The 56,455-nt window shown below is 68.3% G+C and carries 52 protein-coding genes (2 of these 52 running past the window's edge); 25 read left to right on the forward strand and 27 right to left on the reverse strand.

Going from position 1 to position 56,455, the window contains the following annotated elements:
* Nucleotides 1-331 carry the final stretch of a phosphopyruvate hydratase gene (gene eno / locus ACFQEY_RS16510; RefSeq protein WP_379770706.1) on the forward strand. It extends 872 nt beyond the left edge of the window, so 331 of the gene's 1,203 nt are visible here — the last part of the coding sequence; the start codon falls outside the window, past its left edge; its stop codon occupies nucleotides 329-331.
* A 16-nt stretch (nucleotides 332-347) separates the two neighbouring features.
* Nucleotides 348-1,172 (forward strand): 30S ribosomal protein S2, encoded by an 825-nt coding sequence (gene rpsB / locus ACFQEY_RS16515; RefSeq protein WP_379770709.1) that lies wholly within the window; start codon nucleotides 348-350, stop codon nucleotides 1,170-1,172.
* Between the two features lie 116 nt (nucleotides 1,173-1,288).
* On the opposite strand, the gene ACFQEY_RS16520 is transcribed toward rpsB, so the two are convergent.
* Complete coding sequence (locus ACFQEY_RS16520; protein ID WP_379770711.1) at nucleotides 1,289-1,633, reverse strand: DUF4870 domain-containing protein; 345 nt, start codon at nucleotides 1,631-1,633, stop codon at nucleotides 1,289-1,291.
* A 59-nt stretch (nucleotides 1,634-1,692) separates the two neighbouring features.
* Nucleotides 1,693-2,310, reverse strand: coding sequence for a mechanosensitive ion channel domain-containing protein (locus ACFQEY_RS16525; protein WP_379770714.1), 618 nt, complete (start codon nucleotides 2,308-2,310; stop codon nucleotides 1,693-1,695).
* A gap of 219 nt (nucleotides 2,311-2,529) precedes the next feature.
* Here ACFQEY_RS16525 and mvk point away from each other — a divergent pair, with 219 nt between their 5' ends.
* Nucleotides 2,530-3,546, forward strand: a complete 1,017-nt coding sequence (gene mvk / locus ACFQEY_RS16530) for a mevalonate kinase (RefSeq protein ID WP_379770716.1) — start codon at nucleotides 2,530-2,532, stop codon at nucleotides 3,544-3,546.
* Entirely contained in the window at nucleotides 3,543-4,343 is an 801-nt protein-coding gene (locus tag ACFQEY_RS16535; protein WP_379770719.1) for an isopentenyl phosphate kinase, read from the forward strand. Before mvk ends, ACFQEY_RS16535 begins: the two co-directional genes overlap by 4 nt.
* Here ACFQEY_RS16535 and ACFQEY_RS16540 read toward each other — a convergent pair.
* Nucleotides 4,340-5,107 (reverse strand): response regulator, encoded by a 768-nt coding sequence (locus ACFQEY_RS16540; protein WP_379770721.1) that lies wholly within the window; start codon nucleotides 5,105-5,107, stop codon nucleotides 4,340-4,342. The genes ACFQEY_RS16535 and ACFQEY_RS16540 overlap by 4 nt on opposite strands.
* A 95-nt stretch (nucleotides 5,108-5,202) precedes the next feature.
* Here ACFQEY_RS16540 and ACFQEY_RS16545 point away from each other — a divergent pair, with 95 nt between their 5' ends.
* Nucleotides 5,203-6,252, forward strand: a complete 1,050-nt coding sequence (locus ACFQEY_RS16545; RefSeq protein WP_379770723.1) for an Mrp/NBP35 family ATP-binding protein — start codon at nucleotides 5,203-5,205, stop codon at nucleotides 6,250-6,252.
* Entirely contained in the window at nucleotides 6,249-6,587 is a 339-nt protein-coding gene (locus ACFQEY_RS16550; protein ID WP_379770725.1) for a hypothetical protein, read from the forward strand. The genes ACFQEY_RS16545 and ACFQEY_RS16550 overlap by 4 nt, the downstream gene beginning before the upstream one ends.
* A gap of 925 nt (nucleotides 6,588-7,512) precedes the next feature.
* Here ACFQEY_RS16550 and ACFQEY_RS16555 read toward each other — a convergent pair.
* Nucleotides 7,513-7,980 (reverse strand): hypothetical protein, encoded by a 468-nt coding sequence (locus tag ACFQEY_RS16555; protein ID WP_379770728.1) that lies wholly within the window; start codon nucleotides 7,978-7,980, stop codon nucleotides 7,513-7,515.
* Between the two features lie 76 nt (nucleotides 7,981-8,056).
* Complete coding sequence (locus ACFQEY_RS16560) at nucleotides 8,057-10,558, reverse strand: methyl-accepting chemotaxis protein (protein ID WP_379770730.1); 2,502 nt, start codon at nucleotides 10,556-10,558, stop codon at nucleotides 8,057-8,059.
* 220 nt (nucleotides 10,559-10,778) lie between these two features.
* Here ACFQEY_RS16560 and ACFQEY_RS16565 point away from each other — a divergent pair, with 220 nt between their 5' ends.
* From ACFQEY_RS16565 to ACFQEY_RS16575, 3 genes are all read left to right on the forward strand, one after another.
* Nucleotides 10,779-11,096 carry a DUF5785 family protein gene (locus ACFQEY_RS16565; protein ID WP_379770732.1) on the forward strand — a complete coding sequence of 106 codons (318 nt, stop codon included), beginning with the start codon at nucleotides 10,779-10,781 and terminating at the stop codon, nucleotides 11,094-11,096.
* A 428-nt stretch (nucleotides 11,097-11,524) separates the two neighbouring features.
* On the forward strand, nucleotides 11,525-12,619 hold the full coding sequence (locus tag ACFQEY_RS16570) for a DUF1611 domain-containing protein (protein ID WP_379770734.1): 1,095 nt from the start codon (nucleotides 11,525-11,527) through the stop codon (nucleotides 12,617-12,619).
* The gene (locus tag ACFQEY_RS16575) at nucleotides 12,616-13,665 is read left to right on the forward strand and encodes a dipeptide epimerase (RefSeq protein WP_379770737.1); all 1,050 of its coding nucleotides are present in this window, start codon (nucleotides 12,616-12,618) and stop codon (nucleotides 13,663-13,665) included. The genes ACFQEY_RS16570 and ACFQEY_RS16575 overlap by 4 nt, the downstream gene beginning before the upstream one ends.
* A gap of 51 nt (nucleotides 13,666-13,716) precedes the next feature.
* Here the strand turns inward: ACFQEY_RS16575 and ACFQEY_RS16580 are convergent, their stop codons facing one another.
* Nucleotides 13,717-14,595, reverse strand: coding sequence for a PspA/IM30 family protein (locus ACFQEY_RS16580; RefSeq protein WP_379770739.1), 879 nt, complete (start codon nucleotides 14,593-14,595; stop codon nucleotides 13,717-13,719).
* A gap of 215 nt (nucleotides 14,596-14,810) precedes the next feature.
* On the reverse strand, nucleotides 14,811-15,281 hold the full coding sequence (locus ACFQEY_RS16585) for a type IV pilin domain-containing protein (protein WP_379770741.1): 471 nt from the start codon (nucleotides 15,279-15,281) through the stop codon (nucleotides 14,811-14,813).
* A gap of 191 nt (nucleotides 15,282-15,472) precedes the next feature.
* Between ACFQEY_RS16585 and ACFQEY_RS16590 the strand changes: the two genes are divergently transcribed.
* Both ACFQEY_RS16590 and ACFQEY_RS16595 read left to right on the forward strand, forming a co-directional pair.
* Nucleotides 15,473-16,087, forward strand: a complete 615-nt coding sequence (locus tag ACFQEY_RS16590) for a YIP1 family protein (RefSeq protein ID WP_379770744.1) — start codon at nucleotides 15,473-15,475, stop codon at nucleotides 16,085-16,087.
* A 125-nt stretch (nucleotides 16,088-16,212) separates the two neighbouring features.
* Nucleotides 16,213-18,423 carry a DHH family phosphoesterase gene (locus tag ACFQEY_RS16595; RefSeq protein ID WP_379770746.1) on the forward strand — a complete coding sequence of 737 codons (2,211 nt, stop codon included), beginning with the start codon at nucleotides 16,213-16,215 and terminating at the stop codon, nucleotides 18,421-18,423.
* Nucleotides 18,424-18,455: 32 nt separating this feature from the next.
* Here the strand turns inward: ACFQEY_RS16595 and fer are convergent, their stop codons facing one another.
* Nucleotides 18,456-19,112 (reverse strand): ferredoxin Fer, encoded by a 657-nt coding sequence (gene fer, locus ACFQEY_RS16600; RefSeq protein WP_379770748.1) that lies wholly within the window; start codon nucleotides 19,110-19,112, stop codon nucleotides 18,456-18,458.
* Between the two features lie 411 nt (nucleotides 19,113-19,523).
* On the opposite strand from fer, the gene ACFQEY_RS16605 reads away from it, so the two are divergent.
* From ACFQEY_RS16605 to gcvPB, 5 genes are all read left to right on the forward strand, one after another.
* Nucleotides 19,524-20,282 (forward strand): mechanosensitive ion channel family protein, encoded by a 759-nt coding sequence (locus ACFQEY_RS16605; protein ID WP_379770750.1) that lies wholly within the window; start codon nucleotides 19,524-19,526, stop codon nucleotides 20,280-20,282.
* A gap of 218 nt (nucleotides 20,283-20,500) precedes the next feature.
* Nucleotides 20,501-21,478: a flap endonuclease-1 gene (gene fen, locus ACFQEY_RS16610; protein WP_379770753.1), complete on the forward strand. Its 978-nt coding sequence runs from the start codon at nucleotides 20,501-20,503 to the stop codon at nucleotides 21,476-21,478.
* 282 nt (nucleotides 21,479-21,760) lie between these two features.
* On the forward strand, nucleotides 21,761-22,138 hold the full coding sequence (gene gcvH, locus ACFQEY_RS16615; RefSeq protein ID WP_379770755.1) for a glycine cleavage system protein GcvH: 378 nt from the start codon (nucleotides 21,761-21,763) through the stop codon (nucleotides 22,136-22,138).
* 140 nt (nucleotides 22,139-22,278) lie between these two features.
* On the forward strand, nucleotides 22,279-23,607 hold the full coding sequence (gcvPA, locus tag ACFQEY_RS16620) for an aminomethyl-transferring glycine dehydrogenase subunit GcvPA (RefSeq protein ID WP_379770757.1): 1,329 nt from the start codon (nucleotides 22,279-22,281) through the stop codon (nucleotides 23,605-23,607).
* A complete protein-coding gene (gene gcvPB, locus ACFQEY_RS16625) occupies nucleotides 23,608-25,038 on the forward strand; it encodes an aminomethyl-transferring glycine dehydrogenase subunit GcvPB (RefSeq protein WP_379770760.1) in 1,431 nt (476 codons plus the stop codon).
* 52 nt (nucleotides 25,039-25,090) lie between these two features.
* Here the strand turns inward: gcvPB and ACFQEY_RS16630 are convergent, their stop codons facing one another.
* Nucleotides 25,091-25,600 (reverse strand): cupin domain-containing protein, encoded by a 510-nt coding sequence (locus ACFQEY_RS16630; RefSeq protein ID WP_379770762.1) that lies wholly within the window; start codon nucleotides 25,598-25,600, stop codon nucleotides 25,091-25,093.
* 89 nt (nucleotides 25,601-25,689) lie between these two features.
* Between ACFQEY_RS16630 and ACFQEY_RS16635 the strand changes: the two genes are divergently transcribed.
* Nucleotides 25,690-26,658: a decarboxylating 6-phosphogluconate dehydrogenase gene (locus tag ACFQEY_RS16635; RefSeq protein ID WP_379770958.1), complete on the forward strand. Its 969-nt coding sequence runs from the start codon at nucleotides 25,690-25,692 to the stop codon at nucleotides 26,656-26,658.
* A 536-nt stretch (nucleotides 26,659-27,194) separates the two neighbouring features.
* Here the strand turns inward: ACFQEY_RS16635 and arcS are convergent.
* The 9 genes from arcS to ACFQEY_RS16680 form a co-directional block, all read right to left on the reverse strand.
* Nucleotides 27,195-28,997, reverse strand: a complete 1,803-nt coding sequence (arcS, locus tag ACFQEY_RS16640) for an archaeosine synthase subunit alpha (RefSeq protein WP_379770764.1) — start codon at nucleotides 28,995-28,997, stop codon at nucleotides 27,195-27,197.
* Nucleotides 28,998-29,056: 59 nt separating this feature from the next.
* Nucleotides 29,057-30,556 carry a tRNA guanosine(15) transglycosylase TgtA gene (tgtA, locus tag ACFQEY_RS16645; protein WP_379770766.1) on the reverse strand — a complete coding sequence of 500 codons (1,500 nt, stop codon included), beginning with the start codon at nucleotides 30,554-30,556 and terminating at the stop codon, nucleotides 29,057-29,059.
* Between the two features lie 69 nt (nucleotides 30,557-30,625).
* A complete protein-coding gene (locus tag ACFQEY_RS16650; protein WP_379770768.1) occupies nucleotides 30,626-31,402 on the reverse strand; it encodes a Nif3-like dinuclear metal center hexameric protein in 777 nt (258 codons plus the stop codon).
* A 45-nt stretch (nucleotides 31,403-31,447) separates the two neighbouring features.
* Nucleotides 31,448-32,785 (reverse strand): glutamyl-tRNA reductase, encoded by a 1,338-nt coding sequence (hemA, locus tag ACFQEY_RS16655; protein ID WP_379770771.1) that lies wholly within the window; start codon nucleotides 32,783-32,785, stop codon nucleotides 31,448-31,450.
* Complete coding sequence (locus ACFQEY_RS16660) at nucleotides 32,782-33,471, reverse strand: precorrin-2 dehydrogenase/sirohydrochlorin ferrochelatase family protein (protein WP_379770773.1); 690 nt, start codon at nucleotides 33,469-33,471, stop codon at nucleotides 32,782-32,784. Before ACFQEY_RS16660 ends, hemA begins: the two co-directional genes overlap by 4 nt.
* A gap of 7 nt (nucleotides 33,472-33,478) precedes the next feature.
* Complete coding sequence (gene ahbB, locus ACFQEY_RS16665; RefSeq protein ID WP_379770776.1) at nucleotides 33,479-34,564, reverse strand: siroheme decarboxylase subunit beta; 1,086 nt, start codon at nucleotides 34,562-34,564, stop codon at nucleotides 33,479-33,481.
* A gap of 100 nt (nucleotides 34,565-34,664) precedes the next feature.
* Nucleotides 34,665-35,129: a DUF7112 family protein gene (locus tag ACFQEY_RS16670; RefSeq protein WP_379770778.1), complete on the reverse strand. Its 465-nt coding sequence runs from the start codon at nucleotides 35,127-35,129 to the stop codon at nucleotides 34,665-34,667.
* Between the two features lie 14 nt (nucleotides 35,130-35,143).
* The gene (locus ACFQEY_RS16675) at nucleotides 35,144-35,563 is read right to left on the reverse strand and encodes a 30S ribosomal protein S6e (protein ID WP_379770781.1); all 420 of its coding nucleotides are present in this window, start codon (nucleotides 35,561-35,563) and stop codon (nucleotides 35,144-35,146) included.
* Nucleotides 35,564-35,658: 95 nt separating this feature from the next.
* Complete coding sequence (locus tag ACFQEY_RS16680; RefSeq protein WP_379770783.1) at nucleotides 35,659-36,474, reverse strand: lipoyl protein ligase domain-containing protein; 816 nt, start codon at nucleotides 36,472-36,474, stop codon at nucleotides 35,659-35,661.
* Between the two features lie 135 nt (nucleotides 36,475-36,609).
* Between ACFQEY_RS16680 and ACFQEY_RS16685 the strand changes: the two genes are divergently transcribed.
* From ACFQEY_RS16685 to ACFQEY_RS16695, 3 genes are all read left to right on the forward strand, one after another.
* Nucleotides 36,610-38,289, forward strand: a complete 1,680-nt coding sequence (locus ACFQEY_RS16685; protein WP_379770785.1) for a sensor histidine kinase — start codon at nucleotides 36,610-36,612, stop codon at nucleotides 38,287-38,289.
* Between the two features lie 87 nt (nucleotides 38,290-38,376).
* Nucleotides 38,377-39,267, forward strand: a complete 891-nt coding sequence (locus tag ACFQEY_RS16690; protein WP_379770787.1) for a DUF8155 domain-containing protein — start codon at nucleotides 38,377-38,379, stop codon at nucleotides 39,265-39,267.
* 310 nt (nucleotides 39,268-39,577) lie between these two features.
* A complete protein-coding gene (locus ACFQEY_RS16695) occupies nucleotides 39,578-40,039 on the forward strand; it encodes a PaaI family thioesterase (RefSeq protein ID WP_379770790.1) in 462 nt (153 codons plus the stop codon).
* On the opposite strand, the gene ACFQEY_RS16700 is transcribed toward ACFQEY_RS16695, so the two are convergent.
* From ACFQEY_RS16700 to ACFQEY_RS16715, 4 genes are all read right to left on the reverse strand, one after another.
* Complete coding sequence (locus tag ACFQEY_RS16700; RefSeq protein WP_379770792.1) at nucleotides 40,009-42,063, reverse strand: molybdopterin biosynthesis protein; 2,055 nt, start codon at nucleotides 42,061-42,063, stop codon at nucleotides 40,009-40,011. The two genes, ACFQEY_RS16695 and ACFQEY_RS16700, sit on opposite strands and share 31 nt — an antisense overlap.
* Complete coding sequence (locus ACFQEY_RS16705; RefSeq protein ID WP_379770795.1) at nucleotides 42,060-43,334, reverse strand: molybdopterin molybdotransferase MoeA; 1,275 nt, start codon at nucleotides 43,332-43,334, stop codon at nucleotides 42,060-42,062. The genes ACFQEY_RS16700 and ACFQEY_RS16705 overlap by 4 nt, the downstream gene beginning before the upstream one ends.
* A 122-nt stretch (nucleotides 43,335-43,456) precedes the next feature.
* Nucleotides 43,457-44,461 carry a CehA/McbA family metallohydrolase gene (locus tag ACFQEY_RS16710; protein WP_379770797.1) on the reverse strand — a complete coding sequence of 335 codons (1,005 nt, stop codon included), beginning with the start codon at nucleotides 44,459-44,461 and terminating at the stop codon, nucleotides 43,457-43,459.
* A 41-nt stretch (nucleotides 44,462-44,502) separates the two neighbouring features.
* Nucleotides 44,503-45,435 (reverse strand): cell division protein CdpA domain-containing protein, encoded by a 933-nt coding sequence (locus ACFQEY_RS16715; RefSeq protein WP_379770799.1) that lies wholly within the window; start codon nucleotides 45,433-45,435, stop codon nucleotides 44,503-44,505.
* A gap of 254 nt (nucleotides 45,436-45,689) precedes the next feature.
* On the opposite strand from ACFQEY_RS16715, the gene ACFQEY_RS16720 reads away from it, so the two are divergent.
* From ACFQEY_RS16720 to ACFQEY_RS16735, 4 genes are all read left to right on the forward strand, one after another.
* On the forward strand, nucleotides 45,690-45,869 hold the full coding sequence (locus ACFQEY_RS16720; RefSeq protein ID WP_379770801.1) for a zf-TFIIB domain-containing protein: 180 nt from the start codon (nucleotides 45,690-45,692) through the stop codon (nucleotides 45,867-45,869).
* 2 nt (nucleotides 45,870-45,871) lie between these two features.
* Entirely contained in the window at nucleotides 45,872-46,600 is a 729-nt protein-coding gene (locus ACFQEY_RS16725; protein WP_379770803.1) for a hypothetical protein, read from the forward strand.
* 8 nt (nucleotides 46,601-46,608) lie between these two features.
* Nucleotides 46,609-46,947 (forward strand): hypothetical protein, encoded by a 339-nt coding sequence (locus ACFQEY_RS16730; RefSeq protein WP_379770805.1) that lies wholly within the window; start codon nucleotides 46,609-46,611, stop codon nucleotides 46,945-46,947.
* 159 nt (nucleotides 46,948-47,106) lie between these two features.
* Nucleotides 47,107-48,234, forward strand: a complete 1,128-nt coding sequence (locus tag ACFQEY_RS16735; RefSeq protein ID WP_379770807.1) for a carbohydrate kinase family protein — start codon at nucleotides 47,107-47,109, stop codon at nucleotides 48,232-48,234.
* 37 nt (nucleotides 48,235-48,271) lie between these two features.
* Here ACFQEY_RS16735 and ACFQEY_RS16740 read toward each other — a convergent pair whose 3' ends face one another.
* From ACFQEY_RS16740 to ACFQEY_RS16760, 5 genes are all read right to left on the reverse strand, one after another.
* Nucleotides 48,272-49,099, reverse strand: coding sequence for a BtpA/SgcQ family protein (locus ACFQEY_RS16740; protein WP_379770810.1), 828 nt, complete (start codon nucleotides 49,097-49,099; stop codon nucleotides 48,272-48,274).
* A gap of 700 nt (nucleotides 49,100-49,799) precedes the next feature.
* Nucleotides 49,800-50,390 (reverse strand): hypothetical protein, encoded by a 591-nt coding sequence (locus ACFQEY_RS16745; protein ID WP_379770813.1) that lies wholly within the window; start codon nucleotides 50,388-50,390, stop codon nucleotides 49,800-49,802.
* Nucleotides 50,391-50,646: 256 nt separating this feature from the next.
* The gene (aspS, locus tag ACFQEY_RS16750; protein WP_379770815.1) at nucleotides 50,647-51,951 is read right to left on the reverse strand and encodes an aspartate--tRNA(Asn) ligase; all 1,305 of its coding nucleotides are present in this window, start codon (nucleotides 51,949-51,951) and stop codon (nucleotides 50,647-50,649) included.
* Between the two features lie 204 nt (nucleotides 51,952-52,155).
* On the reverse strand, nucleotides 52,156-53,445 hold the full coding sequence (gene larC / locus ACFQEY_RS16755) for a nickel pincer cofactor biosynthesis protein LarC (protein WP_379770817.1): 1,290 nt from the start codon (nucleotides 53,443-53,445) through the stop codon (nucleotides 52,156-52,158).
* 678 nt (nucleotides 53,446-54,123) lie between these two features.
* Nucleotides 54,124-54,720, reverse strand: coding sequence for a DNA-3-methyladenine glycosylase family protein (locus ACFQEY_RS16760; protein WP_379770820.1), 597 nt, complete (start codon nucleotides 54,718-54,720; stop codon nucleotides 54,124-54,126).
* A gap of 162 nt (nucleotides 54,721-54,882) precedes the next feature.
* Here ACFQEY_RS16760 and ACFQEY_RS16765 point away from each other — a divergent pair, with 162 nt between their 5' ends.
* Nucleotides 54,883-56,455: the 5' portion of a 3-hydroxyacyl-CoA dehydrogenase/enoyl-CoA hydratase family protein gene (locus ACFQEY_RS16765; RefSeq protein ID WP_379770822.1), read on the forward strand. 437 nt of this gene lie beyond the right edge of the window; 1,573 of the gene's 2,010 nt are visible here — the first part of the coding sequence; the start codon lies at nucleotides 54,883-54,885; its stop codon lies beyond the right edge, outside the window.

Below are 56,455 nucleotides of genomic sequence, written 5' to 3' on the forward strand. Positions count from 1 at the left end.
GGTCGGCGACCGGACGCTGATCTGCGGCGACGACCTGTTCGTCACGAACGTCGGGCGGCTTCGGGAGGGGATCGACGTCGGCGCGGCAAACAGCATCCTGATCAAGCCGAACCAGATCGGGACGCTGTCGGACGCGTTCGACGCGGTCGAGCTCGCCGCTCGGAACGGGTACGAGACGGTCATCTCGCACCGGTCCGGCGAGACCGAAGACACGACCATCGCACACCTCGCCGTGGCGACCGACGCCGGATTCATCAAGACCGGGACGGTCGGCGGCGAGCGAACAGCCAAGCTGAACGAACTGGTCCGCATCGCGGACGACGCGGTATGACGGGCCCACACCACGCATGAGTGAAGACAACGACGCGGTCGAACTCGACGACGACGCGGAGACCGAGGCGGTCGACGCGGCGGTCGAGGAGGAGGCCGACACGACCGAGGAACCGACCGCCGACGCGGCCGCCGCCGGGGCGTCCGCCGACGCCGAAACAGGTGCGTCCGCCGACGCCGAAGCCGACGCGGAGGCGGGCGACGACGCCGCGGACGAGGAGGACGCCTCCCCGTTCGACGACGACGTCATGCCCGACGACGACGTCGACCTGCTGATCCCCGTCGAGGACTACCTCTCCGCCGGTGTCCACATCGGGACCCAGCAGAAGACGGCCGACATGGAGCGGTTCATCCACCGCGTCCGCGACGACGGCCTATACGTGCTCGATGTGAGCACGACGGACCAGCGGATCCGCACCGCCGCGGACTTCCTCTCGAACTACGATCCCGAGCAGATCCTCGTCACGTCCTCGCGGCAGTACGGTCGGTTCCCGGCCGAGAAGTTCGCGGACGCTATCGGTGCTCGCGCCCGCACGGGACGCTTCATTCCGGGCACGCTGACGAACCCCGACTACGCCGGCTACATCGAGCCGGACGTCGTCGTGGTGACCGACCCGATCGGCGACGCGCAGGCCGTCAAGGAGGCCATCACCGTCGGCATCCCGGTCATCGCGATGTGCGACTCCAACAACCAGCTGTCGAACGTCGACCTCGTCATCCCGACGAACAACAAGGGTCGCCGCGCGCTCTCGGTGGTCTACTGGCTGCTCGCCAACGAGACGCTCGACCGCCGCGGCACCGACACCGTGTTCGCCCTCGACGACTTCGAGGACGAACTGTAACGCGGCTGTTCTACTTCGACTTCGAGTTCGACTTTTCGCGACGACAACCGCATTCCCCAGATAGCGACGGGACTCGTCGCCGAGGGATTCGTCGAAAAGGGGTCGTGGCGCGCGTTCTACAGCAGGTCGATCGTGAGCGGGTAGCTCCAGGTTTCGCCGTCGGCCGCCTTCACCGCCGCGATGACGATGAACACGAGGTCGATGAGGCCGAGGATCGGGAGGAGCAGGATCCCGATCCCAACGAGGATGAGAATGCCCGCGACGATCGAGTAGATCGTGAGCCATATCTGCCAGTTGATGGCGTTGCGCGCGTTCTCCTTGACGAACTCGTCGTCCGTGACGAGGAGGACGACGAGCGGTCCGATCAGCCACGTGAACAGCGCGAGAATGTGGGTGATCGCCGCCATGGAGGTGTTTCCGGACGATGAGCCGTGACCGCCGGCCTCGGATACGGAGGACATGACTTCGATGTCCACAGCCGCATACTTAATTGTGGGTAATTCCCCAGCTGTGGGGTAGTTCACGCGTTTCCGAGAGCGCCTGACTCGGACCCGTCGGTCCCGGATGCATTGACCCCGGATGCGTCGGGTTCCTCGTCGCCGTCGACCGAATCTCGCGTCCACCGGGACTCGATCTCTCGGTTCGCGAGGACGACCCGGTCGCCGTCGTCGGTGTCGATCCGCGTCTTCCGGAGTTCGATCGCGGCGACGGTCCCCGTCACGCCCTTCGCCTCGACGCGGTAGCCGGGGTTGAAATCCGGATCCCGGAGGAGATAGACCCCGGCGACGGTGTCCTCGATCATCTCGGAGAGCGCGTAGGAGACGCCGAGCGCGATGAACCCGACGGCGGTGCCGAGGCTCGCCGCGATGTCGCCCATGCCGACGATTTTGAGGAACGTGAGCGCGACGCCGAACCACAGGAACACCGCGACCACGGTCACGATGAGGTCGCCCACGAGTTCGCGGTCGTCGACGTACAGCCGCCCGATCGACGTCCGAACGAGCGCGAGGACGATCCTGACGGTGACGTACGCCAACGCGAGGAAGACGAATCCGGACAGCGCTCTGGGAATCGCGGCGAACACGCCGTCGAGGAAATCGGCGAGCGATCCGGAGAGCAGCGACAATATCGGCATCATGCCGTGCACGACGACGGGCGACGGTGAAAAGGTACGGGCGAGCGGTGCGGCAGCGGTACGGGGGTTCGTCGGTGCGGCGACGCGGCGGTACGGTGGTGCAGCAGCGCCGCGATGCGGCGGTGCGACAGCGCGGCAGTGGACGGTTCCGTCGGACGCGGCTTCCGTCGGGGCGGCCCGCCAAGCGCAACGCCTGTAAGCCCCCGGGGAGAGGTGGGTCGTATGACCGTCTGTGAAGCGCCGGGGAAGGTCTACCTCTTCGGCGAACACGCCGTCGTCTACGGCGAGCCGGCCGTGCCGGCGGCGATCGAGCGACGCGCCACCGTGACCGCCGAGCCGCGTTCCGACGACCACGTCCGCGTCGAGGCCGAGGACCTCTCGCTCGACGGGTTCACCGTCGAGTACGCCGGCGGCACCGGCGACCACCCCGACGTCGACGTGCCGACCTCGCTCGTCGAGGCCGCGATGGGCTACGTCGACGCCGCGGTCGAACAGGCTCGGGACGCGGCGGACGCTCCCGACACCGGTTTCGACATCACGGTCGAGAGCGACATCCCGCTGGGCGCGGGACTCGGATCGTCGGCGGCCGTCGTCGTCGCGGGAATCGACGCGGCAACGCGTGCGCTCGGGGAGTCGCTCGACCGGCGGGAGTTGGCCGACCGCGCGTACCGGGCGGAGTCCGACGTGCAGGAGGGGCAGGCCTCTCGGGCGGACACCTTCTGCTCGACGATGGGCGGGGCGGTCCGCGTCGAGGGCGACGACTGCGAGCCGATCGAGACGCCCAACCTCCCGTTCGTCGTCGGCTTCGACGGCGGCGCGGGCGACACCGGGGAACTCGTCGCCGGCGTCGGCGAACTCCGCGACGAGTACCGGTTCGCCGCCGACACCGTCGCGTCGATCGGCGAGATAGTTCGAACGGGGGAGCGGCTGCTCGCCGACGCGGATCCCGGGTCGGCTCCGGACCGCGAGCTGCTCGACGAGCTGGGCGAACTGATGGACTTCAACCACGGGCTGCTCTCCGCGCTCGGCGTCTCCGCGCGCTCGCTGGATGCGATGGTGTGGTCCGCGCGCGACGCTGGCGCACACGGCGCGAAGCTCACCGGCGCTGGCGGCGGCGGCTGTATCGTGGCTCTCGACGCGAGCGACGGGACCGAGACCGCCCTCTCGTTCACGCAGGGCTGTGAAGACGCGTTCCGCGCCGAGCTTGCGACCGAGGGGGTTCGGGTGGTGGAGCCGTGACCGGCGGTGAAACGCGCAGCGAGGCGGATCCGACCGCCGCCGGTCCCCCCGTCGTGCTCAAGCTCGGTGGGAGCCTGATCACGGAGAAGGATCACCCCGAGACACTCGACGATGCGGCGCTCGACGCGGCCTGCGACGCCGTCGCGGACGCGCTCGCCGACGGCGCGGTCGATCGGTTGGTCCTCGTCCACGGCGGCGGGAGCTTCGGTCACCATCACGCCAGCGAACACGGCGTCTCGACGACCGCGGGCACGAGCGATGCGGAAGCGGTGATGGACGTCCACGGCGCGATGACGACGCTGAACCGATTCGTTCTCTCGCGTCTCCACGAGAGAGGCGTGCCCGCGGTACCCGTCCATCCGCTCTCGCTGTCGGCGCGGCCGGAGGGCCCCGGCGACGACCTCGATCTGCCGCTCTCCTCGACGGCGACGCTGCTCGGCGAGGGGTTCGTCCCCGTGCTCCACGGCGACGGAGTCGCGACCGCGGGCGAGGGCGTCACCGTCGTCTCCGGCGACGAGCTGGTCGTCGAGCTCGCCGCCGGTCTCGACGCGCGTCGGGTCGGGGTTTGCTCGACGGTTCCGGGCGTCCTCGACGTCGATGGTGACGTGATTCCGGCCATCGACTCGTTCGAGGCGGTCGCCGACGCGCTCGGTGCGAGCGACGCGACGGACGTCTCCGGAGGAATGGCGGCGAAGGTACGCGAGCTACTCGGGCTGGACGCGCCGGCGTTCGTGTTCGGCGCTGACGGTCTGTCGCCGTTCTTACGGGGCGGTGACCCAGGAACGCGGATCGACTAAGGGGGCCCGTCAGATATCGGCTCGGCTCCGCGAATGATACACACGTGGCCGCCGTCGGTCGTGTGCGTCAACACGAGCTGTTCGCGAACCTGTCCGCCGCCGACGCAGTCGACCGTCGCCTCGCCGGTCCAGTACCCCTCGTCGGTCACGATCGGAAGAATCTCGTCCGTGAAGCGTTCGACCTCGTCGTCGGGGTAGAATCGTTCCCAGTGGGTCCCCACGAGTGTCTCCGGGTCGACTCCGTACACGGAGGCGTACGACTCGTTGGCGAAGAGGTACTCCCCGCTGGACCCGAGGATACCGATCGGTTCGCTGGCGGCCTCCAGCGCCGCGATGCTGCGCTCGACCTGTTGTTCGAGTCGATAGCGATCGACGGCGTTTCGGATCCGATTGACGAGCATCTCGTACTGGTCGCTGCCGCCGCCCTTCTGGAGGTAGTCCGTGACCCCGGCAGAGATCGCCTCGCTCGCGACCTCCTCGCTCCCCTTTCCCGTGAAGAGGACGAACGGGAACAGCGGATCGGTCTCGCGGACGCGTTCGAGGAAGTCAATTCCGGTGCCGTCAGGGAGATCGTAGTCGCAGACCACCGCGTCGAACGCGTTCTCTTCGAACCGGTTGCGCGCCTCGGCGACCGTCGAAACGGACTCGTGCTCGATCGTCTCGTCGAGCCGATGCAGATACGTCGCGGTGAGGTCGGCGAAAGCGGCGTCGTCTTCGACGTGGAGCAGTCGGATCGCCACGTTCGATTCCGAGCCGTCGTGCATACACAAACGGTATCTCGTCATGACATAAGCGCTTCGACGGCGGTCCGCGTCGGCCGTACAGAACCCTTATTCGCCCCACTGCCCTCCGTTTCGACATGAACGAAGCGGACGTACGAGAGCTGCTTTCGGGCGTTCAGGACCCCGATCTCGGCGACGACATCGTCTCGGTCGGTCTCGTCAACGACGTCGAGGTCGACGTGGGCGAGGACGGAGAGGCGGTCCGCGTATCGCTGGCGCTCGGCGCGCCGTTCTCGCCGCACGAGTCGGCCATCGCCGACGACGTCCGGGACGCTCTGTCGGACACCGGCCTCGACGTGTCGCTCTCGGCGTCGATCCCGAACGATCTCGACCCGGACGAACGGGTCCTTCCGGGTGTGAAAAACGTGATCGCCGTCGCCTCCGGGAAGGGCGGCGTAGGGAAGTCGACGATGGCGGTCAACCTCGCTGCCGGCCTCTCGGAGCTCGGTGCGCGCGTCGGGCTGTTCGACGCGGACGTGTACGGGCCGAACGTCCCGCGGATGGTCTCAGCCGAGGAGCGACCGCGGACGGACGGGGACGCGATCGTGCCACCCGAGCGCTTCGGCGTGAAGCTGATGAGCATGGACTTTCTCACCGGCGAAGACGACCCGGTCATCTGGCGGGGACCGATGGTCCACAAGATCATCACTCAGCTCGTCGAGGACGTCGAGTGGGGCGAGCTGGACTACCTCGTGATGGACCTGCCCCCGGGTACTGGCGACACGCAGCTCACGATCCTCCAGACGCTCCCGCTCACGGGTGCCGTGATCGTCACGACGCCGCAGGAGGTCGCGCTCGACGACGCGGTGAAAGGGCTCCGCATGTTCGGCAAACACGACACGAACGTGCTCGGTATCGCGGAGAACATGGCCGGCTTTCGGTGCCCCGACTGCGGCGGCTTCCACGAGATATTCGGCTCCGGCGGCGGGAAGGCGCTCGCGGCCGACCACGATCTCCCGTTCCTCGGCGGCGTCCCGCTTGACCCTGCGGTCCGCACAGGCGGCGACGACGGCGAGCCAGTGGTGCTCGACGAGGGCGAGACCGCCGACGCGTTCAAGGTGATCGTGGAGAACGTCGCCAACAACGCCGGTGTGGTGCGCCGCCGCGGGGTGAGCGAGCGGCGATGAGCGGAGAGGGAAACGAGTCGGACATCGACGGCGAGAGGGACGATACCGGCGACCCCACCGATCCCCTCGATGCCACCGGCGTCGACCCGGTCGTCCCGGAGTCGACCGCGGACGCGACGGACGAGGCGTTCGTCGAGGACGACGAGGTCCGAGCGTTCCTCCGTGAGATCGCCGCCGACGTGCGGGGCGACAGTTCTGAGAGCAAGCAGCTCTCGGCGATCCTCTATCGCGTGTCGGACTTATACGACCCTGCCGAACGGACATCTCCGGAGGAGATCTATCTGAACGTTCGACACATCATGAAGATCAAAGAGCAGGGCGGAATCGAGCGATAGTGCGTGGTTAGCGGTGCGATACGCGCGGCGGTGCGATACGCGCAGCGGTGCGATACGCGCGGCGGTGGGTTCTGTCGATCGAATATCTCTATTGAAATGCTCTTCTCTAGATATGTTCTCATCCGAACCAACAGATCGCTGAACGGTGATCTTTGATCGATACCGGGAGTATGGATCTCATTGTGTTGAGGTGATCGTTTATAAGCGAAGGAGTGGTGTTGCCGTCGGCTGTTTATATATCGTTGCTGGCCCGGTAAATCGTTCACTGTCTGGCGTTGATTGCTTATAAGTGATTGACGGTGCGGCGTACACCTCCAAAGCCCCAGCCGCTCGCTTATAATCAGTCTATGGTATGGTGAACACTTCCAAAGCCCCAGCCACGAGGCGGGCGCACGCTCGCTGTCGCCCGAAAATCTCTGATTTTCGGGATGACGAGAGAGCTTTGCTCTCTCGAACCACGCTCCTCACTCGGTCGCTCACTCTGTTCGCTCCTTCGCTGCGGTGCTTGTGTCGCCTGCGCCCGCCTCGCGACTGCCCCTTTGAGTCCCACCCCACACACCACCGCAACCGCACCTCACGCCTCCCCAGCCTCGCGGCTCACTCCGTTCGCCGCGTCCCTCGCGGGCTCCTCGCGGCCTATCGGCCACTCGGAGGCGCGCCGCAGCACCGCATTGTTCATTTATAAGCAGTCGTCGCTGTCGCGCTCGTCCCTTTAAATACCACGCAGCCGGCGGCGGTCTGCAATACCCACTCCCGTAATCACTCACCACGCTTCCCTAATTAACCCCAAGCGGGGTGAAATGTGTAACCTATAGGTTTCAACAGAGCCGATCGAGTGTCTGTCGTCGCTGGAAGCGACTGCCGTCAGCGACTCCCCCGCCGCTTTTATAAACAATGAGATCCGATTCCGGCGACACCCGGTTGGTCACACCCGCTCTTCTAACACCGTCTCGTCGCCGTGGCGGACTTCGACGCGCTCGGGAATGGACGCCTCGGTGAACGCGACGGCGATTTCGTAGGGGTGCGCTTCGGCGATGTCGGAACACCGCTCCTCGTCCCAGTCGGGATCGTCCTCGGTGGTCAGCCGGAGCAGCAGGCGGCCGGCGTCGAGGTCCGCCTCGATCAGGTCGACCTGATAGCACTCGCGCGCGCCGTCGAGCAGCCGTCCCCTGACGGTGACGTGCGGCGGATCGGCGTCGAGCGTCCGGAGCAGGACGGCGGCGTCGCGTGGACTCGGCTCGTCGGATTCGAACTCGCCGGTGTGCTCGCGGCGGAGCGTCACCTCCGCGCCATCGATCTCTCGGGGGACCTCACTCCACGGCGGGGTCGGACACCCGGCGAGCGAGACGGTCGTGACGGCGGCCGCGGTCGAGAGGAGGGCTCTGCGGCGCATGAGTGAGGGACGCCGCGGAGGCGAGGAATACTTTGTGGCGAGCGGAAATCGAGAGCGCCGCGGACGGGTGACGTCCTCAGTCGTTGTCCGACTGGACGGAGCCGCCGTCTGCCGCGGCATCGGTTCGGTCGCCGGTCGACTCGGCCTCGTCGAACAGGAAATCGTCCGTCGTCTCGACCTCTTCGGTCGGCTCGGTAGAGTCGGTTCGGTCGCCGGTCGCTTCGACCCCGTCGTTCGGTTCGACCCCGTCGTTCGCTTCGGCCTCGTCGGATAGCAGGACGTCGGCGTCCACATCGACACCGACCTCCTCGGCGCGGTCGGCGCGGGCTTCGAACTGCTCGGCGAGCGCCCGGAGCTCGTCGGCGCGGCCGGAGAGCGAGTCCGCACTGGTCGAGATCTGCTCTATCGCCGCTGTCTGCTCTTCCGCCGCGGCCGAGACGTTCTGCGCCTCGCTCGCGGTCTCGACGCTCACCTCGGAAACCTCGTCGATCATCGCGACCGCCTCCTGGGTAGCGTCCGCCTGCTCGTCCGTCGCGTCGTTGATCGACTGGATCCCCGCGTTGGCGTCGGAGACGTCCTCGACGATCGTCTCCAGCGTATCGACCGTTTCGTCGACGATCTCGCGGCCCCGCTCGACGTCGTCCTCCATGGCGAACATGTCCTCAGCGACGGAGTCCGTCGACGCCTCGACGCCCTCCACGAGGTTTTCCACCTCGGTGGTCGCCTCCGCGGTCTCTTCGGCGAGGTCCTTCACCTCGCGGGCGACGACCGCGAAGCCCGCGCCGGCCTCGCCGGCGCGGGCGGCCTCGATGCTCGCGTTGAGCGCGAGGATGTTCGTCTGCTCGGCGATGTCGTCGATCAGGCCGACCACCTCGCCGATGCGCTCGACCTCGTCGCGCAGGCTCGACATCTCCTCGACCGTGTTCTCCACCTCCGTGTCGATGCGGTCCATGTGGTCGATCGCGTCGTTCGCCTTCTCTCGACCTTCCTCGCCGACCTCGGCCGTCGCCGACGACTGCACGGCGAGTTCGTCCGTCGACGAAGCGATCTCCTCGACCGTCGCCGAGAGGTCGTTGAGTTCGGCGGCGGCCGTCGTGAGGTTCTCCTCCTGGCGCTCGGTCCCCACGGAGATCTCCTCGACGCTCTCCGCGACGTCGACGCTCGTCGACTCGACCTCCTCGGCCGAGGCCGTCACCTCGGCGCTCTGGTCACCGACCGTCTCAGCGGCCCCCTGGATGGCGACGACGAGCGACTCCACTCGATCGAGCATCTCGTTCAGCGAGTCCGCGATCTCGGTCATCGCCTCGCTGTCGCTCTCGGGATCGAGCCGCCGGGTGAGGTCGCCGTCGGCGACCGCATCGATCGTCTCCCCGTAGTCGTCCGCCTTCTCTTCGAGGTGCGCCGAGAGCGCCTCGGCTTCCTCGCGCGCCGCCGCAGCCTCGTCCGCGGACTCCTCGACCGCCGAGAGCTGCTCGCGCATCGTGTTCCGGATCCGGTCGAACACCGCGGAGAGCTGACCGAACTCGTCGACGCGGGAGCGGTCGATGTCGACGTCGAGGTCGCCGTTCTCGATCGCCTCGGCGTACCCCCGAAGCTCGTCGACGGAGCCGTTCACGTCGCGGGAGATGAACACGCCCACCGCGAGGAGCCCCGCGACGGCGATGCCGATCAGCAGCAGGACGATCTGCGTGACGTCACCGACCGTCCCGTACACCTGGCTCTGCGGGGCGGCGACGACGACCGACCACGGCTTGTTCTCGATCGGGGAGGCCGCCGTGACGAGGTTCGCGTCGTCGACGACGTCCTGTTCGGTGTCGGTCACGTCGTCGACGCGGGTCTCGGTGAGCTCGGACTGTAGGTACGGAAGCTCCTCGATGAGGAAGTAGTCGCTCAGGATCGCGTCGCCGTCGGGCGAGAGCGCGACCTGCCCGGTCCGCGTCGAGACCACTTCCATGCTCGCGCCCTCGACGGGCGCGGACAGCAGGGCCCCGCGGGATTCGAGGTCGGTCGTGATCACGACCACGTACGACGAGTCGCTACGGGTCGGACTTGCGAAGCCGAGCCGGTTCGCGCCGTCGGACTTGTACGGCTCGAACGAGCGGACCTCGTCGGTGTCGCTGAACGCGTCCGGAGAGACGGCCCACGGGCGTTCCGACTCCGTGAACGTCTTCCCCTCCGCGGTCGGTTCCGTGCTCACGACGATCTCGTTCGATTCGAGATCGTAGTAGTGGAGGTTGGCGACGTAGTCGGGGAGCATCTGTTCGTTGCGCCGAAGTTCGTCCCGGATCACGGTTCGACTCGACGATTGGACCCGCGACGCGGAGGAGACCCGAACCGCGTGGGCGTCGACCTCTTCGATGAATCCCGCTATCCCCTCCGCCTCGCGCTCGGCGGAGCTCGTGAGCGTGTCGCGCGCGTCGGACTCGACGCTCGCTTGCACCTGGTCGAACGCGAGTGCACCAGCGCCGAGTAACACCGCGCTCACGACGAGTATCACCGCAGCGATTTTGAACAGATAGCGACCGCGGAGGCGGTCGTAGAGGCGCTTGAAAGCGCCGCGATCTCGATCGGTGGACATGAATCGCGGTTTCCGTATCGGTTTATAAAATCACGTGGACGATTATCTTCCGTGATAACCACCGTTTCGATCGCGCCACGGCCGTCGGTCGGCGTCGACGCCGAGTGGCTACCGGTCCGCACGTTCACGCGACACTCGTTTGTGACCGACCACGACACCGCGGGGCGTTCGCCTCGAATGTTCCGAAATGACTATCCCCGCCCCCGGCAAACCGCCTGCCATGGACTGGCCACACGACCCCGACGGGGAACAGGGGAGCGAGGGCATGCGGCAGTACGGCCACGCCGTGCTCGCGAAGAAGATCGACGAGGAGGAGGACTTCCCGCTGTCGGCGGCCGACTACGTCGAGCAGTACGGTGACCACCCGATCCGGATCGACTACGAGACGGTCGTCTCCGTCGAGGAGATTTTCGAGGGCGTCGAGAAGGAGGAGTTCGACGACTTCGTCGAGTTCCACCAGGAACTGGGCCGGGCGATGCGCGAGAACGGCTTCTGGTTTTACGAGGGCGCTGAGCAGTTCGTCGGCGACGACGCCTGAACCGAGTCCGCAGTTTGAAGTCTTTGTTATCGATCGGTCGGTGATCGTCTCCCTCTCAGCGGTTCACTGATAAATCGCTACTGGCGAGGTTACCACTTACAAAGCCCCAGCCCGCTCAGCTCCGCACCCCCACCTCACACCTCCCCAGCCTCGGCAGACGGCCCGGCGCGGGCAGAGCCGCCCCGGACCGCCGCCTCCCTCGCGCGGTCTGCTCGCGGCCTGTCGGCCGCTCGCAGGCACACAGGGCGAGAGCGAAGCTCTCGCTTGAAGCCGGACGTAGTCCGGCGACGCCAACCGCAGTCACCTCGATCGTTTATAAGTGATTGAGACACCATTCACGCCTCTTTTTAAGTGATCACGTTGTTGTCGAGACCACCGATCGACCGTCCCTCGACTCTTTTAAGCGTACCCGGGGCGACCGATTCACCATGAGCGACGAACGGATTGTCATCCTCGCCCACGAGAAGTTCCCCGAACGCGCGAAGACCGCCCTCGGCGTGATGCGCTACGGCGACCAGGACGTGCGCGCCGTCCTCGACCGCGACCGCGCCGGCGACCGCGTCCGCGATCACGTGTCGGACCTCGACGACGCGCCGATTGTGGAGTCGTTCGACGAGGCGTACGCGGCCGCCGACGGCGACCTTGACGCCTTGTATATCGGGATCGCGCCCATCGGCGGCGGCTTCGACGAATCGTGGCGCGCCGACGTCGAGGCCGCGATTGAGGCCGGTTGCGACGTGGTGAGCGGGCTCCACTACTTCCTCACCGATGACGCTGAACTCGCCGCGCTGGCCGACGAACACGGCGTCGAACTGCGGGACGTTCGCGAGCCGGACGACGACCTCACGGTGGCGACCGGGGGCGCTGGCGACGTCGACGCCGACGTGGTGTGTACGGTCGGCACCGACTGCTCGGTCGGGAAGATGACGGCCTCGCTGGAGATCGTCGCGGCCGCCCGCGAGCGCGGGATCGACGCCGCGTTCATTCCGACGGGCCAGACCGGAATCATGATCGCCGGGTGGGGGAACCCGATCGACCGCGTCGTCTCCGATTTCACCGCGGGCGCGGTCGAGGACATGCTCGTCGAGGTCGGCGACGACTACGACCTGCTCGTCGTCGAGGGGCAGGGGAGCATCGTCCATCCGGCCTACTCGGCGGTCACCTGCGGCATCCTCCACGGCTCGATGGCCGACGGGCTCGTCCTCTGTCACGCCGCGGGCCGCGAGGTCGTCCACGGCTTCGAATCGTTCGATCTCCCTTCCGTCTCGGAGTACGTCGACCTCTACGAGGGGCTGGCGAACCCGGTCCACGAGACCGATATCGTCGCCGGCGCGCTCAACACGAAGGACGTCGAGGACGACGAGGACGCCGCCGACGCGGTCGCGGCGTTCGCGGTCGACGCCGGCGTCCCCGCCGCCGACCCGGTCCGGCAAGGGGCCGACGCGATCGTCGACGGCATCGTCGACGCGGGCCTCGGCGGGTCGACCGTCCCGGGCGCGAGTGCGGGAGCCGCCGACGAATGACCCTCGAAACCGAGTTCGAGCGGGTGTCGATGCCGCTTGAGAACCCGTTCACCATCTCGCGAGGGACCCAGACCGACGCCGAAAACGTGATCGTGCGAGTCACCGACGAGGGCGGGATGACCGGCGTCGGCGGCGCGGCCCCGTCCCCGCACTACGGCGAGACCGCAGAGACGGTCGAGGCGGTGCTTCCGGACCTGCTCACCGCCGTCGAGGAGATCGGCGATCCGCACGCGCTCCACGCGATCGAAGCCGAACTGTCGACCGTCGTCACAGACAACCCGGCCGCCCGCTGTGCCGTCTCGATCGCGGTTCACGACCTCGCCGCGAAGCGACTCGGCGTCCCGCTCCACCGCCTGTGGGGGCTCGACCCGTCGGCCGCGCCAGCGACCTCCTTCACCGTCGGGCTGGACGAGACTGAGCGCGTCCGAGAGAAGGCCGCCGACGCGGTCGAAGCGGGATACTCGATCCTCAAGCTCAAGCTCGGTACCGACCGCGACCGCGAGCTGGTCGAGGCGGTGCGAGAGGCCGCACCGGACGCCCGACTGCGCGTCGACGCCAACGAGGCGTGGACCGCGCGCGAGGCCGTTCGAAAGAGCGAGTGGCTCGCCGAACTCGACGTGGAGTTCGTCGAGCAGCCGGTCCCGGCCGAGGATCCCGAGGGGCTCCGGTTCGCCTACGAGCGGTCGGCGCTTCCGATCGCCGCCGACGAGTCGTGCGTGACCCTCTCCGACATCCCCGCCATCGCCGACCGCTGTGACATCGCGAATCTGAAGCTGATGAAGACCGGCGGACTGCTGGAGGCGAGACGAATGATCGCCGCCGCCCGCGCTCACGGGCTCGAAGTGATGTGCGGCTGCATGATCGAGTCGAACGCGTCGATCGCCGCTGCCGCGCAGCTCGCGCCCCTGCTCGATTACGCCGACCTCGACGGGTCGCTCTTGCTCGCCGACGATCCGTACGACGGGATTCCGATGCTCGACGGCGAGATACAACTCGGGGCCCAAGCGCAGGCGGGGACCGGCGCTCGACCGAAATCCGTCGAGTAGCGCCGAAAAACAGGCGAATGGATGGCCGATCGGGGCGACAAGCCCGATCGATCAGTTTCGCGGCTCGTCGGCGTCGACCTCGGACTCCTCCAGCTCGACGTCGAGGTCCTCGTCGGCGTCGCCGTCGAGGTCAGCTTCGAGGTCGTCCGAATCGATCTCGGTCTCGATGTCCTCCAGCTCCGCGTCGATCTCCTCGTCGGTGCTGGCGTCGGCGTCGCCGTTCGCCGGCTCGCCCTTACCGAGTTCGCCCTTGAGCGTCTCCAGTTCGGCGTCGACCTCGCTGTTCGTCGAGAGCCCTTCGAGCTCCCGGTCGATGTTGTCCTTGTCCGAGAGCGCGTCCTCGAACGCACCGGAGTCCTCCAGTTCGTCCATCGCCTCGGACCGCGCCTCCATTTCCTCGGTTCGCTCCTCGGCGCGCTCGATCGAACGACTCACGTCCTCCATCTCATCGCCGACGCCGGTCATCGCCTCCGAGACGCGCGAGGACGCCTCCGCGGCCTCGTAGCGGGCCTTCATCGTCTCCTTTTTCGTGCGGAACTCCTCGATGCGGTTCTGGAGCTTGTTCTTCTTCTCGACGAGCTGGTCCTGCGTGTCGTTCAGTTCCGCGATCTGCCCCTCCAGCTCCTCGATCTGGGTCATCTTCGACTTCTTCTTTTCGAGGGCCTTCCGGGCGAGGTCGTCGCGGTCCTGCTGGACCGCCTCGCGGGCCTGTCGATTGTGCTTTTCGACGTTCTCTTCGAGCTTCCGCTTTTGAATCTCCAGGCGTTTCTTCTGGGTCGTCAGGTCGGCGATTCCCTGTTTGACGTCCTGCAGCTCGTCGCGCATCTGTTCGTACGAGTAATCGAGCGTCTCCGTCGGATCCTCCGCTCGGTTGAGGAGGGCGTTCACCTTCGAGCGGATGACGTATGAGGCGCGAGAGAGGATTCCCATATCCGCCTTACACGCTCCACCCGTTAAAACCTCATGTGGTTCGCGAGCCCGATCGGGCCGGAGAGACGCGGTGAGCGGTCGACGATACGCAGTCCCACGAGACACTCTCGAATCTGCAGTCCCACGAGACACTCTCGATCCGGGTGCGACGGCGAGGTCCGCGGCCGGCGCGGAGCGCGGCCGCGGCGGCGTGAGTACGAAGCGGGAGGGGCAGCTCAGAACCCGCCCTCGCCGCCGAGCGGATCGGCTCCGGGACCGTCCTCCGTCCACGCGTCGATCTCCGAGTCCTCGCCCTCGTAGCTGCCGAGCGTCTCGTGGGTGTCGAACGCCACTGGCTCCCAGACGACCTCGAACTGCTCGTTTCCGGTCGCGTTCGGCACCGCTACCCGGTCGCCCGGTTGGACGATCCCGCCACCAGGCCACGCGCCGAACTGGACGTTCCCGTCCGGATCTTCGCCCCGGACGTACAGCTCCTCGGCTGGGACCGGTTCGGGACCGAGCGCGACGACGACGAGTTCGCCGCTCTCCGCTTCGGCCTCGAACTCCGCGTCCGGCGGGGCGACGCCGTCGATCAGTCCGAACACGGCCGCGCCGACGAGCGCCAACAGCAGCACGACGATGCCGACGAGCAGCCCCGAACCGGCCAGCGGGGTGAATCCTCGGTCGTCGTTCCAGAGCGCGTGCATTCGCGTTCTCCTCGGCGAGGGGCGGTATAAGGGTTTACCCGCCGATTATCACGAGAGAGAATCTATCGGGCGGGCGGGACGGAGCGGGAGAGGGGGATTGACGGCGGATCGGAGACAGATCGACGACGAGCGAGCGATCCGCTCTCGGCGCGAACCGGAACCCCGTTATTCCACCCGCTCGAAGGCCGCCCGTGACACGGTGGATCGAGGATCCGAACGGCGGGAGAGCGCGTGGCCCTCGGGGGCTCGTTCGCGCGTGGATCGAGGCGCTCGTCAGACCCCGACGGCTCTTCGCCAACGGCGTGAGCCCCGGTGACCAAGCGCCGGCGCTGACCTTCGCGGTCGCCGTCGCCGCCGCGTACGTCCTCGGTTGGATCGTCGCCGATCCGGCGGCCGTCCCCGGGATAGTCGGATCCGTCGCCGTCTCCGCGCTCGTCCTGCTCCTCGTCGTAATCGCGATCGCAGCGCCGGTCGCCCTCCACCTGACCGCGGCGGTCGCGACGGTATCGGTGATCCTCGCCAGCGTCGAACTCGACGGCGGAATCGTCCTGCGCGATCGGGGCGGCGTGAGCGAGACGGTTCAGGTCGTCGCGTACGCGAGCTCGCCGATGGCGCTCGCCGGGCCGCCGATCCCGGCGCTCCGGATCGCTTGCGGCGCGTACGCGACGGGGCTGTTGCTGATCGGCTTCCGGACGGTCCACGGGACGACCCCGTTGCGGACGCTGGTGGCCGGTGTTCCGCCGGCGCTTCTCGGATACGGCGTCGGGTATCGGGTCGTCGCCGCGATCCGGTCGCTCCTCGGGTGATGACCCGCTCTCTGCGGGCCGTTCGCCCACCCCGCGTTCGCATTCGTTCGCACTCACCGCGTTCGCACCCGTTCGCACGAGGGTTTCGACAACCGTTTTAGGCCCGAGGCTCTCGGTGTACTCAAATGGGATCCTGTATCATCTGTGGCGTCGACGTCGACGGCGGCGGTCGCATCTGCGAACCGCACCAAGAGGACGTCGCGTTCGACTTCCGGGGCAATTCTCCGAACCAGCTCGTTCCGAGCCGATTCTACCGCGGCGTCGTCGACGGCTACGCCGAATTCGGCGTGTTCGTCGACCTCTCGCCAGGCGTGACCGGATTGCTCCACCGGTCGGAGCTCGACCGGCGTCTCGACACCCTCGACTGGGAACCCGGCGACGAGGTGTTCGTTCAGGTCAAGGGCGTTCGCGACAACGGGAACATCGACCTCGCGTGGTCGATCCGGCAGGAGAACCGCGAGTTCCGCGGCGTCCTCGTCCAGGACGGCGACACCGAACACCTCCCCGAGGAGGTCGACGAGACCGGGAACGACGATGGGAACCGAAGCAGCGATGGCACCCAAGATAGCCGGCGTACCGCGGACGACACGGATCACGTCGACGATACGAATCACGCCGCCGACACCGAGGGCGACGACGGATCCGACGACGTAGGTGCTGTCGACGAAGAAGCCGAAAGCGTCGATGAAGCCGATGCAGATTCCGGGACCGATGTCACCGAGGCCGAGCAGACCGATTCCGACGTCACCGATGCCGACGAGACCGGTTCTGACGTCACCGAGGCCGAGCAGTCCGATTCCGACGTCATCGAGGCCGACGAAACCGAGGCCGACGACGAGCGCGAGCGCGTCGAAATCGGCAGCCTCGCCGACGCCGTCGGCGATGCGGTCCGGATAGACGGCGAAGTCGTCGGCGTCCGACAGACGGGCGGTCCCACGGTGTTCGAGGTTCGCGACGAGACCGGCGTCGTCGACGTCGCCGCGTTCGTCGAGCCGGGAGTCCGCGCGCATCCGAACGTCGAGGTCGGCGACGCGGTCCGGATCGACGGGGAGGTCGAAAGCCACCGCGGCGACGTGCAGGTCGAATCGGAGGCGCTCGTTCTCCTCGACGGCGACGAAGCCGAAGCGGTTCGCCGCCGGCTCGCCGAGGCGCTCACCGACGAGGCGCGCCCGGAGGGCCTCCAGCCGCTCGCGGGCGACGAGGCGGTCGCGCAGCTGGCCGACGGCCTGCTCGACGCCGCGGAGGCGATCCGCCGCGCCGTCCTCGAATCGCGTCCGATCGTCGTGCGCCACCCGGCCACCGCCGACGGCTACGTCGCCGGCGCGGCCGTCGAACGCGCCGTGCTCCCGCTGATTCGCGAGGAGCACGCCAAGAGCGACGCCGAGTACCACTACTTCACCCGACGCCCGCTCGACGAACCGGTGTACGGGATGGACGCCGCGACGAACGACGCGACCCGGATGCTCCAAGACCGGGACCGCCACGACGAGAAGCTCCCGCTGTTCCTGCTCGTCGGAACCGGCTCCACGGTCGAGTCCGCGGACGGGATCGACCTGTTGTCCGTCTACGGGGTCGACGCGGTCGTCGTCGACGCCGAGGTTGCCGACACCGAGACGCGCGAATCGGTCGACACGCTCGTCTCCCCGGAGATCGAGTCGCTCGACGCCGACCTCTCGACGGGCGCGCTCGTCGCCTCGCTGGCCTCCGCAGTCAACGACGAGGTCCGCGCCGAGCTCCGACACCTTCCGGCCGTGAGCTACTGGGAGGAGACCCCCGCGCGCTACGTCGACCTCGCCCGAGATGCGGGCTACGACGCCGAGCGCGTCGCTGAGCTCCGCGAGGCCATCGCGCTGGAGGCGTACTACCAGTCCTACCAGGACAAACGCGAACTCGTCGCAGACCTGCTCTTCGAGGACGGCGGCAACCTCGCTGCACACGTCTCAGAACAGTTCCGAGAGAAACTTGAGACGGAGATCGGGACCGCGACCGAGAACGTCGTCACCGAGGCGGTCGACGGCGTCGAGTTCGCCGTCCTCGACACCGACGGCTACACCCACCGCTACGACTTCCCGCCGACGCCGCTGCTGTTGGACGATCTCCACCGCCGGAAGGCGAACGGCGAGGCGTACGCGACCGTCGGTATCGGCACCGACGAGCTGTACCTCCGGACGACGGCGGACGTCTCCGTCCGCGACGTGGCCGCGCGCGCCGCCGAACTCGCGCCGGCCGCCGACGTCACGACGGCCGGCCTCCGGGAGGGGAAAATCGAGTTCCTCTCGGGCGAGCGCGACGCCGTCGAGGACGCTGTCGTCGCCGCCGTCGCCGAGGCGTTCTGAGACGGCCAGGTTCGCGTGCGGTGGTATCGTCGTTATCGGCGCGTGAACGGTCCGGGCGGGAGGATCAGATCGTCGAGTTCGGGGAGGTGCTTCACGTTGAACACGACTTTGAGCTCGTCGCTCACCGGGTACCCGTTACACGAGAGTCGAAATCCCCGCTCCGCGAGCGCGTCCGGCATGATGTGGTTGGCCGGCTGCGACAGTTCGCCCTCGACGAGGTAGACGGCGCAGTTCGCGCAGGCACCGCCGCGACAGGAGAACGGCCACCCGAATCCGCGGTTCTCAGCGCCCTCCAGCAGGCTCTCGTCCGGCTGTACGAGTAATCGACCGTACTCGGCCTCGCCGAGGTTCGCGTGCGACGCCTTCCGGAAGAGATCGTCGTCGTCCAGCGACCAGCCGTAGTCGGCGAGCACCTCGTAGTCGAGGAACTCCACGTGGATCGATCCGCCTCCGTCGGCGTCCTCCGTGAGATCGATGTCGGCGGGATCGGTCCCGTCGGATCCGTTCGTTGCCACGCCGTTCAAATCGCGCTCGGAGAGGCTCCGGTAGGCTCGCCTGACGAGCTGGAACTCCTCCATCGATCCGCCCGTGTCCGGGTGCGCCTCTTTCACCCGCTCACGGTAGGCCCGCTCGACGTCGGCCTCGTCCGCGTCGTCGTCCACGCCGAGCACGTCGAACGGGGAGACCATTCGATGTATATCGTAGCCGGCCGAGACGGATAAACGTCCCACTACGCTCCCACCTCGCCGGTACCGGGACGGAGGCGGTTTCAGTGGGTCGGCGTCCATGCCGACCACCCGTACTCGTCGACCATCCGTACTCGTCGACGACGCGTACATGCCGACCACCCGTACATACCGACGACGCCCCGACGGGGGGAACCATACGGGGTCGGCGCGATACGCGCGATGGCTTCGCAGGGTGGTCGAAGCCGTCGACAACGATCGACCTACCCGAAATATCGCTCGACGCGGTCGAGACAGTACGTCGATCATACCTCGCGACACCACCGTCATCGATCTGAGGTGTCAGGGTAGGCATCGAAGCTCGCAAAATAGGGCAAATATAACAATATATTCACATTTTCAACAGGTGAGACTATGGGGTTCAACGATCCGCTCGTGCTTCAGATCGGCGTTCCAGGCGTACCGGAGTATCTACAAGAGACCGTGGCGGGTATCATCGCCTTCCTGCCCCGGCTCATCGGCGCGGCGGTCATCCTGCTCATCGGGTGGGTCCTCGGCCGCCTCGTCGCGGGAGCCGTCCGACGCGTCGCCGACCGGACGGAAGTGGATCGGCTCGTGATGAACACGCCGCTCGGCGGTGCTCTCGGCGGGAGCGAAACGGCGGTCTCACGGAGCCTCGGTCGCGTCGCAGGGTACTTCGTGTACGCGCTGGCGATACTCACGGCGGCGGACGCGCTGGCCGTCGAACTCCTGTCCGAGTGGATCGCGGCCGCCGTCTCGTACCTGCCCGCGTTCGTCGCCGGCGCACTCATCATCGTCGTCGGGTTCGTTCTCGCGGACTTCGTCGCCGATCTCGCCGCACGTACCGAGACGGTCACGGAAACCAGCTATACCGACGTGTTCGCCGATGGGTTGCGCGTATTCCTCTACTTCGTCGTAACCGTCATCGGCCTGGGCACGATGGGCGTCGACGTTCAGATCCTCAATACGTTCGCACAGGCCGCGGCGTGGGGACTGGCCGGCGGAGCTGCCCTCGCCATCGGTATCGCGTTCGGCCTCGGCGGCCGGGATCACGTCGCCGCAAACATCGATGACTGGCTCCCGGGACGTGCGCCCGGGCCGGAATCTGCCCCGATGGGACAGCCCGACGGGGGCGAGGAATCGACCGACTGAGTCGGTCTTCTCGTTCCGGAATTCCCGCCCGAGCGGCCGTACGCACCCGACGAGCGCTCGGACGCACTCGGCGAACATTCGGACGCACCCAACGAGGGTTCGGACGCACTCGGCGAACGGTCGTTCAGCCGCCGTGTCGAGGGGGAACGCGTCCGGTTCACTCGCCTCCCGCGGGCCGTCTCGACCGTTTAATACCCCGGGAGGCGATCGGACGGGTAATGGGAAACGCGGACTTACGCGATCTCGCGTCGATACGGGAGGTCGCCTTCGAGGAGCTGGAGGGGAGCGTCGTCGCCGTCGACGCGCACAATTGGCTGTACCGCTACCTCACGACGACCGTGAAGTGGACGTCGGACGAGGCGTACACCGCCCCCAACGGGACCGAGGTCGCGAACCTGATCGGGATCGTCCAGGGGCTCCCGAAGTTCTTCGAGCACGACCTGATCCCGGTGATGGTGTTCGACGGTGCGGTCACGGAGCTGAAAGCCGCCGAGGTCGCCGATCGCCGGGCGAAACGCGAGGCCGCCGAGGAGCGCCGCGCTGCCGCCGCGGACCGCGGCGACGCGGTCGAGGCCGCCCGTTTGGAGGCACGCACCCAGCGGCTCACCGACACGATACAGGAGACAACCCGCGAGCTGCTCCGGTTGCTCGACGTGCCGATCGTCGAGGCCCCCGCCGAGGGGGAGGCGCAGTGCGCGCACATGGCCGCGACCGGTACCGTCGATCACGCGGGCAGCGAGGACTACGACACCCTGCTCTTCGGTGCGCCGACGACGCTCAGGCAGCTGACGAGCAAGGGCGACCCGGAGCTGATGGACCTCGCGGCGACGCTCGCCGATCTGGATCTCGACCGGCAAGGGCTCGTCGACGTGGCCATGCTGTGCGGGACCGACTTCAACGAGGGGCTCCACGGCGTCGGGCCGAAGACCGCGGTGACGGCGGTGAAAGAACACGGCGATCTGTGGGGCGTCCTCGACGCCCGTGACGCCGAGATCCCGAACGCCGAGGAGATCCGCGAGCTGTTCATGCATCCGCCGGCGACCGACGTGGACGTCGACGCGACGGTGAATCCCGACGTCGATGCCGCCCGGGCGTACGTCGTTAACGAGTGGGGCGTCGCGGCCGACGAGGTCGAGCGGGGATTCGAGCGCATCGCGGAGTCGCAGGTGCAGACCGGGCTCGACCGATGGACCTGACCGCTTTGATTCGACCGCCGCGGACCACCGAGACGCGGCCCCCGGAGCGTCGCCGCGGCCGTCATTGACACCGGGAACATACCTTTTATTTCCCCGTCGTCAGAAGTCCCACGTACACGTGTCGTCGACCAGCGCTCGACCGCAGATCCCGCCCGCTGACGGCCGACGAGGCTCGCCCGCCGGCGAGGGTTCGGCGCGTCGGTCCGCGCCGCGCCGAGCGCCCGCGACGACTCCCCTTACCAATGAGCAGCTCCTCTTACCAATGAGCTGCTCCCCTTACCAATGAGCTTCGAAGTACCCGACGAGTTACGATACCTGGAATCGCACGAGTGGACGACGAGCGGCGACGAGACCGTTCGGATCGGCGTCTCCGACTTCGCGCAAGACGAACTGGGCGACGTCGTCTTCGTCGAGCTGCCAGCGGTTGGCGACGAGATCGTCGCCGACGAGCCGTTCGGCGTCGTCGAGTCGATCAAGGCCGTCTCCGACCTGTACGCACCCGTCTCCGGCGAGGTCGTCGCGGTCAACGAGGCGCTGTTCGATCGCCCGGAGCTCGTCAACGAGGACCCGTACGGCGACGGGTGGATGCTGGAGATCGACCTCGACGGCGAGTCCGCGGAGCTGCTCGATGCGGCGTCCTACGGCGAGCAGATCGCCTGACGAACGGGGCTGGAGCGACAGACGATAGTGACACACGATAGCGACACACAATAGCGATACACGATCATGATCACGCCACCCTTCGACGGACGATCCGGGACCGGACGAGCGACCACCGCCCCAGCGGCCGGAGCGAATCGATGAGCGGAACCAGCGGGAGCCCGTACGCTCCCCACACCGACCCCGAGACGGAGGCGATGCTCTCGGCGATCGGCGTCGACGACGAGGAGGCGCTGTTCGACATCCCGGACGCGGTCGCGTTCGACGGCCAGTTCGGGATCGAGCCGCGCACGGAGCGGGCGATCCGCGAGGAGTGTTCGCGGATATTCGACCGCAACGACGACCTCGTCGAGTTCCTCGGCCGGGGCCACTACGGCCACTACGTCCCGAGCGTCGTCGACCACCTCTCGGACCGCGCCGAGTTCCTCACGAGCTACACCCAGTACCAGCCGGAGATCTCCCAGGGGTTCCTGCAGGCGCTGTTCGAGTACCAGTCGATGCTGGTCGAACTCACCGGCCTGCAGGTCGCGAACTGCTCGATGTACGACGCCGCGACCGCGCTCGGGGAGGCGGCGACGCTCGCGGACCGAGTTCGGTCGACCTCGGGCGACGTCGTCCTCGTCCCCGAGCATCTTCGGGAGGGGAAACGGAACGTGCTCTCGAACTACTGTGCGGGCGCGGACCTGACCGTCGAGTCGTACCCGATGGACGACGGGACCGCCGACGTCGACGCGGTCTCCGATCGCGTCGGCGACGACGTGGTCATGGTGTACGCGGAGAACCCGACGGTCCGCGGTTGCATCGAGGAGCGCCCGTCGGGGATCGGCGACCTCGCCGCCGACGCCGACGCGCTGTTCGCGCTCGGAACCGACGTCGTCTCCCTCGCGGTCCTCGAAGAGCCGGCGAGCGTCGGTGCCGACGTGGTCGTCGGCGAGGCCGGCGCGCTCGGGCTCCCGACCGCCTACGGGATGGGGCTCGGGATCTTCGCCTGCCGCGACGACTTCCTCCGGCAGGTCCCCGGACGGCTCGTGGGGGTGAGCGAGGACGCCCGCGGCGACCGCGCGTTCACGCTCACGCTCCAGACCCGCGAACAGCACATCCGCAAGGAGCGGGCGACCTCGAACATCTGCACGAACCAGGCGTGGGTCGCGCTCCGGGCGGCGATCCACGCCGCGACCCTCGGCCCGAGCGGACTCGTCGACCTCGCGAACGACTGCGTCCGCGAGGCGGCGACTCTCGCCGAGCGGATCGACGACCTCAACGGCGTGGCCGCACCGGTCCACGACCGCCATCACCTCCGCGAGTTCGCCGTACACGTCGACCAGCCGGCCGCTGCGATCGCCGGCGACCTGGAGTCTGAGGGGTTCGCGGTCCACGTGATCGGCGAGCACCTGCTGCAGGTGTGCGTGACCGACCTGAACGCGGAGCGGGCGGACGACCTCGTCGCCGCCTTCGAGGAGGTGATCTGAGTGATACACGACCAGGCGCGGTACACGCGCGAGGATTCGGCCGTCCACGAACCGCTGCTCTCCGAGAAAGGCGAGACGACCGTCGACGTGGCGGAGGGCTCGCCGCTGCCGGACGACCTGACGCGCGACGACCTCACCCTGCCCGAGCCGTCCGAGCCGGAGATCGCCCGCCACTACACCCGGCTCTCCCAGATGAACTGGGCGATCGACTCGGGGCCGTACCCGCTCGGGAGCTGCACGATGAAGTACAACCCGAAGTTCACCGAGGACGTGGCCGCCGACCCGAACGCTGCCGTCCATCCGGACCGCTCGGCGCGCTCGGTGCAGGGGAACCTCGAACTCCAGTACCGGCTCCAGGAGTTCCTCGGCAACATTGGCGGGATGGACGCGGTCACGCTCCAGCCGCCGGCGGGAGCCGCCGGCGAACTCACCGGAATCCTGGTCGCGAAGGCGTACCACGAGCACCGCGGCAACGACCGATCCGAGGTCGTCATTCCTGCTTCGGCGCACGGGACGAACTTCGCCACGGCCGCGACCGCGGGCTACGACGTGGTCGAGCTCCCGTCCGGCGAGGACGGTCGCGTCGACGTCGAGGCACTGGAGGCGGCCGTCGGCGACGACACGGCCGCGCTCATGCTCACGAACCCGAACACGGTCGGGCTCTTCGAGCGCGACATCACGGAGATCGCGGAGATCGTCCACGACGCCGGCGGGCTCCTCTACTACGACGGCGCGAACCTCAACGCGCTTCTCGGCCGCGGACGCCCCGGCGACATGGGGTTCGACGTGATGCACTACAACGTCCACAAGACGTTCGCGACGCCCCACGGCGGCGGCGGTCCCGGCGCGGGGCCGGTCGGCGTCGTCGACGAACTGGCCGAGTTCCTGCCGACCCCGCGCGTCCGCGAGAAGCCGGGCGGAGGCGGGTTTGAGCGGTTCGAGCCCGAACACACGATCGGGAAGGTCCACGGCTTCACCGGGAACTGGCTCGTCCTGATCAAGGCGTACGCGTACATCGCCCGCCTCGGCGACGAGGGGCTCGCGGACGCGGCCGCGAAGGCCGTGCTCAACGCGAACTACCTCGCCGAGCGGATCGACCTCGACGTCCCGTACGACCCGTTCCATCACGAGTTCGCGGCGACTGCGGGCGACCACGACGCCGCCGACGTCGCCAAGCGCATGCTCGATTTCGGCGTCCATCCGCCCACGACGAAGTGGCCGGAGATGGTGCCCGAGGCGATGCTCACCGAGCCGACCGAGATCGAGGGGCGGTCGTCGCTCGACGACCTCGCGGAGGCGTTCAACCTCGCGTACGCCGACAGCGACGAGGCGCTCGACGCGTCCCCGAACCGCACCGCCGCGGGCCGCATCGATCAGGTCGGCGCGGCGCGGAACCCGCGGCTCTCGTGGCAGGCGCTCGACGGGGAGTGAGTCCGCGGTCGGTCCCGCGCAGTCACCCGTCGTCGACGTTGTTTTCGCCCCGTCACTCCGCGTCGTCGTCGTCTCCCGCCCAGTAATCGACGGTTTCGTTGAGATCATAGTACCCCGACAGCGAGCGCTCCTCGCGGCCGCCGGGCGGGGATCCGACGAACACGCCGAACGTTCCGGAGTCCGGGTAGACCGTCACGTCGGGTTCGATCATCGTCGAGACGACGAGGTACCTGACCGGCTCGTCGCCGTCGTTGACGACGCGGTGCGCGCCCGACTCGTCCGCCGGGAACGCGACGTAGTCGCCAGCGGCGATCCGAGCGGAGTCGTCGCCGCCGCCGCGCTCGCCGAGTCGGAGGAGCGCCTCGCCCGAGCAGACGTACAGCGCCTCTTCGTTGGCGGTGTGATAGTGGTACGGCCACGACTTCGCGCCGGGCGGGAGTTCGTAGAGGCTACAACCGATCCGCTCGCCCCCGGCGGCCTCGGCGAGTTGCTTCCGGCGGAAGCGTGCGTCTCCCTTTTCGGTCACGGTCCATTCGACGTTGGTCTCGTTCACCCGTCCCATGGGTCGTGCTCGCAGGTCGCGCTCAAAACGCTTGCGCGAAGTGGCGGAACGAACTTCGAGGCCGGGAAATCCGAGTGCGCGGCAGCGGAATCGGAACCACTACGGCGGACGGTCGCCACCCCTCGCGCATGGAACTCGGCGTCATCGGACTCGGGCGGATGGGACAGATCGTGGCGAACCGGTCCGTGGAGGCCGGCCACGACGTGGTCGCGTTCGACCTCTCGGCTGAGGCGACGGCGACCGCGGCGGAGAACGGAGCGGAGCCGGCCGACTCGGTCGCGGACCTCTGTGACCGGCTCGACGGATCTGGCGGGGGCGAGGGGAGTGACGGCAAACGGATCTGGCTCATGGTGCCCGCGGGCGACGCGGTGGACGCCACCCTCGCGGACTTGGAGCCGCACCTCGCGGACGACGACGTGGTCGTCGACGGCGGCAACTCGCGTTTTCACGAATCGGTTCGGCGCGCCGAGGAGACAGATGCGGCCTATCTCGACTGCGGGACCTCCGGCGGTCCCGCCAGCGCGGAGGAGGGGTTCTCGCTGATGATCGGCGGCCCGGAGTGGGCCTACGAGACGCTCGTGCCGGTGTTCGACGCGGTGGCGACGGGGCCGGACGGTCACGACCACATGGGCGCGTCCGGGTCGGGTCACTACGTGAAGATGGTCCATAACGGCGTCGAGTACGCGCTGATGCAGGCGTACGGCGAGGGGTTCGAACTGCTCACTGAGGGTCGGTACGACCTCGACATGGAGTCTGTCGCGCGCACGTGGAACAACGGCGCGGTGATCCGGTCGTGGCTGCTCGAGCTGTGCGAGGAGGCGTTCCGCGAGGAGGGCTCGGACCTCGGCGACGTCGCGGACCACGTCGCCGGCGGGTCCACGGGCACGTGGACCGTCGAGGAGGCGCTCGAACAGGAGGTCCCCGTGCCGCTCATCTACCAGGCGCTCGCCGAGCGATACGACTCGCGCAACGAGGGTCGCTTCTCGCACCGGCTTGCGAACCGCCTCCGGTACGGGTTCGGCCGCCACGAGGTCGCGCGGCGGTCGCCCGACGAATAACTCATCGATTTATAAGACGTCACCGCCGTCGATGGGGTTGTCACCGCTAATTCGGCCTCTGCTCGCTTATAAGTCGTTAACGGCGGATCAACGATGAATACCTCCAAATTCCCTGTCGCTTCCTATAAATCGTTGACTGCGCGGTGAACACTCTCCGACGCCCCAGTCGCCGGCGGCTGCCAGAGGCGCTTCGCGTCTCGCTGCCGCTCACTTAAAAATGATCGTTGCTATCGGCGATGCGGTGAACACTTCCAAAGCCCCAGCCTCGCGGCTCACTCCGTTCGCCGCGTCCAGCGAGAATCGAAGATTCTCCGGCAGCCGGCGAGCAGCGTCGGCGACTTCGTGCGGGCTCTCGCCGGCGGCTCCGTCGACAGCTATCAGAGGGACCTCCGGTCCCTCCCTGCTCGCGGCCGCTTATTAGCGGCCGCTCGGAGGCGCACGCCACCGCACTGGGACTTATAAATAGGCGTCAGAGTCGGGCGTTGAGGTGTGAATCGTCGACGGGAGCGATGATCCGTCACGTTCCCGCGAGATCGCTACGTCTCGTCGACGTGGCGGACTTCGCTGGCGACGCCGCGGGTCGAATCGACCATTTCCGGCCCGGACATCTCGGCACGGCCGACCGCGAACGCCTTCGGCCCCTCGATGACGACCTCGTCGCCGACGCGGATGTCGTCGTCCGCGTCGACGACACCGGGCGCGAGCACGGAGCCGTGGGGAACGAACGGGTCGATCTCGATCCGTTTGGTGGGTGCGTCGCTTGCGACCCACCGCCGCGCGCCGGCGAGGGTGAACGAGAGGGTGCCGTACTGCGGTACCATCGTTGCGAGCTGTTCGCCGGGCTCGCTCTCGCGACCGGCGTCCGGGTCATCGCCCCACACCTGGAGCTTGGGATACCGGCCCGTGGTGCGAATGTCGGCCTCACCGGGGCCGCCGAACAGGTCGTCGCCCGCGCCGTCGCCGAGCAGATAATCGGCGAGCGCTCGGACCGTGTTGTGCTCGCGCTCGCGCTTGCTATAGGCGGGCTCGCCCTGCAGGGCGGCGTTCAGCTCCCCGAGCGACTCGTCGGTCGTCGGGTGCCCGACGCAGGTGTACTCGAAGGGGACGTCGACCGCGGGGTCGCCCTCGACGCGCTCGCAGATCTCGCGGTAGCCGTGGTCGGGGACGTGCGCGATCACTCGCGAGTAGTCGTTCCGCTCCACGTATCGGCGGAGCACCTCGGCGACGAACCCGATCTCGTCCTCGCTCCAGTCTCCGGTGACGACCGCGTCGTAGTGCTGTGCGGGGTAGGTCGTCTCCAGCTCCTGGGGCACCACGCCGATCGGCGAGGTCATCGAGACGGTGTGCCCGCGCCACTGGATCGCGTCGTGGAACTGGCGGTGGCTCTGCGAGTCGCTGTACGGCTTCGTCGCCGAGCAGGGAACCAGCACGAGCGGCTGGTCCGTGAACCGGTTTCGGTATCGGCTCGTCACGCGGTCCGCGAACCGCTGGATCTCGACGCGATCCAGCGTTTCCGCGGTCGCCGCCGTCACCTCGGCGTCGCGCATCAGCGGCGTCCGCTCCTCAATGTAGGACCACTGGTCGTCGAACTCGCGGAACGCGGCCGTGAGCCACTGCTCGTGGCGGGTCTGCCCTTCGATGTAGTCTCGGAGCCGTCCAGAACGAATCCGCTCGTGGACCCGCCGCAGCTCGGCGCGGAGCGCGTTCACGTTGTGCTCGGCGCAGTCCGCGCGGGTGAACTCGTCGCGGGACTGCGCGCAGGCGGAGCAGGCGCACGGCAGTTCGTCGAGGTCCTCCAGGAAGTGCTCCGCGTCCGCGGTGAGGTACATCCCCTGCGTCCCCTTCGTCCGCGCGAGCGTCGCGTCCACGAGGTCGACCCCGGCGTACGCGAGCAGGGCGACGTTCAGCGGCGTGGCGACCCCCGAAAGGAACAGCGCGGTGTCGGACGGAAGCGCCTCTTTCGCCGAGACGATGGCGTCCCGGAACGCCTCGCCGTGACCGACGAACCCCTGCGCGTCCGAGAGCAGGTACGCGTCAGCGCCGGCGTCGCGGGCCCCCGCGCTGTCGACGACGGCCGCCGTCGGGAAGTCGGCGTCCGGGTGATCGACCGCGAACGACTCGCGGACCTCCTCGCGGGTCCCGGCCGGGAACGAGCGGTGCGGCAGTACCGTGAGCGAGCCGTCGTCGCCGTCGGGCACCTCGCGCCCGCCAGCCCAGAGACTCCCCGAGTCCGCGAGGAACGGGTCCGCGAGCGCCGGCGTCGTCACCGGATCGGTGAGCCGGAGCTCACCGAGACGGGCGGCACCGTCGCGCTCGTGGACTTCGAAGTGGTCGGTCATACGCCCACTCGACGGGGGACGCTCAACTGTGTTGTGTTCCGCGGCGAGACGGGCGTACCTTATCGGCCGAGCGACTGAAGATTCTCCGTCTCGACGCCCTCGGGAATCCGCTCCAGCGCAGCGTCGCCCCAGTCGTCGTGGCCGAGGGTGATCGACGCGTTCGGATTCGCCGCGGCGAGGCTCGCGACCCCGTCGGCCGCGGCGACCTGCGCCGCGACGTCGACTCGGTCGGGGACCTCCGCGGTGAGCGGGTAGGTCTCGGAGAGCGCGCGCGGGAACGGGCCGAACGGGGGCTTGACGCGCCAGACGGCGTCGTAGTCGTGGGTCGAGGGGGCGTTCGACTCCGTGAGCAGGAGCCGCTCCGGGATCGCCAGCCGGGAGAGCCGGTCGTGGTGTCGACGAACCTCCGGCCGGCGGGCAGACTCGTGGGAGGTGTAAAAGAACGCGTCCTTCGAGACGGGGTCGGTGCGCTCCAGTTCGTCAGCGTGATCGAGGAGGGTCCGGAGCCCGTCGAGCATCGCTGGATGGCCGCGCGCGCGCTGATCGACGAGCTGGAGGAGGTTCCCGGACCGGATCGCGGCCTTCACGCGGCGGAGCTCCTCGAAGGTGACGTGGAGGTTGTGTTCGGCGAGGAGCACCTCCGTTGATCGGTCGGCGTCCCCGTCGCTCCCATCCAACGCCCGAAGCTCTGCGGGCGTGTGCTCGGCACAGACCGGACAGGAGCAGGGGAAGTACTCCATGTCTTCGAGGTGCTCAGTGCCCGACACCGTCAGGTACCGCCCGTCCCGGGCCATCAGCGCGTAGGCGGCCGAGTCGAACAGGTCACAGCCCGCGGCGACCGCGAGCGCGAGCATCATCGGGTGGCCCGCGCCGAACAGGTGGACCGGCGCGTCCGGGTCGAGACCGCGCTTCGCCGCCCGAACTGCCTCGACGACGTCTGCGTAGCGGTAGGCGTTCAAAAGAGGGACCATCGCGCCGACGGGGAAGACGTCCAGATCGGTCGCGCTCGCGTGGCGGCCCGCCGCCTCTCGGAGATCGGGGAACGTCGAGCCCTGGACCGGCGCGTTCACCAGCATCTCTCCGGTGTCGGCGGCCTCCGCGTCCGCGAGCGCTCGCTTCGTCGTCTCCAACTCCCGCTCGGCGCGTTCGCGGTCGACGTCGGGCGGCGTGGGGACGTCGACCGGGGTCGCCACGTCGCTGCCGATCCGCCGCTGGAACTCGATTATCTCCTCGGTTGTCACGTCGATGTCGCCGTACTCGGCGAGCTGAAAGGAACCGGAGTCGGTCATGATCGCGCCGTCGAACCCTAAAAAATCGTGAAGTCCCTCGTCGAGCACGCGGTCGCGGATGCGGTCCGTGCTCCGGATGATGTAGGAGTTGGTGATCAGCATCTCCGCGCCGAACTCCTCGCGGAGCCGCCGCGGCTCGACCGTGAGCACGTTCGGATTGACGACCGGCAACAGCGCCGGCGTCTCGACCGTGACACTGGCGCGAGGGACCTCCAGCCGGCCGATCCGCCCGGCGGCGTCGTGGTCCCGAATTTCGAAGTGATCGCGCATACCCGAACTGCGGGGACGCGAGCGGTAAGGGTTGCGTTCGGCGGCGGTCGCTCGCTTCCGAGAGGAAGCCTACAGCCCGGTCGGGTGGCTCACGTACTCCGTTTCCAAGCCCCACTCCGCCGACAGCGACGCCAGCGACCGGACGCCGAACGTCTCGGTCGCGTAGTGGCCCGCGAGGAAGACGGTGACCCCGGCCTCCCGCGCGTCGTGGTAGACCTGCCCTTTCCCCTCTCCCGTCACCAGCGCGTCGGCACCGGCCGCGACCGCCTCGTCGAACCAGTCCACGCCGGAGCCGGTGACGACCGCGACGCGCTCGATATCGTCGGGTCCGAACTCGAGCACCCGCGTCGGAACCCCTTCGCCGTCCGGCTGGCCGTCGAATCCGTCGAGCGTCTCGCGGATCGTGGCGGCGGAGCGCGGCGCGTCGGTCTCGCCGATCGTCCCGATCGTGACCGGGCCGATCTCGCCGAACGGCTCCCGGTCGACGAGCCCGATCTCGGCCGCGACGCCGGCAGCGTTACCGAGATCCGAGTGACCGTCGAGCGGGAGGTGGGACGCGTACAGCGCGAGGTCGTTCTCGACGAGCGCCTCGATCCGATCGTAGGCCCGTCCCGTGACGCGGTCGATGCCTCCCCACGAGATCCCATGGTGCACGACGAGGACGTCCGCGCCGGCGTCGGCCGCGGCCTCGATCGTCGCCGCCGCGGCGTCGACCGCGAACGCGACGCGCCCGACGTCGGCGTCCTCGGGGCCGACCTGTAACCCGTTCGCGCTGGCGTCGACGTCGGCGTAGGCGGCGGTGTCCAGCCGATCGTCGAGCCGTCGAACGTACTCGGATAGCTCCATGCGGACGGATACGGGGCTGTGTAAATAAAAGACGGCGGAAGCCGATCAGTCGTCGAGCTCTTCAGCGACCGAGTCTGGGGCTCCGGCGGGGGCGTTCGCCGGAGCGTCGTCGGACGCCCCGCCCGGACCCTTCGGGGGCATGTCGAATTCGGGATCGAACAGCCGGAGCGCCGTTCGGATCGTCTCCCAGTCATCCTCGCCGGCCGCGTCGCGCAGCGATCGAGTCGGCGCAGCGAGGAGTTGGCCGACCAAGGCGTCCGCCATGTCCGCCACGGTCTCGCGTTGGTCGTCGGTCAACCCGCCCTGGGCCTCCAGCTTCGACACCGCGCGATCGACCTCGCGCGCCTTGACGCGGTCGGCACCGGCGTACATCGCGGAGATGGCGTCGTCGGCACGCTTGCGCTTATACGCCTGCAGGATGCGGTCGAGTTCCTCGTCGATGATCGACTCGACGCGCCGCGCCTCCTCCTCGCGGCTCTCGCGGGTGCGGCGAGTGACGTCTTCCAAGGCGTCGATGTCGTAGAGCGTCACTCCGGGCCGGTCGGCCGCAGCGGGATCGACGTCGCGCGGCTGGGCGATGTCGATACAGACGAGCCGATCGGCGTCCGCGAGGTGGTCGGGACCGACCACCGGATCCGGGCTCCCGGTCGCCGCGATCACGAGGTCCGCGTCGGGGAGCACGGCGCGGAGGTCGGCCAGCGGTACGGCCTCGGCGGGCGTGTCGACCTCCTCGGCGACGAACTCCGCGTTCGGGACGGTTCGATTCGCGACGACGATCTCCGAGACCGCGGTGTCGTCGAGCGTCCGTGCCGCGAGCATCCCCATCTGCCCGGCACCGATCACGACGGCGGACCCGTCGGTCAGGTCGATCTCGGTCGCCGCCAACCGAACCGCTGCCGAGCCGAGCGAGACGACGCCCTCGTTGATCGACGTCTCGTTGCGAGCGCGCTCGCCGACGTGGAGGGCCTTCGTCACCGCGTCCTTCAGGACGGGACCGATGCCGCCGGCGGACTTCGACTCCTCGTGCGCCTCGCGCAACTGGCCGATGATCTGGTCCTCGCCGAGCACGAGGGACTCCAGCCCGGAGGCGACGCGCATCAGGTGCTCCAGGCTCTCTTCGTGGTCGAGTCGGCGGACCGCGCCGCCGCGCACGTCGGGCGCGAACGACTCCAGCGCGACCGTCCCGTCGACGGTTCGGTCCGTGACGACGTACGCCTCCGAGCGGTTGCACGTCTGGAGCGCGAAGGCCTCCTCGACGCCGTCGCGCGCGAGCAGGTCGGAGACGGTGGCGCGGACGCCGTCGCCGCCCGCGGCCTCTATCTCGTCGACGGTCGCGCGAGAATGGGCGACGCTCACGCCGCTGACGGCCCCCGTCTCCTTCATCGGGTGAGTACCTCCTCGATCACGGAATCTGCCTCGTTCCGACCGTAGGATCTCCCCTTTTGTAAAGCCTTCCAAACCCCCTCGGATCGCACGACTCGTCGGATCGCCTCACGGCGCGTTTCGGCGGGGACGCCCCGGTCTTTGAGTTCCGTCCGGAGGTCGCCGGACAGTTCGGCCATGGCTCCCGCTCCCTCGATCTCGGTCTCGACGCGCTCGCGGAGCGCCTTCGCGAGCGCCGGACTCGCGCCCCCGGTGGAGACGGCGACGCTGACCGGGTCGTCCTCGACGGTCGCCGGAACGACCGCGCTCCGGGCGTCGCGATCGGCGGAGCGCTCCGCGGTGGAACGGTCCGCTCGATTGACGAGTACTCCCGCGTCGAGCGCGGCCGCCTCGGCCGCCGCGTTGACGGCTCCGTCGTCCGTGGCGGCGACCACGAGCACCGGTGCGAGCCGTTCGATCCAGTCGCGGACCGCCTCGGCGTCCGGGGCGGCGCGGACGAGATCGACCCCGGGACCGGCGGCGTCCCCGTCATCCGCCGCGAGATCGATCAACAGGTCGTCGAACGCGGGGCTCACGACGACCACCCGGGCCTCGTCGGCGAACCGCGACGCCTTCCGGGTGCCCACGGATCCGCCGCCGATCACGAGTACCGTCTCGCCGGTGAAATCGTGGTACAGCGGAATCACGAGAAGGTCACGCCGTGTTGCTGTCGGCGCGGTCGCCGATGCGGATCCCCGTCTTCTTCAGGATACGGGTCGAGAACAGCGTGTCCCAGTCGTCCGCGCCGACGTCCCAGTGCTCGTCCATCAGTTCCTTCACCTCAGCGATGCGACGTTCGCTTTCCGCCTCCGTCCGCCCGTGAGTCATCGCGAAGAAGTTGTACTCCCAGACCCCGGCGTGACGCGGACGCTCGTAGCAGTGCGTGACGAAATCGAGGGACGCGACCGCGGGACCGACCTCGTCGAGGGCCGCTTCCGGGACGTCCCAGACCGTCATCCCGTTCTCCGTGTACCCGAGCGCGTAGTGGTTCGGGATGACGCCCACGCGGCGCACCTTCCCCTCCGCGTCGAAGCGCTTTATCGTCTCGATCACCCAGTCTCGGTCGGCGTCGAGCGCGGCCGCCACGTCGGCGTACGGCGTTTCCGTGATCGGGAGTCCGCCCTGTATCTCGACGACGAGGTCGCGCTCGTCGGGCATGAGCGTCGATCGATCGCTCGAAGCGACCGCGGGACCGAGATCGGACAGGTCGACGTCGCCGTCGGCGACCGGACCGTCGACGAGGAATCTCGCACCCACGTGGAACTCCCGGAGCTTCGGCAGGTTGTACGTCTCCTGACCCGTCGCTTCCTCGATGTCGGCGAGCACCTCCTCGACCCGGTCGCTCCCGTCCTTGTCCGGGTCCGGGTGGTCCGCGACGCTCACGACGAACCAGACGTTGAGATGCGGGTGCTCCCGCTCGTAATTATGCGCGACCTCGGTGAACTCGTTGACCGTCTCGACGACCGCGTCGAAGCGGTCCGCCGGCGCGTGCATCGCGACGAGCGAGGCCGCGCCGCCGATCGCCTCGGCGTTGACGAGCGCGCCGAACCGCGAGAGGATCCCCGCCTCGTCGAGCTCGCGCACCCGTTCGCAGAGTTCCGGGCCCGTCACGTCGACGCCGTGCTCCCGGAGCGCCGCCGCGGCCGGTTCGAACGGCCGCCCGGTCACCGGGAACCCGCCCTGAAAGGCGTTGATGATCCCGCGGTCGAGCGCCGTCAGATCCGCGTCGACCTCTCTCATGCCCCGGGATCCGTCCCGAACGAGAATAAGCGATCCGACCGGCGAGCCGGTCGGCGGCCGGTGTCGGGAACCGGTACAGTCACCCTATCGTGCGCCGATCTCACCCGTCGAGATCTCGCGCGATGTCAGCGAGTGACGATCGGGGGCCGCGGTTCGCCTCGTACACCGTCCGCTCACCCGGGATCCGGAATCCGTATAACTCGCCGGGAACGACGACGTCGAGCACGACGCTGTCGCCCGGTTCGCGGTCGTTCGCGTCGAGCCACTCGACCAGCCGGTTCGCTCCGTCGCCGATCTCCCGAGCGAGCCGCCGGTTGTCGAACGCCCCCCGGACGATCCGCCCGTCACCGTTCGCCGTAACGGGGGCGTGGTACTCCTCGCGCTCGATGACGACTCTGATCACGTCGCCGGCGCTCATCGTCAGCGACTCGCAGCGTCCGGACTCGACGCGTCCTGCAAGCTCGTCGTCGGGGATCCGCACGCAGGGCCGACGGGTGCCGCCGCTCCGGGCGAGAGAGACGCGGATCGAGGCGACACCCTCGTCGTCGGAGGGAACGCGGGGCATCGAGAATCTGCGGGTTACTCCTCGTCGTCGTCCGCATCGTCGTCCGCGTCGTCGGCCGCGTCCTCGCCGAGCGCGGCGGCGACGTCGTCGCCGTCGACGACGGAGACGTTGATCTGGGCGACGTCGTTGTCGATCTCGCGGCCGCGGACGGTGATTCGCTTGCGCTCGCCCTCTCGGGACGGCTTGAAGCCGACGCCCCCCTCCAGGAGCAGCTCCTTCAGGCGGGTACCGGAGACGTCCTCGCGCATCGGACGTCCGGTCTCGTCGGATCCCCCGGTGATGGCGATCGTGTGCTCCGAGAGCCCGACGGCGTCGCCGCCGATCTCGTCGCCGAGTTCGCGCCCGAGGAACCGGTTTGCGTCCTGTCCGTCGACCTCTCGCTGGAACGTCTCGCCGGTGTCGGGGTCGGCGATGACGACTTTGAATTCGGCCATGGGCGAACCGAGACCCCCGCGAATAAAAAGCACGTCGAAAGCGCGATCCGTCAGCGGGCCGCGATCGCCGGGGGAACGGGCACCGCCTCCACCGCTCAATCGTCCGCGCCGATCCGCACGACGCGGCGGTCGCCGTCTCCCCACGGACCGGTCACGAACGCGTTTTCGATCGCCCGAGCGACCCGTTTCGGATCGGTCGGGCCGCCCGCGTCCGCCACGCACCCGACCGTACTCGGATCGAACGGAACGCCGAGCGCGCCGTAGACGGACTCGGTGACCGCGGCAAACTCACTCGCGTCGGCCCGAGTGACGACGAGACAGCCGGCGACGAGCGCGACGTCGCTCCGAACCCGCTGTGCGATCCCGGAGAGCTTCCCACCCCCGGCGACGCGGATCGAGTGATTCCCGGGACAGAACGACCCCGGCGGTTCGCCCCGAGCGACGTCCGCGCCGAGCGCTTCCAGCGCGTCGACGACGGCCACCGTCGCCCGCTCGTAACGCCCCTCGATCGAGCCGGGCGCGCTGCGGCCGTCCACACCGCGCTCCGCGTCTCCGACGCCGCGATCTACACCTTCTCCGGCGCAATCTACACCTTCGCCGTCGCGATCAATGTCATCACCGCCGAAATTGTCGTCGAGCGGAATGGCGTGCGCGAACGCGATCGTGTTCCCGGGATACGCGACAGCTCGCCCCCCGACGTCCCGCTCGACGGGGCGATATCCGCGTTCGGTCGCGAGGGACTTTGCGCGTTCGAACCCGTCTTCGCCGGCGTCGCGCCGACCGAATGCGACCTGTCGGGGAGGCGTCCACGTCCGGATCCCCGGTGTCCCGTCGGCCGCCGCCGCGAGCAACTCCGCGGTTCGCTCACGGTCCGACGCGGGGTCGCTCGCCGGCCCTCTCACGACGCGCATACCGATCCCACGACACACGCCGGCAAACCGGTTTCGAACGGAGCCGTCGTCTGGTTCGGGAGAGTGAACGTCGGATTTCGACGGGGCATCGTATGACACAAAGGTTTTGCCGAGGGTCGGAGGAGTGATATACTGATGAGCGATCTCGGCGCGTTACCGGTGCAGGCGTACCTCCTCGCCTGTGTGCTCGCCGGGGTCATCGGGCTGGGGCTCGGTCGGGACGCGTGGAACGACCGAGCCGAACCGGGCGGGACGGAGGTCGCGCTGTACCTGCTTTGCGGCGGCGGGATATCGCTGTTGTACGCGCTCAGAGTCGTGAGCGCGAGCGAGTTGGTGATGGTCGTGACTCTCAACCTCGCGACCCCGTTGATCGCCGCCGTCCCCGGGATTTGGATGGCGTTCGTGCTCGCGTTCTCCGGACACGACCGCTGGCGAACCGAAGAGCGTGTCGTCGCGCTCGCGACGCCCGCGTTCGTCTGGGTACTGGCTGCCTGGTCGAGCGGCACGCACGGGCTCTCTCGACGGTCGCTAACGACCGTGACGGAGAGCCCGTTCACGCTGCTCTCGTTCGAGCTGGGACTCGCCGACGTGGGGTTCCTGCTGTACGCCTACGCGCTTTGTGTCGTCGGTGTCCTCGTCGTCGTCGACCTCTACAACCGCACGGGGAACCGCTATCGGCTACAGACGTTCGTGATTCTTCTCGGGACGCTGATTCCGTTCCTCGCCGGTGCAGTGACCGTCATCGACGTCGGGAGTTACGCGCACGTGGAGTGGTTCCCGACTGCGCTCGTCGTCCACGGCGTCTTCCTGTACGGAACCGTCTTCTGGCTCGGAACGCTGGACGCCGCAGTCGTCGCTCGCGACACGGCCGTCGAGGTCATGCAGGATCCGGTGATAGTGGCGGGATCGGACGGCCAGATACGTGACCTCAATCCGGCGGCGGAGGAGTTACTCCCACCGGACGCCGTGGGGTCGTCGCTGTCGACCGTCTTCCCCCAGTTGGCGGTCGGCGTGGAACGCCCGATAGCGATCGGCGGGCGACAGTTCGACATCCAGGCGGACCCCATCACCGACCCTCGAGGGACGGACCGCGGACACGTGTTCCTGCTCCGGGACGTGACCGCGAGAGAGCGCCGACAGGCCGAACTTAAGCGGCGCGAGGCGGAGCTCGAACGCCAAAACGAGCGGTTAGAGGACTTCGCCGGCGTGGTCTCTCACGACCTCCGAAACCCGCTCTCGGCGGCGACCGCGGCCGTGGAACTCGCCCGGTACGACGACGGTGAGGCCGCCGACGCCCTCGATCGCGCCGCGAACGCTCACGAGCGGATGGACGACCTGATCGAGGGATTGCTGTCGCTGGCGACAGCGGGGAAGTCGGTCGACTCCCTCGATCGCGTGTCGCTGGACGGGACGGTGCGACGAGTCTGGTCGCGCTTGGAGACGGCTGACGCGATGCTGTCGGTCGAGGGATCGGACGCTACCGTGCTCGCCGACGGGGACCGACTCGAACAGCTCCTCTCGAACCTGTTTCGTAACGCGGTCGAGCACGCGGGCGACGACGTCTCCGTGCGCGTCGATATCGAGCGCCGGGGAGACGGCGTCGCGCTCGCGGTCGCCGACGACGGTCCAGGCGTGCCGGCGAGCCAGCGCTCGCAGGTGACCGAGCGCGGCGTCTCGCTCGGCGGCGGAACCGGACTCGGGCTCGCCATCGTCGGCGACATCGCGGACGCGCACGGGTGGGAACTCGAAGTCGAGGAGTCCGACGCAGGCGGTGCGCGCTTCGTGATCTCGGGGATCGAACCGGCCGAGGACTGACGGGAGCCAGCGGACCGGCTCCGCGCTCGCCGGACCCTGACGGTTTCGACGCCCACTTGTCGATCGAACGCCGTCGTCGATACGACAATGACCGTCACGCTGTCGTCCGACGTCCTCGCACGGTACCGGCGGTTTTCGCGGTTCAACTCGCCGTACCGCGCGCACGACGACGGCAGCGCGATCGACCTGTACCCCGACGGAAGCACGGGTATTTCACCCGTCGCCGGCGTCGTCCGGAAAACCCTGACCGTCGGCTGTCCGGACCGATCGTACGCCGCGGACGAGGACCACCTGATCGTCGTCGACCTCGACGACGAGTGGTGTTGGCTGGCAGGAACCGATCCCGGAACAGTTGCGCGGATCCTCCACGTGAGGCCGGCCGTCTCCCCCGGAGATCGAATCGCGGTCGGGGACTCGCTCGGGTCGATGACGCGGTCCGGATTTTTCGGCCGGTGGGTCGCCGACCACGTCCACCTCGGATTCCGAGACCCCGACGCGAACGCGCTTCGAGCGAGCGGGTCGCTCCCGGTCGACGTCGACGTGGACGTCGATCCGGTCCGCTGGGACGGGACCGGAACCGTCGTCGGGCGCGGCCCGTCACACGTCGTCCTCGACGCGCCGACACACCCGGCTCCCCGCGGGCGGTTCGCGGCGATCGCGAGCGACGACGGAGTCCCGCTGGACGGTGGGCTGGCTCATTACGCTGGCGGCGGCGCTTTCGGCGACCTCTCGGACGGAGCCACCGTATCCCTGCTGGGGACGCGAATCGGTGTCGCTCGCGGCCGCGGGATCGCGTGGGATTCCGTGGACGTGTTCGCGAACGGCGACCGGGTGGTGGGACTGTCGCTGTTCGCGGCTCGCGACGGGAACTTCGGCGCGAAGGTCGTCTGTCCGGACTCGGCGTTCGCGATCGGCGACGAGGTTTCGATCGAGCTCGTTCGGAGCGACGACTCGATCCGGCTCGGGACGGGCCGTTAGGGGATCGACGTCGGCCGGTCGTCGATATCGTCGAGGTCGTCGATGTCGGTCGAGGTCGATAACGACGCGTTACGATGTCGGCCGTGCGGCTCACAGATGGCGTGGCGAACAGCCGGCACGGAACCTGTCCCGCGGTGGTGCGCCGGGCTCCAGCCTCGGCCACCGCGGGCGACGCGTCAGGTCACGGGACGACTGCCGCGGCATCACTGATACGGTGTGGGAACGATCGGAGCGAAGCTCCCAGTGACAACCGTCCACCGGTTGTTGCGCGTTTCGGGGGCTACAAGCCGGACGACGGTGAGGGGGAGATATGGACCGCACCGAGATCGCCGAGATGGACCCGTTGCCGGCGGACGCGGTAGCGCTCATCGAACGACGGATCGAGGAGGAGCACGGCTACCTCTCGTGGCTGAACACGTCCGTGGACGCGGTCGAGCGGGGCCGGATCGTGCTTTCGATCCCGTTCGACGACAAGCTCACGAACGCGGACGGCGGCACGATCCACGGCGGCGTGGCGGCGACGCTTATCGACACGGCCGGCGGGGTCGCCCAGCGGACCGCGTTCGAGAACCCGTACGCCGGCGGCGTCGCCACCGTGAACCTCGACGCGAACTACCTCCGACCCGCGACCGGTGATCTCCGCGCGGAGGCGGAGGTGATCAGGTCGGGAGGCTCGATCGGCGTCAGCGACATGACGGTCACGAGTTCGATCAACGGTGACGCGCGCGAGGTCGTCGTCGGTCAGGGCTCGTTCCGCCTGTTTCGCGAGTAGCCCGCCAGTCCGTCGATCGGGGACGGGGTACCGTCGGCGCTCGACCCACCGATACCGTCGAGCGCGGCGGCGAGTGCCGCCACCGCGTCGCGGTCGACTCGCTCGGGCGACGCGCGGACGGACACCGCCTGCTCTCCGAGCGGGACGAATCCGCAGCCGAGCCGACCCGCGGTCTCCCGAAGCCCGAGACCGACGTCGGCGTCCGCAGAGAGCACCGCTCTGACCGGGCTTTCGAACGCCCTAGCGGTTCGTTCGTAGCCGTCGATACGCCCCGCGAGGTCCGCTCGCGAGGACGACCGATCTGCGGCCACTTCGTCGAGCGCGTCGTCGAGACTTCGACGGAGCCCCGAGTCGGTCGAACGGTTGACGAACCGGAGGTCGCGGTCGACGACGTCCGCGATCCCGGTCACGTCGTCGGGATTCCCGTCCGGAACTGCGAGTCCCCACTCGCGCGTCCACCCGCCGAGATCGACAGATTCGACCGCACGATCGGTCGGTCCGGCGACGGCGGCGACATCAGGGACGCCGTCTCGCAGCCGACGCAGGCCCTCGCGGGAGCCGACCGGGAGGTACCTGGGGTTGTCGAGACGGTCGAGGAGGCGGTTGAGCGCCGGATCGTCCTCCCCGACGCCGAGCAGCGTCGGCGGACGAACGTCCGGGGAGAACAGCTGCACCGTGACGAGTTCGCCTGCGTCGAGGTACTCCGTATCGGGATCGACGGCGACGACGCCGTCGGCCTCGACGAGGCTCGTCGTCGCGCCCGATCCCTTGTCGACGGGATAGACGAGCGGTCGAGAGGGTCGGGTTTCTCCCCCGTCTCGCGCGTAGTCGACGCCCAGATCGAGCAGTCCGACGGGCATGAGCCGGAGTCGCCCTTCGCCGTAGCGCTCGGCGACGCCCATCCGTCCCTCGACGGTCGCGGTCGCGGGCTCCGGTTGCCCGGCTGCCTCTCGTATCGCCGGCGCGACGAACGTCCGAAAGATGGTGAGCGCCGATACCGGGTACCCCGGGAGGCCGACGTACGCCGACTCGCCGATGCGGTCGCTCCCGTCGGACATCGATTCGCCCTCGTCGGATCCGTCGCCGGACGTCGATTCACCCCCGCCGCGATCGATGCGACCGACGAGCATCGGCTTGCCGGGCTTGACGGCCACCCCGTGGAGGAGCAGCTCGCCGCGCTCCTCGATCACGCGGTAGATCACGTCGACGGCGCTCGCGGAGGTCGACCCCGACGAGAGCACGAGGTCGCACTCGTCGGCGGCCCGCCGAAGCAGCCGCTCCATCTCGGCGTAGTCGTCGCCGGCGTGCGGGTACAGGGCCGGCTCGCCGCCGGCCTCGGAGACGCCCGCGGCGATCGTCGTCGAGTTCACGTCGTAGATCTCGCCGCGCGAGGGGTCGAGGTCCCCGCCGGGGCGCACCAGCTCGTCGCCCGTCGAGACGATCCCGACGCGGGGTCTCCCCTCGACGGGGACGGCGTCGACGCCGAGCGCCGACAGCAGTCCGATCTCGCGGGGGGTCAGACGCCTTCCGGGGCCGAGCGCACGGGTTCCGGCGGCGATGTCCGCACCCGCGCTCATCACGTGGTCGCCCGGGGCGACGGCGGTTCGGACCGCGATCTGTGCCGGCTCGGCCCCCCCGGCGTCCAGTTCTTCCGTCCGCTCGACCATCACCACGGCGTCAGCGCCGTCCGGCATCACGGCTCCGGTAGAGATCTCCGCGCATGAACCCGGAGCGACGGTCACGTCCGGGGCCGCGCCCGCGTGAACCGCGCCGACGAGGTCGAGTTCGGCGGGGGCCGCCTCGTCCGCGCCGAAGGTGTCGCGGGCCCGGACGGCGTACCCGTCCATCGACGCCCGGTCGAATCCCGGCACGTCGATGGCGGCGTCGACTCGCTCGGAGAGGACGCGGCCGCGGGCCGCTTCGAGCGGCACCGTCTCCGGCTCTGGCGTGAGATCGAGCGAGGCGATCGCCTCGCGGGCGGCCTCGGGAGTCGCGAGGTCGCGGAACTCCCGGCGCTCGCTCATGCGGTCACCTCCCACAACTCAACGTCGACGACTTCGCCCGCGTCGATGCCCTCCCGGGGTTCGGGAACGACGACCCAGCCGTCCGCGAGCGCGACGCTGGAGAGGATGCCGGAGCCGCTCGCACGGGTCGGGGTCGCGGCGGGGAGCGCTTCGGGATCGTCGTCGCCCTCCGACGCGGCACCGCCCTTCGAGAGCGTCACTCGGGCGAACGTGCGTACCCCCGGCTCGCTCGGTATCTTGCGTTCGAGGCGCGCGCGACGCGTCGGAAACGGCTCGGCCGTCGTCCCGCCGATCCGCTTTTGCGCCGGTCGGAGGAACTGCGCGGCGTTGACGATGCAGGCGACCGGGTAGCCGGGCAGCGAGACGATCGGGGTACCGTCCGCCGCGCCGAGACAGACGGGGTGTCCCGGCTTCAGCGCGACGCCGTGGACGAGGACGTCGCCGATATCATCGACGACCTCCGGGATCAGGTCGCGCTCGCCGACGGACGAGCCGCCGGTGGTGACGATCACGTCGGCGTCGAGATCGCGTTCGACCGCGGCCGCGAGCGCGTCCTCGTCGTCGGTGACGACGTCACGGTAGCGCGCCTCCCCGCCCCAGCGCTCGACCAATCGAGAGACGGTCAGTCCGTTCGTCTCGATCACCTCGCCCGGGCTGGGGTCCGACTGCACCAGCTCCTCGCCGGTCGGGATCACGGCCACGGTCGGACGCTCGTAGGTGCGGACCGCATCGAGACCGACCGACTTCAGGAGACCGAGATCGGAAGGTCGGAGGACGTGTCCGGGCTCGAAGAGCCGCTGGCCGGCGGCGACGTCCTCGCCGACCTCGCCCACGTTCTCTCCCGCGGCGACGGCGTCGAATGTCTCCACCTCGTCGCCGACCGCCTCGACTCGCTCGATCATGACAACCGCGTCGGCACCGTCCGGGACCGCGCTGCCGGTGTGGACGCGCGCGGCTTCGCCCGGGGCGATCGCGTCGACGTCGCCCGCCGCGGTTCTCCCCTCGCGAGCCGCCCGGAGCACGGCCGGCGACCGGTCGGACGCGCCGAACGTGTCCTCGGCGCGGACCGCGTAGCCGTCCATGGCGGCCCTGTCGTAGCTCGGGACGGGCGTCGGCGCGTCGATCGGCTCGGCGACGACTCGGTCGTCAGCCCCGTCGATCGGAACCGTCTCGGACCGGCCGTGTGGGCCGACGGCGTCGAGCAGCGTCGCCAGCGCGTCCGCGACGCGGGTCCGCCGTTTGAATCCGGCCTCACGTCTGTCGTGGCTCATGTCCGGTCGTTTCTCGGCCGCGTGCAAAAACCCGTCTCCGAAGTGCCCGCCGGCCGACGGTACTGCGGCGTTTCCGCCGACTGATCTCGCCGGCGGCGACAGCAGACCTCGACGGTCGGATATCAGGTCAACCACGACAGCGCCCGCGAGAGGCGGTGGACCCCTTGGAACACAGCGACGCGGGCCGTGGACACGACTTCGGTCGCGGCTCGCACCACGGCGGCCGAGCCGCGCAGCGCGCCGGTCTTCGCGTAGTACCCGGACTTCCGCCCGGCCGCCCCGACGTAGTGTTTCGCCGCCATCCGGATCGGGGCCCGTCTGCCGTTCACCGTCGTCGTCCCGTCGCGGATCGCGTCCAGGACGTCCTCGGCCGTGACCGCGTCGACGGAGTCGCGCCCCTCGACGTCCAACTCGGTGAACGCGCGGCCGACGTACTCCAGGTGGTGCGCGTCGCTGGCCGCGACGCCGGGGTAGTCGTGATCGGCGGCGAACTTCCGGGCGCGTCGGTTGCGGTAGCCGGTGAACAGCCACGCGTTGAACACCTCGACGGCGTCCACCTCATCCACCTCATCCGATTTATCTCTCTCACCGACCTCACCGACCTCACCGACCTCATCGACCTCGCCGACCTCACCGACCTCATCGACCTCGCCGACTCCGTCGGTTCCGGACGAATCGACCCCGTCGTGCCTAGGCGAACCGATCTCGTCGGAGGCACCGTCGGGCGCGGCGAACGAGTCCCCGTTCGGCACGGGGATGTTCCGCTCGCGGACACCGTGTCGAGACCGCTGAAACGGATGCGGCACGATCGCGACTCCGCCGCGCTCGTGGATCCATTCGACCGTCTCGGCGTACGGCTTCCGCCGGGGAGGCATCCGCTCGACGCCGACGGCAAGCAGGTGACCGTGCGCCGTCGACACCTCGACACCGGGGATCCCGATCAGCCCGTACTCGCCGGCGATCTCGGCCGCGCGCTTCGACTCGCCGATCACGTCATGGTCGGTGATCACGACGGCGTCGAGACCGATCTCGGCCGCGTGTTCCAGAATCAGCTCGATCGGTTCGTGCCCGTCGTAGCTCTCGTCCGAGTGGACGTGCGGGTCGATGCGGACGGTGACGCGTGACACGTGCGGATTAGGCGACGCGCGGTATATAAATGGACGACCGCTCAGAACAGGTTCTTGATCCGATCGACGATCGAACCGCTCGTCGCAGCCTCGGCCTCTGCCTCCTTCCGCTTCTGCTCGCGGAGCTCCCGGAGCGCGGCGGCCTGGTCGTCCGTTCCCCCGCCGCTGGCCGTCTTCGCTTCACCGCCCTGCAGCCCCTTCAGCTCGGAGACGGCGTCGGTGACGCTCCCGGACGTCGTCCGCGTCTCGGTGGCCGAGCCGGCGAGTCGCTCACGGTCGACCTCGATGTCGTCGACGGCGCTCGTGTCGAGTTCCAGCCGTCGACTCTCCGTGCGCTCGACGCCGCCCCACGTCAGCTCCGCGTCCGCCAGTTCGCGCTCGATGTCGGCGCGCACCTGTTCCTCGGTGAGCGCCTCGTCGTCTGCCGACGCGCCGCCCGCCGCGCCGGCGTCCGCTTTGCCGCTTGCAGCGCCCGTTCCGCCGCCGGCCGCACCTCCGGTCGCGCGCTCGACGCGGTGTGCGACGAGCGCGCCGCCAGTCGCGGCGATGACGGCCACGATCCCGACGGTGTAAACCGCGACGACCTGCGCGCTGTAGTCGACGGAGTCGGGGACGTTCCAGTTGTACGGGTACGCCCAGACGAACAGCCCGGTCGCGACGAGGGTGATCGCGGCCCCGACGCCGGCCAGGTAGACCATCCGGCGGTCGACCGGGAGGAGGACGACGATGCCGAGCAAGAGCGCCGGCAGGCCGACCGCGCCGGCGACGGCGGCGACCTCTCGGACCGCGTACGTCGACAGCGTGTTCTGCGGGAGCGTGGCGCTGTATAGGAACACGGCGACGCCGACGAGCCCGAGACCGATTCCGGCGAAAAAGAGGCCGAACCCCGCGTACACGTCGACCGTTCGATCTGGGTCGCCGACGTAGCGGCGGTAGTACCCCATGACGGGGTTCTCCGCGTTCGATTCGCTCATACGCGGACCGTCTTCGCCGATGATAATGATTGTTCCCCCCGCGCTCTCGCGAACGCCACCCGCCACCCGTCCGTTTTCCGTCTCCGCTCGGTTTCCGTCTCCGCTCGGTTTCCGTCTCCGCTCGGTTTCCGTCTCCGCTCGATTTCCGTCTCCGCTCGCTCCACGCTTCCCGTCCGTCGTCCGTTTCCCGCCTCGGATCGCTTCTCACCCCCTGTCCTTTTGAGGGTTCGCGTCCAGCACCCACATGATAGTCCGTGTCACCCGAATGCCCGCGCTGCGGATCGGCGCTGTCGACGTTCGCGCTCGGCGGGGCGACCGCGGTCGCCTGCGACGACTGCGGATACGCCGGCGTCGAGGCGGATCACTCGGGCGAGCCCCGACTCGTCGAGAGCTGGGCGGACGCGTTCGCGAGATTTCAGGAGGACCACGACTGACAATGCCGACGCTCGACATCACCGACGACCAGCGCGACCGGATCGAGAGGCTCCGCGAGGAGCTGGCGGCGACGCACGCGGGCGAATACGCCTCCGTCGACACCGAGGACGCCCTGCGCTACCTCCTCGACCTCGCCGACGCCGTCGAGGATCCGGATCGCGTCGCGGACTCGGGAGCCGCTGAGGGAGCCTCGGGAGCCGCTGAAGGAGCCGTCGGGGGCGACGGTGCGAGCGCGCCCGCAGACGGGGCACCCTTCGATCGTGCCCTCGCACGCGAGCGACTCGAAGCCCGGAACCGAAAACATGGCGAGCAGTCCGACGCCGACGAGATGGACCTGTACGCGATCGCCGCCGCGTTCGACGTCGCCGGTCGCAGCGACATGACGAAAGACGAGCTGGTCAGGGCGATCCTCGACGCGGCCGAGCGGTCGGCCGTCGATCCGTTCGCTCGCGTGGACGTCGACCTCGGCGAATCGACCGACGACGCCGTCGACCCCGACGAAGACGGAGACAGCGGTGACGAGACTGGCGACGAGGGCGACGAAGACGAAGTGAACGGCGACGAGGGATCCAGCCAGCTCGACGCGATGATGAGCCTGCTCGACACGCACGACGACAAGTGGCGGGAGGCCGACGGCGACGTGCGGTACGAGGTCGACTTGCCGGACGGCGGCGTCGAGACGGCCCGCACGAAAGACGACGTGCGCGCGCTGCTGTTCAGAAACTACTGAGACACACGATGGGACTCATCTCCAGACTCACCGCGTGGATCGGCGACCTGTTCGGCGGATCGGACGGCGATAGCTCCTCCCCTGACGACGCCGACGCGTCCGAGGCGGACGCGGAGGATCGACGGGACGGAGACGCCCGTCTCGATCCGGCCGCGGCGACGGAGACGCGCGTCAGCGCAACGGACGACCCCGTCGACGCGCTCCGTGACGTGCGGAAGTCACAGGAGGCAGAAAAGGACGAGACGACTGCCTCGGAGCCACCGGACGAAACTTCCGTGGAGTCACCCGACGCGACTTCCGCGGAATCGGTGGAACCGGCAGCGGACGAGGGGAAAAACGAACCGTAAGCCGCCCGCGGTACGAAGCGTTAGGTACCCGCGGTCGAACACGACGGGTATGATCGATCCGACGGACATCAGCTCGACTCGTGGGGGACCCGATCGACTCACCGGCCGCGTCGCCAACCGACTCACCGGCCGCGTCGCCGACCGCACGACGCCGTCGCGATGAGCGGTGCCTCCGCCCCCACCATCGTCGCGATCGGTGCCGCGGTGATCGACGAGTGGTACGCCGTCAGCAATCTCCCCGAGCCGGACGGCGGGGCGTTCGCGAGCGAGGTCACCACCGCGTTCGGCGGCGTGGGTGCGAACGTCTCGGTCGCGCTCGATCGTCTCGGACGCGACGTCGGACTCGTCAGCCGGGTCGGCGACGACGAGTACGGCCGGCGCGCCCGCGAGCACCTCGCGGACACCGGCGTCGACGACACGCGCGTCTCGGTCGGCGGCGATCCGTCCACGGGGTCGGTGATACTCAGCGACCCCGAGGGCGAACGCGCCATCGTCACCACCGGCGAGAGCTTCCGCCGGCTCCGCCTCGATGCGGCCGACCGCGAGGCGATCGCCGCCGCCGACGTCGTATTCCTCACCGGGTACACCCCCGACGCCGTTTCCAGGGCGGTGCTCGACCTGCTCGACTCGCTCCGGCCGAGCGAGCGGACGGACCGAGATGATTCGAACGATCGCGCTGCCCCCGCGGACCGGGATCCTCCGACTCTCGTCTTCGATTTATCCGGGCCGGTCGAGGAGATGGTCGGCCGAGGGACCGAGCCGGCGACCGTCAACCGGCTCCTCCACCGCGCGGACGTGTTCGTCGCCGGCGACGTCGCCGCCGAGGCCTACTTCGGCGGACGGGAGGTCGCGATCGAGCGGATCACGGCGGCACAGCGGCGACGAACCGACCACGATCGAGAGCGAGACGGCGAGGGGTGGCCGCGCGCCGTCCTCACTCACGGCGCAGACGGGATGACCGCGATCGCGGGCGGAGACGTTTCCGAGTTCGACGCGTTCGACGTCGACGTCGTCGACGCGACCGGTGCCGGCGACGCGTTCGTCGCCGGGACCATCGACCAGTGGACGGCCAGGGACGCACCGGCGGGCGATGTACTGGCCGGAGAAGCACCGACGGGCGATGTACTGGCAGGAGACACACCGGTCGGCGACGGCGTCCGGTTCGCGGCTGCGGTCGCGGCGCTCAACTGCACGGAACGGTTCGCACAGGGCGGACTGCCGACCCGAGAGGCGGTGACGGAATTTCTCGCCGAGCGCCGATCGGACGCGAGCGACACCGACGACTAACCGGATCTCACCGACTCTCACCGGCTCTCACCAGCTCTCACCTGACCTGGTCGGCGCGCGCCACGAGGTCGGCCACGCGGTCGTCGTCGACCCGCGCGGTCGTTTCGCCGTTTTCCTTGAGCGCCGTGCCGACGATGACGCCGTCGGCGATCTCCAAGGCGTCGCCGACCGTGTCGGTCCGGACGCCGCTGCCGACGAGGACCGGCGTGTCGAGCCCGTGGGCGTCGCGTTCGTCGACGACGGCCTGCAGGGACTCGGCGGTTATCGCCTTCCCCGTGCCGCGGCCGGAGGCGATCACGGCGTCCGCGAGCCCGCGCTCGGCGGTGTCCGCGAACGACTCGGCGGTGTGCCCCTCGGCGGTGAGCGGCGCGGAGTGTTTCACGTCCGTGTCGGCGAACACGCCGAGATCAGCGCCGAGCCGCTCGCGCAGTCGAAGGGTCTCGTGGGCCTTCCCCTGGACGATCCCCTGGTCCGTGACGCGCGCCCCGGTGTGGACGTTCACGCGGACGTAGTCGGCGTCGACCGCCGCGGCGACCGATACGGCGGCCTCCGCGTCGTTCCGCAGGACGTTGATCCCGAGCGGGAGGTCGGTCTCCGCGGCGACCGCCGTCGCGGCCCGCGCGACCGCGGCGACGACGTGTTTCGGAGCGTCGTCGGGATAAAACGGAGCGTCGCCGAAGTTCTCGATCATGATCCCGTCGACGCCGCCGCGGTCGAGGGCGCTCGCGTCGATCTCAGCGCGGCGAACCGCCTCGCGCATCGCGACCGTGGCGTCGTCCGGTGCCTTCGGAGCCCCCGGGAGAGGTGGGAGGTGTACCATGCCGATCACCGGCGCGTTCGTGCCGAAGGTGGTCTCGAAGTCCATCGATATCAGAGCGACGGCCGCGCACCGTATAAGCGTCTCCACAGCGTTCGACATCGCGAGGCGCACGGCGACACCGAAGGACTCACTTAAGAAGCGCCGGGGAGCGATTCCGGGAGTGAGTATTGCAGACTGCCGCTGGCAACGAGGTATATAAAAGGGGCAAGCGCGAGCGCGCCGGCTACTTATAAATGAACGATGCTGTGGCGCGCCTCCGAGCGCCCGATACGGGCGCGAGGAGCCCGCGAGGGACGCCGCGAGCGCCTTATAAAGGCGCGAAGCGGCGAGGCTGGGGAGGTGTGAGGTGCTGTGCGGAGCGGTTGGGGTGGGATTCAAAGGGGCAGCCGCGAAGCGGGCGCAGGCGACGTAAGCACCGCAACGAGGGAGCGTGAGCGAGCGAGTGAGGAGCGCAGCGAGCGTGCGCCCGCCTCGCGGCTGGGGCTTTGTAAGTGTTCACCGCACCGTCAATCACTTATAAACAACCAACGCCAGAAACACGGTGATTAACCGCATCAGCAACGACTTATAAACAGCCGCCAGCAACACCACTCGATCACTTATAAATGATCGGCTCTGTTGAAATCCTCAGCAGGTGATACATTCTGACCCGGTTGCGGTCAATACAGGGGACACACGAATCGCTCAGTACTGGGGAATCACGAATTACTCAGTGCAGGAGACTACCAAATCGTCCATATGTACCTTACTCAGCTGTGTTAAGTTGAACAAGTGCAATACAAGCAATCCAATCGTCGCTGTTTTCGGGGTCAGGAACACCGAGTTCCGCAGCATATAGACCTGGCTCAAGTACCGGCTCCTCCTGAATGGACTCCACCGCCTGCATAAACGACCACGAATGTGTGTCATCTGGCGACGTAGTCAGGCGTTCATCACCCGACAGTTCCTGCTGGAGTTCCTCCCATTCAGTTCCCGAATTGTGCCAGATGCTCCAACTGTGCGGATTGAACGTGAGTTCAGTGGAGGACTGATTGTAGAAGGTCAGCGTAATATCGTCAACAGGTGTCCCGTCATTGAGGGTGCTGCTTTCTGGATTCGGCTCAATATACACTGATGCCGTGTCTGTGTCTACTGTGTGAGAACAGACGGCACTATCACGTTCCGTTTCGTATGGGGGGCACGGCTGGCCATCTATCTGGGGAGTTGTAGAATCTACTTCTCCATCTGATTCATTGCCGGCTACTGGGTCATCAGGCGTCTCAGCGTCTCCGAGGCAACCAGCGATACCAACGATTGACCCGGCACCAATGTGAGCGAGGAGATCGCGGCGGTTCATGACCAACACGAAACCGTCTGAGGATAAGGTAGTTCGGGAAGCTAAAGCATCTCTTTGACCGATGACCGATAACTTCGCACTGTTCGCGACCGGCTGTTCCAGACGACAATATGTCTGAAGGAGAGGATTTCAACAGAGCCAAATGATCACATCAACCGCGTGCAATATCCACTCCCGGTATCGATCAAGTCGGATGTCGTTGATCCGTTGTGTTACTTCTCGCGTCGGAGTGAGACGGAGCGGCGGTCGAACCGCGTTAGGGCTCCAGCCGGTTCGGATCGCGCGGGAACATGATCGCCTCCTTGATGTTGTCGAGGTCGGCGACCTTCTGGACAAGCCGGTCGATGCCGAGCCCGTAGCCGCCGTGGGGCGGGGTGCCGAAGCTCAGCGCCTCGATGTAGAACTCGAAGTTGGCCGTCTCGACGCCCTCCTCCTCCATGACCTCGACCATGCGATCGACATCGTGCTCGCGCTGTCCGCCAGAGGAGAGCTCCTGTCCCCTGTAAATCAGGTCGAACTTTCGGGAGGCGATGTCGTCGCCCTCGACGTCCTGCATGTAGTAGAACTTCTCGTCGGGGTAGCCGACGACGAAGAACGCGGGATGTCCCCGCTCCTCGAAGTGCTCGCCCAGCAGCTTCTCGCCTTTCGTGTCGAGGTCGGTCGGGTCGTCCGGGAAGTGACCGTACTCGGTTTCGAGGATGTCGAGCGCCTCGTCGAAGGTGATCCGCGGGAAGTCCGCTTCGGGCACGTCGAGGTCGACGTCGAGCAGCTCCAGTTCGCGTTCGGCGTTCTCGGCGACCTCGCGGAGCGCGTGGCGCAGCGACTCTTCCTGGACGTCCATCACGTCGTCGTGGTCGTCGATGTACGCGAGCTCCACGTCGAACATCGCGATCTCGGAGACGTGACGCGAGGTCGCGAAGTCCTCCGCACGGAACGCCGTGCCCGTCTCGTAGACGGCCTCGTAGCCCGACGCCATCAGCATCTGCTTGTACAGCTGCGGGCTCTGCGAGAGGAACGCGTCCTGGTTATAGTAGAGGATCGGGAACAGCTCCGCGCCGCCCTCCGCGCCACCCTTCGAGATGAGCGGGGTCTTGATGTCGACGAACCCCTCGTCGTCGAACCACTCCTCCATCGCCGTCATCAGCGTCGAGCGCAGCGTGAACACGGCGAGCGTCTCCGGCTTCCGAAGGTCGAGCGCGCGGTTGTCGAGTCGGGTCGAGAGGTCCACCTCGATATCCTTCGAGATGTCCAGCGGAAGCGGGGAGTCGGCCTCGTCGATGACCTCGTACTCGGTCGGGGCGATCTCGACGCCGCCGGGGGCCTGATCGCTCTCCAGCGGCTCGCCGACCACGCGGACGACGTCCTCCGCGCCGACCTCCTGAACGGCCTCAAACAGGTCCGGCTCGCGCTCCTCCTTGAAGACGATCTGGATGAGCCCTTCGCGGTCGCGCACGATCAGGAAGACGAGCCCCCCCAAATCGCGGATCTCGTGGACGTGGCCGGCGATGGCGACCTCGTCCGCGTCCGGTTCGACGTCCGACGTGTGGATTCGCTCGATCATGACGGAGTCTGCGTTACGTGGTGCTGGTCGGGCGTTCGTCATAGGCCTGTCGTCTCGGCGTCGACGGAACCGGCCGCACTGGGTGCTCTCGCACCGATTCGTCGGCCGGGATGGCGACGCGATCGCTCCGCCGAACGCGGAATCGCCGAACCGCCGAACCGCCGAACCGCCGATCAGCCGCTACTCACCGAGCTGCTCGCCGAGCTACTCACCGAGGTCCTCTCGCACACGCGCTTCGGCGCGACGGAGGATTTCCCGAATCGGGGCCCCTGTCGACCCGGCGACTGCGGCAGCGTCGTCGTACTCGGCGCTGACGTCGTAGACGTCGCCGTCGGCGGTCGAGGCGACCTTCACCGACACCTCGTACTCGTCGCCGTCGATCGAGAGCGCCGCCGTCTCGAAGGCGCGCTCGGCGATCCACCGGTGGCTCGCTGCCGACTGCCGGACGCCGAGGGTCCCCGTTTCGCGGGCGAGCCGCTCCGCGACGGCTTCGGCGTCCGCGGGCTTGCAGATCACGGTGACCAGGTGCCCCGGTCGCGACTTCTTCATCGTGGTTGGGACGATCGTCACGTCGCGCGCACCGACGTCTTCGAGTGTCTCCTGGAGCCCACCGAGCACCTCCGGCGAGGCGTCGTCGAGGTTCGTTTCGAGGACGGCGACGTCGTCGTGGATCAGTCCCTCGTCGCTCCCGTCCTCCCCGTCGCTCTCGTCGCCTCTGTTGCCCCCGTCGCCGACGAGAACGCGGAGGACGTTCGGGTGGGCATCGAAGGCCGCGTCGCCCGCGCCGTACCCGGTGGCGTCGACCTCGATGTCGGGGATCGAGTCGACCCCGTCGGCGACCGCGGCGAGGATCGCGGCCCCCGTCGGCGTCAACAGCTCGCGGTCGATTGGCCCGCCGACCAGCGAGAAGCCGGCCCGTGCCGCGATCTCGGTCGTCGCGGGCGCGGGGACCGGGTAGGTTCCGTGGGCCATCTCCACCTCGCCGCCGCCCGCGGCGACCGGCGTGGTGACGACGCGGTCGGGACCGAGGTCGTCGAGGAGCAGCGCCGCGCCGACCACGTCGGCGATCGCGTCGTCCGCGCCGACCTCGTGGAAGTGGGTCTCGTCGAGGTCGGTGCCGTGGACCGACGCCTCGGCGCGACCGAGCAACTCGAAGGCGTCGAGCGCGACCGACTCGACGGCCTCGGACAGCCCCATCGACTCGACGATCGCGACGACTTCGGGGTAGCTCCGACTCGAACCGGCCCCCTCGGCGCGGTCACCGGCGTGATCGTGATCGCGTGACGGGTCGTGATCGCGATCCTCGTCGTTCAGGAGCACGTCGACGGTCGTCGACCGGACCCCGTTTCTCGTCGTCTCGCCAATCTCGTACCTGACCGGGAGCCGGTCGGACGCGGGTGCGAGGACGTCCGGGTCGGCTCCGGCCGCGATCAGCGCGGCACAGATCATGTCGCCGGCTGCGCCGGTCCGGCCGTCGAAGACGAGCGTTCGCATGGGGGATCGGAGGCGATCGGTGGACAAATACCTCCGGATCCGGCTCCGTTGAAATCCTCTTGTCAGACGTATTCTTGTCTGAAACAGCTGATCGCCGAAGAGTGCAAATTGACCGATTCCGGGAGTAGGGATCTCACTGCATTGGGGTGATCGTTTATAAGAGAGCGAGTGGCGCTGCTGGCGGCTGTTTATCTATCGTTGCTGGCGCGGTGAACACGTCCAAAGCCCCAGCCGCTCGCTTATAAGTGATTGCTGGCGCGGTGAACACATCCAAAGCCCCCGCCGCGGAGCGCCTCTGGCAGCCGGCGGCAGAGCCGCCGGCGACTGCCCCTTTGAGTCCCACCCCGCATCGCAACCGCACTGCACCACACCTCACTCCTCCCCAGCCTCGCGGCTCCCTGTGGTCGCCGCGTCCCTCGCGGGCTCCTCGCGTCCGTTTTAAACGGACGCTCGGAGGCGCGCCACCGCACCGCCACGTTCAGTTATAAGCAGTCGTCGCCGCCCCCGCTCACTCCTTTTATATACCTCGTTGCCAGCGGCAGTCTGCAATACTCACTCCCGGAATCGATCATCACCACTTCCGTACTGACCGAAACCGGGGCCATACGAGTCTCTCGCCGTGTATTTCAACAGGCCCCGGGTCCGAGTGCGTTCGGTGTCGGTCGTCCGCCCGTCGATCTAGGACTCGTACTCGGCCCAGACGTAGCGAGTTCCGTAGCTCCGGTAGGGACGCCACGCCTCACCGATCTCGCGCATCTCCGCGCGGGTGAGCTCGTCGCCGTCGTTGTACACCCGTTCGATCCCCTTCCGAACCGCGAGATCGCCGAGCGGGAGCACGTCCTCGCGTCCGAGCGCAAAGATTAGGTACATTCGCGCGGTCCACTCGCCGACGCCGCGGATGGCGGTGAGTTCGTCGACGACGGCCTCATCGCTCCGATCCGCGAGCCCCTCGCGGGTCAGGTCGACGTCGCCGTCGCGGAACGCGCTCGCGGCCGACCGAAGGTACTCCACCTTCGTCCCGCTGAGCCCGGCGTCGCGCAGCGCGTCCTCGTCGACAGCGAGCACGCGATCCGGGGTCGGATCGCCGCCGAGTTCGTCCACGAATCGCCCGTGGATGGCCGCCGCCGAGGCCGTCGAGAGCTGCTGGTTCACGATCGAGGTGCAGAGGCGCGCGAACTCGTCGGAAGCGGGCGCTATCGCGAGCGGACCGTGCCGGTCGATCAGCCGCGCCATCGTCGGATCGTCGCGGAGGGTCGTCGCGATTCGATCGTCCATCGCCCCGCCCTTCGAGCCGGAACCACCCGACGTTTGCGGTCGCGGCGGCGATCGCCTCGGCAACCCTCCCGCCGAACCCGCAGCCGCGACTGATAAACTTACCATGCGTTTCTCGTTTGGAAGATGGAAACGTTCAACCGGGACGCTTCCGACCGCTCTTGTATGCAGCTCGAAGACGTCCAGCACGTAACGGTCCTCGGAGCCGGAAACATGGGCCACGGCATCGCCGAAGTGGCCGCGCTCGCCGGCTACGGGGTGTCGCTGCGGGACATCGAAGAGGAACTCGTTCAGGACGGCTACGACCAGATTGAGTGGTCGCTCGGCAAGCTCGCCGAGAAGGACCGGATAGGCGAAGACGAGGCTGAGGCCGCTCTCGACCGAATCGAGCCCCAGGTCGACCTCGAAGACTCTCTCGCCGACGCCGACGTGGTGATCGAGGTGGTCCCGGAGAAGATGGCGATCAAAAAGGACGTGTACGGCGAGGTCGTCGAGTACGCGCCCGAGGAGGCCGTCTTCGTCACCAATACCTCCAGCCTCTCGATCACCGAGATCTCGGAGGTCACCGACCGCCCCGAGCGATTCTGCGGGATGCACTTTTTCAACCCGCCGGTGCGGATGGACCTCGTCGAGGTGATCTCCGGGAAACACACGTCCGAGGAGACGCTGGAACTGATCGAAGGATTCGCGGAGTCCATGGGGAAGACCCCGGTCCGCGTCCGGAAGGACAGCCCCGGATTCATCGTCAACCGCATCCTCGTTCCCCTGATGAACGAGGCGGCGTGGATCGTCGACTCGGGCGACGCGACGATAGAGACGGTCGACTCGACCACGAAGTTCGACATGGGGCTCCCGATGGGCTCGTTCGAGCTCGCCGACCAGGTCGGCATCGACGTGGGCTACCACGTCCTCCAGTACATGCACGAGGTGCTCGGCGAGGCGTACCGTCCCTGCCCGCTGCTCGTCGAGAAAGTCGAGTCCGAGGAGCTCGGCAAGAAGACCGGCTCCGGCTTCTACGACTACGAGGACGGCGGCGCACAAGTCCCGACCGACGCGATCGATCCGGCCGTCCGCCGCCGACTGCTCGCGGTGATGGCGAACGAGGTCGCGGGGCTCGTCGGCAACGACGTCGCCGACGCGTCCGCGATCGACCGCGCGGTCATGCTCGGTGCCGGGTTCCCGGACGGCCCCGCGAAGCTCGCCGACGCCGAGGGGCTCGACGAGCTCGTCGACGTTCTCGACGAGCTCCACGAGGAAACGGGTGAGGCACGCTACGAGGCGACCGACTACCTGCGGGAGGCCGCCGAAGCCGGCGGTTTCCACGGTGACGGGGGTGTGAATGGCGCGGAAGGGCAGGACGGCGCGGACGGCGAGAGCGACGACCCGTTCGCGGGCTACGACACGCTCGACGTCTCCGTCGAGGACCGCGTCGGGCGCGTCGTAATCGACCGCCCGCACCGGATGAACACGATAAGCGGCGAGCTGCTCGACGAGTTCGCCGACGCGATCGACCGCCTCGACGCCGCCGACGAGGTTCGGGCGATCCTGCTGTCCGGCGCGGGCGACCGCGCCTTTTCGGCCGGTGCCGACGTCCAGAGCATGGCGGCCGGCGGCGCGGACCCGATCCACGCGGTCGAGTTGTCCCGACAGGGCCAGCAGACGTTCGGGAAGCTGGAGGAGTCCGACAAGCCCGTCGTCGCCGCCATCGACGGCTACTGTCTCGGCGGCGGGATGGAGC

Source organism: Halorubrum trueperi (genome assembly GCF_042662525.1).
GTDB classification, from domain to species: domain Archaea; phylum Halobacteriota; class Halobacteria; order Halobacteriales; family Haloferacaceae; genus Halorubrum; species Halorubrum trueperi.

Bases quoted from the DNA above. Each gene is read 5' to 3' on its own strand.
- rpsB (WP_379770709.1), top strand. From the start codon at position 348: ATGAGTGAAGACAACGACGCGGTCGAACTCGACGACGACGCGGAGACC.
- ACFQEY_RS16520 (WP_379770711.1), bottom strand. From the start codon at position 1,633: ATGTCCTCCGTATCCGAGGCCGGCGGTCACGGCTCATCGTCCGGAAAC.
- ACFQEY_RS16525 (WP_379770714.1), bottom strand. From the start codon at position 2,310: ATGATGCCGATATTGTCGCTGCTCTCCGGATCGCTCGCCGATTTCCTC.
- mvk (WP_379770716.1), top strand. From the start codon at position 2,530: ATGACCGTCTGTGAAGCGCCGGGGAAGGTCTACCTCTTCGGCGAACAC.
- ACFQEY_RS16540 (WP_379770721.1), bottom strand. From the start codon at position 5,107: ATGCACGACGGCTCGGAATCGAACGTGGCGATCCGACTGCTCCACGTC.
- ACFQEY_RS16545 (WP_379770723.1), top strand. From the start codon at position 5,203: ATGAACGAAGCGGACGTACGAGAGCTGCTTTCGGGCGTTCAGGACCCC.
- ACFQEY_RS16550 (WP_379770725.1), top strand. From the start codon at position 6,249: ATGAGCGGAGAGGGAAACGAGTCGGACATCGACGGCGAGAGGGACGAT.
- ACFQEY_RS16555 (WP_379770728.1), bottom strand. From the start codon at position 7,980: ATGCGCCGCAGAGCCCTCCTCTCGACCGCGGCCGCCGTCACGACCGTC.
- ACFQEY_RS16560 (WP_379770730.1), bottom strand. From the start codon at position 10,558: ATGTCCACCGATCGAGATCGCGGCGCTTTCAAGCGCCTCTACGACCGC.
- ACFQEY_RS16565 (WP_379770732.1), top strand. From the start codon at position 10,779: ATGGACTGGCCACACGACCCCGACGGGGAACAGGGGAGCGAGGGCATG.
- ACFQEY_RS16570 (WP_379770734.1), top strand. From the start codon at position 11,525: ATGAGCGACGAACGGATTGTCATCCTCGCCCACGAGAAGTTCCCCGAA.
- ACFQEY_RS16575 (WP_379770737.1), top strand. From the start codon at position 12,616: ATGACCCTCGAAACCGAGTTCGAGCGGGTGTCGATGCCGCTTGAGAAC.
- ACFQEY_RS16580 (WP_379770739.1), bottom strand. From the start codon at position 14,595: ATGGGAATCCTCTCTCGCGCCTCATACGTCATCCGCTCGAAGGTGAAC.
- ACFQEY_RS16585 (WP_379770741.1), bottom strand. From the start codon at position 15,281: ATGCACGCGCTCTGGAACGACGACCGAGGATTCACCCCGCTGGCCGGT.
- ACFQEY_RS16595 (WP_379770746.1), top strand. From the start codon at position 16,213: ATGGGATCCTGTATCATCTGTGGCGTCGACGTCGACGGCGGCGGTCGC.
- fer (WP_379770748.1), bottom strand. From the start codon at position 19,112: ATGGTCTCCCCGTTCGACGTGCTCGGCGTGGACGACGACGCGGACGAG.
- ACFQEY_RS16605 (WP_379770750.1), top strand. From the start codon at position 19,524: ATGGGGTTCAACGATCCGCTCGTGCTTCAGATCGGCGTTCCAGGCGTA.
- fen (WP_379770753.1), top strand. From the start codon at position 20,501: ATGGGAAACGCGGACTTACGCGATCTCGCGTCGATACGGGAGGTCGCC.
- gcvH (WP_379770755.1), top strand. From the start codon at position 21,761: ATGAGCTTCGAAGTACCCGACGAGTTACGATACCTGGAATCGCACGAG.
- gcvPA (WP_379770757.1), top strand. From the start codon at position 22,279: ATGAGCGGAACCAGCGGGAGCCCGTACGCTCCCCACACCGACCCCGAG.
- ACFQEY_RS16630 (WP_379770762.1), bottom strand. From the start codon at position 25,600: ATGGGACGGGTGAACGAGACCAACGTCGAATGGACCGTGACCGAAAAG.
- arcS (WP_379770764.1), bottom strand. From the start codon at position 28,997: ATGACCGACCACTTCGAAGTCCACGAGCGCGACGGTGCCGCCCGTCTC.
- tgtA (WP_379770766.1), bottom strand. From the start codon at position 30,556: ATGCGCGATCACTTCGAAATTCGGGACCACGACGCCGCCGGGCGGATC.
- ACFQEY_RS16650 (WP_379770768.1), bottom strand. From the start codon at position 31,402: ATGGAGCTATCCGAGTACGTTCGACGGCTCGACGATCGGCTGGACACC.
- hemA (WP_379770771.1), bottom strand. From the start codon at position 32,785: ATGAAGGAGACGGGGGCCGTCAGCGGCGTGAGCGTCGCCCATTCTCGC.
- ahbB (WP_379770776.1), bottom strand. From the start codon at position 34,564: ATGAGAGAGGTCGACGCGGATCTGACGGCGCTCGACCGCGGGATCATC.
- ACFQEY_RS16670 (WP_379770778.1), bottom strand. From the start codon at position 35,129: ATGCCCCGCGTTCCCTCCGACGACGAGGGTGTCGCCTCGATCCGCGTC.
- ACFQEY_RS16675 (WP_379770781.1), bottom strand. From the start codon at position 35,563: ATGGCCGAATTCAAAGTCGTCATCGCCGACCCCGACACCGGCGAGACG.
- ACFQEY_RS16680 (WP_379770783.1), bottom strand. From the start codon at position 36,474: ATGCGCGTCGTGAGAGGGCCGGCGAGCGACCCCGCGTCGGACCGTGAG.
- ACFQEY_RS16685 (WP_379770785.1), top strand. From the start codon at position 36,610: ATGAGCGATCTCGGCGCGTTACCGGTGCAGGCGTACCTCCTCGCCTGT.
- ACFQEY_RS16690 (WP_379770787.1), top strand. From the start codon at position 38,377: ATGACCGTCACGCTGTCGTCCGACGTCCTCGCACGGTACCGGCGGTTT.
- ACFQEY_RS16695 (WP_379770790.1), top strand. From the start codon at position 39,578: ATGGACCGCACCGAGATCGCCGAGATGGACCCGTTGCCGGCGGACGCG.
- ACFQEY_RS16700 (WP_379770792.1), bottom strand. From the start codon at position 42,063: ATGAGCGAGCGCCGGGAGTTCCGCGACCTCGCGACTCCCGAGGCCGCC.
- ACFQEY_RS16705 (WP_379770795.1), bottom strand. From the start codon at position 43,334: ATGAGCCACGACAGACGTGAGGCCGGATTCAAACGGCGGACCCGCGTC.
- ACFQEY_RS16715 (WP_379770799.1), bottom strand. From the start codon at position 45,435: ATGAGCGAATCGAACGCGGAGAACCCCGTCATGGGGTACTACCGCCGC.
- ACFQEY_RS16725 (WP_379770803.1), top strand. From the start codon at position 45,872: ATGCCGACGCTCGACATCACCGACGACCAGCGCGACCGGATCGAGAGG.
- ACFQEY_RS16730 (WP_379770805.1), top strand. From the start codon at position 46,609: ATGGGACTCATCTCCAGACTCACCGCGTGGATCGGCGACCTGTTCGGC.
- ACFQEY_RS16735 (WP_379770807.1), top strand. From the start codon at position 47,107: ATGAGCGGTGCCTCCGCCCCCACCATCGTCGCGATCGGTGCCGCGGTG.
- ACFQEY_RS16740 (WP_379770810.1), bottom strand. From the start codon at position 49,099: ATGGACTTCGAGACCACCTTCGGCACGAACGCGCCGGTGATCGGCATG.
- ACFQEY_RS16745 (WP_379770813.1), bottom strand. From the start codon at position 50,390: ATGAACCGCCGCGATCTCCTCGCTCACATTGGTGCCGGGTCAATCGTT.
- aspS (WP_379770815.1), bottom strand. From the start codon at position 51,951: ATGATCGAGCGAATCCACACGTCGGACGTCGAACCGGACGCGGACGAG.
- larC (WP_379770817.1), bottom strand. From the start codon at position 53,445: ATGCGAACGCTCGTCTTCGACGGCCGGACCGGCGCAGCCGGCGACATG.
- ACFQEY_RS16760 (WP_379770820.1), bottom strand. From the start codon at position 54,720: ATGGACGATCGAATCGCGACGACCCTCCGCGACGATCCGACGATGGCG.